53 protein-coding genes, 1 pseudogene and 1 riboswitch (1 of these 55 only partly in view) are annotated in these 57,363 nt (G+C 67.3%); of the genes and pseudogenes, 33 read left to right on the top strand and 21 right to left on the bottom strand.

The window, feature by feature from the left end; genetic code table 11:
• Nucleotides 1–2,982 (top strand): HAMP domain-containing protein (locus B141_RS41030; RefSeq protein ID WP_020576257.1); only part of this gene is annotated, 2,982 nt, incomplete at its 5' end.
• A gap of 99 nt (nt 2,983–3,081) precedes the next feature.
• Here the strand turns inward: B141_RS41030 and B141_RS0116385 are convergent.
• Nucleotides 3,082–3,693 carry a cadmium resistance transporter gene (locus tag B141_RS0116385; RefSeq protein WP_020576258.1) on the bottom strand — a complete coding sequence of 204 codons (612 nt, stop codon included), beginning with the start codon at nt 3,691–3,693 and terminating at the stop codon, nt 3,082–3,084.
• 246 nt (nt 3,694–3,939) lie between these two features.
• Here B141_RS0116385 and B141_RS47510 point away from each other — a divergent pair.
• A pseudogene (locus B141_RS47510) lies at nt 3,940–4,926 on the top strand (DUF222 domain-containing protein); the annotation flags it as partial.
• A 45-nt stretch (nt 4,927–4,971) separates the two neighbouring features.
• Entirely contained in the window at nt 4,972–5,253 is a 282-nt protein-coding gene (locus tag B141_RS51460) for an HNH endonuclease signature motif containing protein (RefSeq protein WP_237742717.1), read from the top strand.
• Here the strand turns inward: B141_RS51460 and B141_RS45735 are convergent.
• Both B141_RS45735 and B141_RS0116405 read right to left on the bottom strand, forming a co-directional pair.
• A complete protein-coding gene (locus B141_RS45735) occupies nt 5,250–5,981 on the bottom strand; it encodes an alpha/beta fold hydrolase (RefSeq protein ID WP_020576259.1) in 732 nt (243 codons plus the stop codon). The two genes, B141_RS51460 and B141_RS45735, sit on opposite strands and share 4 nt — an antisense overlap.
• Before the next feature lie 163 nt (nt 5,982–6,144).
• Nucleotides 6,145–6,789: a class I SAM-dependent DNA methyltransferase gene (locus tag B141_RS0116405; protein WP_020576260.1), complete on the bottom strand. Its 645-nt coding sequence runs from the start codon at nt 6,787–6,789 to the stop codon at nt 6,145–6,147.
• A 193-nt stretch (nt 6,790–6,982) separates the two neighbouring features.
• On the opposite strand from B141_RS0116405, the gene B141_RS0116410 reads away from it, so the two are divergent.
• The 5 genes from B141_RS0116410 (at nt 6,983) to B141_RS41040 (ending at nt 12,844) form a co-directional block, all read left to right on the top strand.
• Entirely contained in the window at nt 6,983–7,945 is a 963-nt protein-coding gene (locus tag B141_RS0116410; RefSeq protein ID WP_020576261.1) for an ATP-binding protein, read from the top strand.
• A 101-nt stretch (nt 7,946–8,046) separates the two neighbouring features.
• Complete coding sequence (locus B141_RS0116415) at nt 8,047–9,618, top strand: ABC transporter substrate-binding protein (protein ID WP_157181053.1); 1,572 nt, start codon at nt 8,047–8,049, stop codon at nt 9,616–9,618.
• 10 nt (nt 9,619–9,628) lie between these two features.
• Nucleotides 9,629–10,567, top strand: coding sequence for an ABC transporter permease (locus B141_RS0116420; RefSeq protein WP_020576263.1), 939 nt, complete (start codon nt 9,629–9,631; stop codon nt 10,565–10,567).
• Complete coding sequence (locus B141_RS0116425) at nt 10,554–11,381, top strand: ABC transporter permease (RefSeq protein WP_020576264.1); 828 nt, start codon at nt 10,554–10,556, stop codon at nt 11,379–11,381. The genes B141_RS0116420 and B141_RS0116425 overlap by 14 nt, the downstream gene beginning before the upstream one ends.
• Nucleotides 11,378–12,844, top strand: a complete 1,467-nt coding sequence (locus B141_RS41040; protein ID WP_020576265.1) for an ABC transporter ATP-binding protein — start codon at nt 11,378–11,380, stop codon at nt 12,842–12,844. The genes B141_RS0116425 and B141_RS41040 overlap by 4 nt, the downstream gene beginning before the upstream one ends.
• A gap of 558 nt (nt 12,845–13,402) precedes the next feature.
• Here the strand turns inward: B141_RS41040 and B141_RS0116435 are convergent.
• The gene (locus tag B141_RS0116435; RefSeq protein WP_020576266.1) at nt 13,403–14,155 is read right to left on the bottom strand and encodes a response regulator; all 753 of its coding nucleotides are present in this window, start codon (nt 14,153–14,155) and stop codon (nt 13,403–13,405) included.
• Nucleotides 14,152–15,465 (bottom strand): sensor histidine kinase, encoded by a 1,314-nt coding sequence (locus B141_RS0116440; RefSeq protein ID WP_020576267.1) that lies wholly within the window; start codon nt 15,463–15,465, stop codon nt 14,152–14,154. The genes B141_RS0116435 and B141_RS0116440 overlap by 4 nt, the downstream gene beginning before the upstream one ends.
• A 165-nt stretch (nt 15,466–15,630) precedes the next feature.
• Between B141_RS0116440 and B141_RS0116445 the strand changes: the two genes are divergently transcribed.
• A complete protein-coding gene (locus B141_RS0116445) occupies nt 15,631–17,169 on the top strand; it encodes an alpha/beta fold hydrolase (RefSeq protein ID WP_202805808.1) in 1,539 nt (512 codons plus the stop codon).
• A 120-nt stretch (nt 17,170–17,289) separates the two neighbouring features.
• A complete protein-coding gene (locus tag B141_RS0116450; RefSeq protein WP_020576269.1) occupies nt 17,290–18,102 on the top strand; it encodes an ion transporter in 813 nt (270 codons plus the stop codon).
• 36 nt (nt 18,103–18,138) lie between these two features.
• On the opposite strand, the gene B141_RS53225 is transcribed toward B141_RS0116450, so the two are convergent.
• Nucleotides 18,139–18,456: a twin-arginine translocase TatA/TatE family subunit gene (locus B141_RS53225; protein ID WP_020576270.1), complete on the bottom strand. Its 318-nt coding sequence runs from the start codon at nt 18,454–18,456 to the stop codon at nt 18,139–18,141.
• A 138-nt stretch (nt 18,457–18,594) separates the two neighbouring features.
• Nucleotides 18,595–19,293 carry a DedA family protein gene (locus tag B141_RS0116460; RefSeq protein WP_237742714.1) on the bottom strand — a complete coding sequence of 233 codons (699 nt, stop codon included), beginning with the start codon at nt 19,291–19,293 and terminating at the stop codon, nt 18,595–18,597.
• Nucleotides 19,294–19,459: 166 nt separating this feature from the next.
• On the opposite strand from B141_RS0116460, the gene B141_RS0116465 reads away from it, so the two are divergent.
• Nucleotides 19,460–19,741: a hypothetical protein gene (locus B141_RS0116465; protein WP_020576272.1), complete on the top strand. Its 282-nt coding sequence runs from the start codon at nt 19,460–19,462 to the stop codon at nt 19,739–19,741.
• Between the two features lie 90 nt (nt 19,742–19,831).
• On the opposite strand, the gene B141_RS0116470 is transcribed toward B141_RS0116465, so the two are convergent.
• Complete coding sequence (locus B141_RS0116470; protein WP_020576273.1) at nt 19,832–20,668, bottom strand: class I SAM-dependent methyltransferase; 837 nt, start codon at nt 20,666–20,668, stop codon at nt 19,832–19,834.
• 95 nt (nt 20,669–20,763) lie between these two features.
• Here B141_RS0116470 and B141_RS0116475 point away from each other — a divergent pair, with 95 nt between their 5' ends.
• The 10 genes from B141_RS0116475 to B141_RS41055 all read left to right on the top strand — a co-directional run bounded on the left by B141_RS0116475 (nt 20,764) and on the right by B141_RS41055 (nt 31,638).
• Nucleotides 20,764–21,396 (top strand): TetR/AcrR family transcriptional regulator, encoded by a 633-nt coding sequence (locus tag B141_RS0116475; protein ID WP_020576274.1) that lies wholly within the window; start codon nt 20,764–20,766, stop codon nt 21,394–21,396.
• Between the two features lie 126 nt (nt 21,397–21,522).
• A complete protein-coding gene (locus tag B141_RS0116480) occupies nt 21,523–22,170 on the top strand; it encodes a hypothetical protein (protein WP_020576275.1) in 648 nt (215 codons plus the stop codon).
• Nucleotides 22,167–22,847 carry an ABC transporter ATP-binding protein gene (locus B141_RS0116485; RefSeq protein WP_020576276.1) on the top strand — a complete coding sequence of 227 codons (681 nt, stop codon included), beginning with the start codon at nt 22,167–22,169 and terminating at the stop codon, nt 22,845–22,847. The genes B141_RS0116480 and B141_RS0116485 overlap by 4 nt, the downstream gene beginning before the upstream one ends.
• Complete coding sequence (locus B141_RS41050) at nt 22,844–23,581, top strand: ABC transporter ATP-binding protein (RefSeq protein ID WP_020576277.1); 738 nt, start codon at nt 22,844–22,846, stop codon at nt 23,579–23,581. The genes B141_RS0116485 and B141_RS41050 overlap by 4 nt, the downstream gene beginning before the upstream one ends.
• Entirely contained in the window at nt 23,575–26,238 is a 2,664-nt protein-coding gene (locus B141_RS0116495) for an FtsX-like permease family protein (protein ID WP_020576278.1), read from the top strand. Before B141_RS41050 ends, B141_RS0116495 begins: the two co-directional genes overlap by 7 nt.
• On the top strand, nt 26,235–26,966 hold the full coding sequence (locus B141_RS0116500) for a response regulator transcription factor (protein ID WP_020576279.1): 732 nt from the start codon (nt 26,235–26,237) through the stop codon (nt 26,964–26,966). Before B141_RS0116495 ends, B141_RS0116500 begins: the two co-directional genes overlap by 4 nt.
• Before the next feature lie 52 nt (nt 26,967–27,018).
• Nucleotides 27,019–28,335 carry a sensor histidine kinase gene (locus tag B141_RS0116505; protein ID WP_020576280.1) on the top strand — a complete coding sequence of 439 codons (1,317 nt, stop codon included), beginning with the start codon at nt 27,019–27,021 and terminating at the stop codon, nt 28,333–28,335.
• A 542-nt stretch (nt 28,336–28,877) separates the two neighbouring features.
• On the top strand, nt 28,878–30,542 hold the full coding sequence (locus B141_RS0116510) for a sensor histidine kinase (RefSeq protein ID WP_020576281.1): 1,665 nt from the start codon (nt 28,878–28,880) through the stop codon (nt 30,540–30,542).
• Nucleotides 30,543–30,848: 306 nt separating this feature from the next.
• Nucleotides 30,849–30,913: riboswitch (guanidine-III (ykkC-III) riboswitch) on the top strand.
• A 15-nt stretch (nt 30,914–30,928) separates the two neighbouring features.
• Nucleotides 30,929–31,243 (top strand): DMT family transporter, encoded by a 315-nt coding sequence (locus B141_RS0116515; RefSeq protein ID WP_026257286.1) that lies wholly within the window; start codon nt 30,929–30,931, stop codon nt 31,241–31,243.
• Nucleotides 31,243–31,638, top strand: a complete 396-nt coding sequence (locus tag B141_RS41055; RefSeq protein WP_020576283.1) for a DMT family transporter — start codon at nt 31,243–31,245, stop codon at nt 31,636–31,638. The genes B141_RS0116515 and B141_RS41055 overlap by 1 nt, the downstream gene beginning before the upstream one ends.
• 9 nt (nt 31,639–31,647) lie before the next feature.
• Here B141_RS41055 and B141_RS0116525 read toward each other — a convergent pair whose 3' ends face one another.
• Entirely contained in the window at nt 31,648–32,592 is a 945-nt protein-coding gene (locus B141_RS0116525) for an SRPBCC family protein (RefSeq protein WP_020576284.1), read from the bottom strand.
• Nucleotides 32,593–32,770: 178 nt separating this feature from the next.
• Nucleotides 32,771–33,259 carry a YdeI/OmpD-associated family protein gene (locus B141_RS47515; RefSeq protein ID WP_020576285.1) on the bottom strand — a complete coding sequence of 163 codons (489 nt, stop codon included), beginning with the start codon at nt 33,257–33,259 and terminating at the stop codon, nt 32,771–32,773.
• 99 nt (nt 33,260–33,358) lie between these two features.
• Here B141_RS47515 and B141_RS0116535 point away from each other — a divergent pair, with 99 nt between their 5' ends.
• Genes B141_RS0116535 through B141_RS0116545 form a run of 3 tightly spaced genes read left to right on the top strand, consistent with a single transcriptional unit; the run spans nt 33,359 to nt 36,037 of the window.
• Nucleotides 33,359–33,919 (top strand): transcriptional regulator, encoded by a 561-nt coding sequence (locus tag B141_RS0116535; RefSeq protein WP_020576286.1) that lies wholly within the window; start codon nt 33,359–33,361, stop codon nt 33,917–33,919.
• Nucleotides 33,912–34,763 carry an SRPBCC family protein gene (locus tag B141_RS0116540; RefSeq protein WP_020576287.1) on the top strand — a complete coding sequence of 284 codons (852 nt, stop codon included), beginning with the start codon at nt 33,912–33,914 and terminating at the stop codon, nt 34,761–34,763. Before B141_RS0116535 ends, B141_RS0116540 begins: the two co-directional genes overlap by 8 nt.
• Nucleotides 34,763–36,037, top strand: a complete 1,275-nt coding sequence (locus B141_RS0116545; protein ID WP_020576288.1) for a GDSL-type esterase/lipase family protein — start codon at nt 34,763–34,765, stop codon at nt 36,035–36,037. Before B141_RS0116540 ends, B141_RS0116545 begins: the two co-directional genes overlap by 1 nt.
• Before the next feature lie 90 nt (nt 36,038–36,127).
• On the opposite strand, the gene B141_RS0116550 is transcribed toward B141_RS0116545, so the two are convergent.
• The 3 genes from B141_RS0116550 to B141_RS0116560 all read right to left on the bottom strand — a co-directional run bounded on the left by B141_RS0116550 (nt 36,128) and on the right by B141_RS0116560 (nt 38,725).
• Nucleotides 36,128–37,144: a zinc-dependent alcohol dehydrogenase family protein gene (locus B141_RS0116550; protein ID WP_026257288.1), complete on the bottom strand. Its 1,017-nt coding sequence runs from the start codon at nt 37,142–37,144 to the stop codon at nt 36,128–36,130.
• Between the two features lie 50 nt (nt 37,145–37,194).
• A complete protein-coding gene (locus tag B141_RS0116555; RefSeq protein ID WP_020576290.1) occupies nt 37,195–38,184 on the bottom strand; it encodes an aldo/keto reductase in 990 nt (329 codons plus the stop codon).
• Nucleotides 38,185–38,386: 202 nt separating this feature from the next.
• Nucleotides 38,387–38,725: a carboxymuconolactone decarboxylase family protein gene (locus B141_RS0116560; RefSeq protein WP_020576291.1), complete on the bottom strand. Its 339-nt coding sequence runs from the start codon at nt 38,723–38,725 to the stop codon at nt 38,387–38,389.
• Between the two features lie 319 nt (nt 38,726–39,044).
• Between B141_RS0116560 and B141_RS0116565 the strand changes: the two genes are divergently transcribed.
• Entirely contained in the window at nt 39,045–39,926 is an 882-nt protein-coding gene (locus tag B141_RS0116565; RefSeq protein WP_020576292.1) for a helix-turn-helix transcriptional regulator, read from the top strand.
• Nucleotides 39,927–40,031: 105 nt separating this feature from the next.
• On the opposite strand, the gene B141_RS0116570 is transcribed toward B141_RS0116565, so the two are convergent.
• The gene (locus tag B141_RS0116570) at nt 40,032–40,454 is read right to left on the bottom strand and encodes a DUF1622 domain-containing protein (RefSeq protein ID WP_020576293.1); all 423 of its coding nucleotides are present in this window, start codon (nt 40,452–40,454) and stop codon (nt 40,032–40,034) included.
• A 43-nt stretch (nt 40,455–40,497) separates the two neighbouring features.
• Entirely contained in the window at nt 40,498–41,274 is a 777-nt protein-coding gene (locus B141_RS49335; protein ID WP_157181054.1) for a hypothetical protein, read from the bottom strand.
• 129 nt (nt 41,275–41,403) lie between these two features.
• Here B141_RS49335 and B141_RS0116590 point away from each other — a divergent pair, with 129 nt between their 5' ends.
• Entirely contained in the window at nt 41,404–41,925 is a 522-nt protein-coding gene (locus B141_RS0116590) for a hypothetical protein (RefSeq protein WP_157181055.1), read from the top strand.
• A gap of 199 nt (nt 41,926–42,124) precedes the next feature.
• Here the strand turns inward: B141_RS0116590 and B141_RS49340 are convergent, their stop codons facing one another.
• Entirely contained in the window at nt 42,125–42,634 is a 510-nt protein-coding gene (locus tag B141_RS49340) for a hypothetical protein (protein WP_157181056.1), read from the bottom strand.
• Between the two features lie 320 nt (nt 42,635–42,954).
• Between B141_RS49340 and B141_RS0116600 the strand changes: the two genes are divergently transcribed.
• From B141_RS0116600 to B141_RS0116635, 7 genes are all read left to right on the top strand, one after another.
• Entirely contained in the window at nt 42,955–43,335 is a 381-nt protein-coding gene (locus tag B141_RS0116600) for a hypothetical protein (RefSeq protein ID WP_020576299.1), read from the top strand.
• A gap of 300 nt (nt 43,336–43,635) precedes the next feature.
• Complete coding sequence (locus tag B141_RS0116605) at nt 43,636–47,667, top strand: golvesin C-terminal-like domain-containing protein (RefSeq protein ID WP_020576300.1); 4,032 nt, start codon at nt 43,636–43,638, stop codon at nt 47,665–47,667.
• The gene (locus tag B141_RS41065) at nt 47,664–49,145 is read left to right on the top strand and encodes an ABC transporter substrate-binding protein (protein ID WP_020576301.1); all 1,482 of its coding nucleotides are present in this window, start codon (nt 47,664–47,666) and stop codon (nt 49,143–49,145) included. The genes B141_RS0116605 and B141_RS41065 overlap by 4 nt, the downstream gene beginning before the upstream one ends.
• Nucleotides 49,142–50,065 carry a carbohydrate ABC transporter permease gene (locus B141_RS0116620; protein ID WP_020576302.1) on the top strand — a complete coding sequence of 308 codons (924 nt, stop codon included), beginning with the start codon at nt 49,142–49,144 and terminating at the stop codon, nt 50,063–50,065. The genes B141_RS41065 and B141_RS0116620 overlap by 4 nt, the downstream gene beginning before the upstream one ends.
• Nucleotides 50,066–50,069: 4 nt before the next feature.
• Nucleotides 50,070–50,891 (top strand): carbohydrate ABC transporter permease, encoded by an 822-nt coding sequence (locus B141_RS0116625; protein WP_237742715.1) that lies wholly within the window; start codon nt 50,070–50,072, stop codon nt 50,889–50,891.
• Nucleotides 50,892–50,930: 39 nt separating this feature from the next.
• The gene (locus B141_RS0116630; RefSeq protein WP_020576304.1) at nt 50,931–52,106 is read left to right on the top strand and encodes a mandelate racemase/muconate lactonizing enzyme family protein; all 1,176 of its coding nucleotides are present in this window, start codon (nt 50,931–50,933) and stop codon (nt 52,104–52,106) included.
• Nucleotides 52,107–52,182: 76 nt separating this feature from the next.
• Entirely contained in the window at nt 52,183–52,995 is an 813-nt protein-coding gene (locus tag B141_RS0116635) for an IclR family transcriptional regulator (protein ID WP_020576305.1), read from the top strand.
• Here the strand turns inward: B141_RS0116635 and B141_RS41070 are convergent.
• From B141_RS41070 to B141_RS0116660, 5 genes are all read right to left on the bottom strand, one after another.
• On the bottom strand, nt 52,970–53,752 hold the full coding sequence (locus B141_RS41070) for an SDR family NAD(P)-dependent oxidoreductase (protein WP_020576306.1): 783 nt from the start codon (nt 53,750–53,752) through the stop codon (nt 52,970–52,972). The genes B141_RS0116635 and B141_RS41070 overlap by 26 nt on opposite strands.
• Nucleotides 53,734–54,636, bottom strand: coding sequence for a dihydrodipicolinate synthase family protein (locus tag B141_RS0116645; protein WP_020576307.1), 903 nt, complete (start codon nt 54,634–54,636; stop codon nt 53,734–53,736). The genes B141_RS41070 and B141_RS0116645 overlap by 19 nt, the downstream gene beginning before the upstream one ends.
• On the bottom strand, nt 54,636–55,802 hold the full coding sequence (locus B141_RS0116650) for a mandelate racemase/muconate lactonizing enzyme family protein (protein ID WP_020576308.1): 1,167 nt from the start codon (nt 55,800–55,802) through the stop codon (nt 54,636–54,638). The genes B141_RS0116645 and B141_RS0116650 overlap by 1 nt, the downstream gene beginning before the upstream one ends.
• 129 nt (nt 55,803–55,931) lie before the next feature.
• Complete coding sequence (locus B141_RS0116655; protein WP_020576309.1) at nt 55,932–56,591, bottom strand: GntR family transcriptional regulator; 660 nt, start codon at nt 56,589–56,591, stop codon at nt 55,932–55,934.
• On the bottom strand, nt 56,588–57,363 hold the final stretch of the coding sequence (locus B141_RS0116660) for a gamma-glutamyltransferase family protein (protein WP_020576310.1). It continues 1,003 nt past the right edge of the window; the window shows 776 of its 1,779 coding nt (coding positions 1,004–1,779); its start codon lies off the right edge, out of view; its stop codon occupies nt 56,588–56,590. The genes B141_RS0116655 and B141_RS0116660 overlap by 4 nt, the downstream gene beginning before the upstream one ends.

Genomic DNA, 57,363 nt, shown 5'->3' on the forward strand with positions numbered 1-57,363 from the left:
AAGAACACCATCAACACGATGGTTGACCAGCTGTCGGCGTTCGCTGATGAGGTGACGCGGGTTGCGCGTGAGGTGGGCACCGAGGGTCGGCTTGGTGGTCAGGCTCGGGTGCGCGGGGCTGCTGGTACCTGGAAGGACCTCACCGACAACGTCAACATCATGGCTGAGAACCTCACCAGCCAGGTTCGAAGCATCGCGACCGTGGCGACTGCCGTGGCCGGCGGTGACCTCAGCAAGAAGATCACCGTTGAGGCGAAGGGCGAGGTCGCCGCGCTCGCCGAGACCATCAACGGGATGGTCGACACGCTTCGTGCGTTCGCTGACGAGGTCACCCGGGTGGCGCGGGAAGTGGGCACCGAGGGAATCCTCGGCGGGCAGGCGCGGGTACCCAACGTTGCCGGCACCTGGAAGGACCTCACCGACAACGCCAACTTCATGGCGAACAACCTGACCAGCCAGGTGCGCAACATTGCCCAGGTCACCACCGCCGTCGCGCAGGGAGACCTGTCGAAGAAGATCGACGTTGACGCGCGCGGTGAGATCCTGGAGCTCAAGAACACGATCAACACCATGGTCGACCGGCTGTCCGCGTTCGCCTCCGAGGTCACCCGGGTGGCCCGCGAGGTCGGTACGGAGGGCAAGCTCGGTGGCCAGGCCGAGGTCCTTGGCGTCTCGGGGACCTGGCAGCGGCTCACCGAGAGCGTCAACCACCTTGCCGGCAACCTCACCTCCCAGGTGCGGGCGATCGCCGCGGTCGCGACGGCGGTCACCGCGGGCGACCTGACGCGGCAGATCACCGTGGACGCATCAGGTGAGGTCGCCGACCTCAAGGACAACATCAACCAGATGATCGCCAACCTCAAGGAGACCACCCGGACCAACCTCGAGCAGGACTGGCTGAAGACCAACCTGGCCCGCATTTCGGGGCTGATGCAGGGCCACCACGATCTGAAGGCACTCGCCTCGCTGATCATGAGCGAGCTGGCTCCGCTGGTCTCCGCTCAGGCCGGGGCCTTTTACCTGACGAGCTCCGACACGGAGCCCGATGTGGTGCTCGAGCGCACCGCCGGCTACGGGGCGGCGCCGGCGGACTTGGTCGACAGTGGCACGGGGCGGTTCCGCCTCGGTGAATCGCTTGTCGGCCAGGCCGCGGCGGACAAGAAGACGATCGTGATGATCGGTGCGCCCAACTACCTCAGGATTTCCTCCAGCCTGGGTACGGTCACGCCGACGAACGTCATCCTCGTTCCGGTGCTGTTCGAAGGGCAGACCCTCGGCGTGATCGAGCTGGCGTCGGTGAACGAGTTCACGGCAGTGCACCAGGACCTGCTCGAACAGCTGAAGGAGATCATCGGCGTCAACGTCAACACCATCGTGGCCAACTCTCGCACCGAAGCGCTGCTCTCGGAGTCCCAGCGTCTCGCGCAGGAGCTGCGGGCCCGATCCGAACAACTCCAGCAGCAGCAGGACGAGTTGCAGCGTTCCAACACCGAACTCGCCGAGAAGGCGGGCTTGCTGGCCAGCCAGAACCGCGACATCGAGATCAAGAACATCGCGATCGAGCAGGCCAGCCAGGAACTCGAACAGCGGGCGCGGCAGCTGTCCATGGCCTCGACGTACAAGTCGGAGTTCCTGGCCAACATGTCCCACGAACTCCGTACGCCGCTGAACAGCGCGCTGATCCTGGCAAAGCTGCTGGCCGAGAACATCGAGGGCAACCTGACTCCGCAGCAGGTCGAGTTCGCCAAGACCATCCACTCGGCGGGAGGCGATCTACTGCAGATGATCGACGACGTCCTGGACCTCGCCAAGGTGGAAGCCGGCCACATGGAACTCCTGCCGATCCCGGTGGCGGTGGATGGCCTGGTCACGTACGTCGACTCGCTGTACCGGCCGCTCGCGGCGGACAAAGGCCTCGACTTCGCTGTGACCGTGGCGCCGGCGGTTCCTCCGAGCCTGCACACCGACCGGCACCGGCTTCAGCAGATCCTGCGGAACCTACTGTCCAACGCCATCAAGTTCACCCACGATGGAAGCGTCCGGCTGCACATCCGAACGGCAGAACCATCCGAGGTGAGCAGCCCCGCGTTGCGGGCGGCGCCGGCCCGCGTCGCGTTCGTGGTCGAGGACACCGGAATTGGCATCCCGGCCGACAAGCTTGCCCTTATCTTCGAGGCGTTCCAGCAGGCTGACGGTACGACGAGTCGCAAGTACGGCGGCACCGGGCTGGGCCTGTCGATCAGTCGAGAGCTGACCCGTCTGCTTGGTGGGGAGCTGCAGGTGCAGAGCGATGCTGGCGGCGGCAGCATATTCACCCTGTGCCTACCCGTCCGCCAACCGTCCGCCCGGCCGGCGGCGCTCCGCACCACCGGCTCGGAGGTGGGTCCGAGCACCGCGGAGGTCGGTGGGGACATCTGGCCGGCGGTGAGGCCGCCGGTCGAGGAGACGCCGGAGCACGGCGTACCCAGCGAGCCGGATCTCACTCCGGAAGCAGCGATCGCGGCCTACGCCAGCCTCGTACCGAAGCGTTCAACTCCGGCGGAGGTTCTGCAGCACGGGTCCGGGAAGTTCCACGGCGAGAAGGTGCTCGTCGTCGACGACGACCCGAGATACGTCTACGCACTCACCACCGCGCTGGAGATGCACGGGCTGGATGTGCTGTGCGTCGACAATGGCGTCGCGGGGATCCGTGCCCTGGATGAGCACCAGGACATTCGCCTGGTGTTGATGGACGTGATGATGCCCGAACTCGACGGTAACGCGACCATGGCCACGATCAGGAGCATGCCGAAGTACCGCAACCTGCCCCTGATCGCGGTCACCGCCAAGGCGATGAAGGGTGACCGGGAGAAGAGCCTCAGCTCGGGAGCCACGGAATACGTCACCAAACCAGTGGACATCGACTGGCTCCTCGACCTCATCACCGATCACCTGGCAGCGGACGCCGCCGTACCAGATCAGCGCAGCTCACAACCTGACTGAAATACCCACGGTCTGCGACGATCGACGATTACCCCGCTCCGGCCGGCATCGGAGGGATCGGGGACGCGACGGTTCTGAAAAGGCCGCAGAAGAAGCGGGTCACTGGCCGACGAGTCGGGTCACGACGCCGGATTCGACGACGATGACCGCACCGATGAGCATGAAGACGCCAGGCACCATCCAGTGCCCGAACCGTTCGACGATCTCGATGACCTTCTTGTGGGAGCTGAACCACCAGCCTGCCAGGCACCAGGCCGCGATCCCGGCGGCGAAGACCGCAACCGTGATGAGGCTGTTGGTGAGGCCGATGGTGCGAAACATCGGTGTGTAGACAGAGATGTTGTCCGCGCCGTTGGCGATGGTCACGCCGGCCACCGCGGCCAGTCCGGTGGCGACGGCTGGTGCTGGCGGCTGACCATCGCCACGGGCACGGATGGTCACGATGAGGCCCCTGACTCCGAGAGCGAATGGCACGAGACCGAGCAGACCCACCCACGGGTCGGGCACGATCGTCAGGCCCAGCGCGGCGACTGCGGATACGGCGACCAGCGCGCCGATGCCGGCGTACTGACCGACCCAGATCTGCCACGGCCGCGGCTGGTCGGCGGCCCGTGCGGACAGGAACAGCACGGTGAGCACGATGATGTCGTCGATGTTCGTGCCAGCGAACACCCCGACCGCCGCTCCGAGCGTCCCAGGTAGCTCTCCCATGGCAGCGCACTGTACGAGCCTGGGACGGTTTGGCCGCGGGTGGGCCAGCCGCTCTTCTTGTGATCATGATCTGGTTCGTGAAGGGTTTCGGGAGTCATAGCCCTCTCTGGCTTCATGATCATGGAGCCAGAGGCTGACAGGGATCCGGATCTGGTACAGGCATCGTCGATCTGGGTCGCTGGATTCCCTTGTTTTGTTGGGCTTTCGAGGGCCGGGGTTGTCGGTGGTCGCCGCTAGTGTTCGGGTATGGATTCGACCTCGGCGGATGCGGGCCGGCACCGGTTCTCGGTGCTGGTGGAGCGGATACGTGCCCGTCTCGCTGAGGAGTCGGGTGCGCTGTTGTGGTCGACTCCCGGCCAGGAACTGATCGACCTCCTGGTCAGTCTTGAAGCGGTCAAGGCCCAGCTCGAGGCGGTCCAACTTCAGGTGATCCGCGAGGCCGACCGGAAGGACCTCGGCCGCACAGCCGGAGCGACCAGTACGGCCGCCTTGTTGTCGTCGCTGCTGCGGATGCGCCCTGAACACGCGCGGGTGGCAGTGAAGCTGGCCAACGATCTGGACACGGCTTTGCCGTTGGTTCAGTTGGCGTTGAACGCGGGAGAGATCAGCGTCGACCACGCGAGGGTGATTGCGAAGGCGATCCGTGACCTACCGAAGGAAGCCGGTTAGGAGACGCGCGCTGAGGCTGAGCAGGTGCTGGTGGAGCATGCTCGGGTGTTTGACCCGAAAGACCTTGCTGGTCTGGGTCGGGCGGTGTTGAACGCTGTGGACCCGGATCTGGCGGACAAGGTGTTGGCGAAGAAGCTCGCCGAAGAAGAGGCGAAGGCTGCCCGGCGGTGTGAGTTGTCGCTGTACGACGCCCCGGACGGCTCGGGCACCTATCTTCGCGGGAAGTTGGACCCGATCGCGGCGGACCGGTTCCGCACCGCGATCGAACCGCTCTCGAAGCCGCTTCCCACCACCGCGGACGGGTTGGACCCCCGCAGTGCGGCCCAACGCAGAGGCGAAGCGCTCGACGAACTCGTCCGCCGCTACCTCAACTCCGGGGCGTCGCCATCGCAGGGTGGGGAGAAGCCCCACGTCGTCGTCACCATCACCGACGAGGATCTGGTCAACGGCACCGGGTTGGGACGACTCCTGCGTACCGGCACCTACGTGTCGGCGCGGACGGTTCAGGAGTGGGCGTGTGATGCGAAGGTGAGCTGGTTCGGCATCCGCGACGGCGAGGTCGCCCTGTCGAACGGGACACGGTTCTTCACCGGACGCCTCCGCAAGTTGTTGGAGCTACGGGATCGGGGATGTGCATTCCCCGGCTGCGACCGGCCACCCGCCTGGTGCCACGGCCACCACATTCGTTCATGGCTCGACGGCGGCTCGACCACGCTGGCCAACGGGACCTTGCTTTGCGGTTATCATCACCGCCTCATCCCACCAAGGAGCCTGGCAAGTCCGCATGGCGCCGGACGGGGTCCCCGAATTCATCCCACCCGAATGGATCGACCAGCAGCGCAACCCCATCCGCAACCAACGCCTCCGAACCTGACAGCAGGGTCGCACTAGCGCGGCTGGTTCGCGGTCAGGAACTCGTTGAGGTGATCGGCGAGCTCTTTGGGGCGCTCCAGTTGGATGGCATGGCCCGAGTCGACCCAGATCTGTTTCACTCCGGGGTGCATGCGATGGAACCGATCCGCGGCGACGGCCACCGCGTCAGCCAGTTCCGCACCCCACAGCACGGGGTCGGCCTTGCCGGCGAGCACCTGGAGAACCCCGCATGGAAGCTGGTCATAGAGCGGGTCGACGGCACGTTCCCAGCTCTCAACTGCCTCCACCAGGTGCCACAGCTGATCGGTGGACAGTCGTGTGCCAACCCCCAGGAGCCTGGTGACGCCGCCCAGTATCCGAACCGACAGGCGTCGCTGCTCGGCCTCGAAGAGATTTCTGTCCTTGCTGACGTGCGGGCGTTCGACGACCAGGCCGCCATCCACGGCGACCACCGCGTTGCATTCGCGCTGGGTCGCGGCGGCGACGGCTACCACCGCTCCCATGGAGTGGCCGATCAGGGTGGGGCGCTGGACTCCGCGTGCCTCCATGACCGCGACGAGATCCCCGACCAGGGCATCGAGGGTGAGGTCGTCCGACGTCGACGAGCGTCCGTGGCCGCGCTGGTCGTAGGTGATCACCCGCCAGTGTGGTGCGAGAAGCGGGGCGAGGCGGTCCCATGATCCCTGGGCCATCCCGAGTCCATGAGTCAGGATCACGGCTGGCCCGACGCCTTCGGTGTCGCGCACCGCAAGTCGCATTCCTCGCGCTGTCACGACATGCTTCCGCCACCTCATGCTCGCCCCCTAGTCAGCGTCGCCATCGCTTCAAATCAACCTAGGTTGACAATGCTGGACCTGTCAACCAGAGTTGACGGCATGGCCGGGCGGAGCGAGTGAACGGGGACTGGAGCTAGGACTGGCGGCGCGCGAAGAGGACGGCCCCTGGAGCGCCCTCGTCGGGGTCGAGAAGTAGGTGGGCCTCGACCGTGAATCCGGCGTCGCGCAGCCAGGCTGCCACTTGGTCAGGCTGGCGGCGGTGGACGTAGACCTTCATCGGGTGACCGCCGTAGCCCTGCGTCTTCAGTCGCGACTCGTCGCCGACGTGAAAGCCGAGCAGCAGCGGTCCGCCTGGTCGCAACACCCGCCGGAAGTGCTCGAAGGTCGTGGGAACCGCATTGTCGGGGACGTGAATCAACGACCAGAAAGCGAGCAGGCCGGCGACGGAGGCGTCGGTGAGGTCGAGGTCCGTCATCGAGCCCACCTCGAACCGCAGGTCGGGGTGGTCGCGCCGTGCCACGTCGATCATCGCGGCTGAAAGGTCGATGCCGAAAGCGTCGATGCCCAGCTTCTGTAGGTGGGCAGTCACGTGCCCTGGTCCACAGCCCACGTCCGCCACAGGCCCGCCGCCGGCGGCGTGCACCAGGTCGGCGAACAACGCCAGGGCCGCTCGTAGGTACGGCTCGCGGGCCAGAGCGTCGCGCACTTGATCGGCATAGCTGACCGCGACCGTGTCGTAAGAGGTCCGGGTGTCTGCCAGCCAGCCGTCCGCGTTCATGGTCCGACACGGTAGTCCAGCCGATCAGGAACTCCTGCATAGTCAGACCCACCGCATGCTCGTCGTAGGACCTGAGCGGCGGACTCGGCATCCTCCGCCACGACACTCCGTAGCGGCTTGACACGCAACGTGAAGATAGGTATGAAAACGGTTTGCAAATACAGCTCTCGACGCAGACCGGAAGTCCTCTTTCATGAAGATCGCGTTCGTTGGTAAGGGCGGCGCTGGCAAGACCACGCTCGCCGCGCTCTTTAGCAGCTATCTGGCCGCGCAGGGTCGGACCGTCCTGGCCCTTGATGCCGACATCAACCAGAACCTCGCGGTGGCCGTCGGCGCCACGCCTGAGGAAGCCGCGCTGCTTCCGACGTTGGGGGAGAGTCTGCAGGACATCAAGGAGTACCTGCGGGGCGACAATCCACGGATCGCCTCGGCGTCGGTGATGGTCAAGACCACTCCGCCTGGGCGGGGTTCACGACTGCTCAGGGTCGTGGAGGAGAACCCGGTGTGGGATCGGTGCGTACGTCAGATTGGCGGGGTACGCCTGGCCGTGACGGGTGGCTTCGCGGAGACCGACCTCGGAGTCGCCTGCTACCACTCGAAGGTCGGAGCGGTGGAGTTGATCCTCAATCACCTGCTTGACGGCCCGGAGGAGTACGTCGTCGTGGACATGACGGCGGGAGCTGACGCGTTCGCCTCGGGACTGTTCACGAGGTTCGACCGTACCTTCGTGGTGTGTGAGCCGACGGTGCGCAGCGCCGGCGTCTACCGGCAGTACGTCGACTATGCCAAGGAGTACGGCGTCGCGCTGTCGGTGGTGGGTAACAAGGTCAGCGACGCCATGGACGAGGCGTTCCTTCGCGACCACGTGGGCGCTGACCTGCTCGCGTGCATTGGTGTGTCCCGGCACGTGCGGGCCGCCGAGCAGGGGCATGCTCGACCGATCGCGGATCTGGAGCCAGGCAATGTGGCCGTCCTCGACCTGATGCGCGAGGCGGTCGATGGCACCGGCCAGGACTGGCACCGCTTCACCCGTCAGGCCGTGGAGTTCCACCTCCGGAATGCCGAGGCATGGGCGAACGCCAAGATTGGGCAGGACCTTGCTGCTCAGGTCGACCCGGAGTTCGTCCTGGGACCCGCAGTGCTGTCCGGCAGCTGACTCATCTCGCCACACCACTGTCGTGATGACAACGGTTTTCAATATACTCGGCGCCGGTCGTGTCCGAGTGAGGTCGTTGTCGACAGATGGAGCGTGGTCGGATGTCGCGTGCTCTGCGTTGGTGGTGCCTGGTCGCCGTGGTCGCCACAGTGGTGGCGGGTTGCTCGTCGGCAGGACAGACACCAGCAGCCGAAGGGCCGAGCCCCAGCCGGAACGGCACCGACATGGTGCGGTTCGCGACGCCGTACGTCGTGAAGAGTCTCGACCCGATCCAGCAGGGTCTTTGGTCTCCCGAATGGGGATATGGCGAGCTCCTGATGCGGGCCACCGAGGACGGCACGGTTGAACCGTGGCTGCTGGAGCGGCTCGAGCCGGAGTCTCCGACCGCCTGGACGCTCGCGCTGCGAAAGAACGTGACGTTCGCCAATGGCAAGGCGCTCGACGCCCCCGCGTTGAAGGCGGTGTTCGACCGGCACATCGCCGACAACGCGTTAGTAAACGAGCGGATCCCTGGCATCAAGGTGACGGTTGTTGATGCGACCACACTGCGGCTCGTCACGACGTCACCGGTTGCCGACCTGCCCAACCTGCTCGCCGACGAGCAGATGATTTCGGTCTTCGACGCCGAGGCGGTTGAGAAGGCACAGGACAACCCGGCAACCCTTGTGGGCAAGGGCATCTACACCGGCCCGTTCAATGTCACCAGGCTCACCGCGGACGAGCTGGTGCTCGAACGCACCGACACCTACTGGGGCGGCGACGTGACGCTGGCCGGTGCGCATGTGCGGTTCGTACCCGACGGACAGGCGCGCGTGCTCGCGGTCCGCAACGGCGAGGCCGACATCGCGCTCTACCCGCCGACCGAGGCGCTCGCGGCGCTGCGGAAGGCGACGTCGGGCCCGAGGATGGCGATCGCGCGGCAGCCGTTGCAACAGTTGCGGGCGTTCCTCAACCTGCGTAAGGCGCCGATGAACGACCGGGCCGCACGGCAGGCGTTCGCGGCCGGCATCGACTACGCGCAGATCGCTGAACAGGTGCTCGACGGCGTTTACACCGCGCCGACCGGGTTGTTTCCGGACGCGATGTCGTACGCCGCCAACACTCAGTTCAGCAACGTGGATGAGGCGCGCAAGCTCCTGGACGACGCCGGGTGGCGGGCCGGCACGGACGGCGTTCGCCGCAAGGGAAGCACCCCGCTCGCGATCCGGTTGTTGACGTACCCCCAACAGCCTGATACCAAGACGATCGCGGTCGCCATGGAGTCGCAGCTGCGCCCGCTCGGTTTCGACGTGACCATCAGCGAGGTGCCCAACAACTACGAGGCGATGCAGAACCCGAAGGGGTGGGACGTCGGACTGTCATTCGACGGCACGCTCGGCTACACCTACGATCCGGTGGCACCGTTGCGTGACTTCCTTACCAGCAAGGGATCGAAGAACTTCGGCGGTGTGAGCGACGCTGACCTCGACGCTGTGGTGGTGAAGCTGTCCGCGACCACCGAGGCGAAGGAGCAGGCCGCACTCCTGCGGGAGGCGCAGGGGATCATCGCGGACGAGCGCTACACGGTGATCGTCGCGCAGCGGTCATCTCCTGCAGTCGTGGGGGAGGGGTTCGCGAGCTATCGGCCGTCGTCGGTGCTGCACCATCTGACCGCCACGACGAAGGCCGGCTGAGCGCGCTCAGATGACCAGAGCGATCCTGGTCCGGGTGGGCCAGGCGGTGCTGACGCTCGCCGGGGCCGCGGTCTTCGTCTGGACGTTGCAGCTGCTCGCGCCCGGCGACCCGGGCCGCGAGGTCCTGGTCGCCCGGGGCATCGACAGCCCCAGCGCCGCACAGGTGGCCGCGGCGCGGGCGGAGTTGGGCTTGGAGAAGCCGGCGTACGTACGACTGGGCGAGTGGTTCCTCGGCGTGGTGCGGGGAGACCTTGGTACCTCATGGAGCACGGGCCGTCCCGTCGCCGTGGAGCTTGCCGAGCGGCTGCCGGCGACCGTGCGGCTGGCGGTGGTCTCGTTGCTGCTGGCGTTCGTGATCGCGGTTCCGCTGGCGTTGGTGGCGGTGGCTCGTCGTGGTCGTACGACGGATCTCCTCGCCTGCGGCCTGATGTTCGTGGGCGCGGCCGTTCCGAGCTTCGTCGTCGGCGCGGTGCTGCTGGACGTCGTGGTGGTGCGCGGTGGCGTGGGCACGGTCCTGGCGGATGGCTCCTGGCGCGCGGCATTGTTGCCGGCGCTGCCGCTGGCGATCGGCGCGGCCGCGACCTGGGCGAGGGTGCTGCGGACCGTGATGGTCGATCGAGCCGGGTCGAGATTCGTCGAGGTGGCGCGGGCGCGAGGGGCGTCGGGGTTACGGCTGCTGGTCGTTCATGTACTGCCGGGTGCGGTTCCGGCCCTCCTCACCGCGGCGGGAATCACCGTCGGCTCGCTACTGGCGGGGGCTGCGGTCGTGGAGACCATCTTCACCTGGCCGGGGATCGGGCGTTACCTCGTGGCGGCGATCGCGGCCCGGGACGTGCCGGTCGTCCAGGGGGCGGTGTTGTTCGGAGTGCTTGGCTACGTGACCGCGAGCCTCCTCACGGACGTCGCCGCCCGGCTCATCGAACCCCGGTCTGGCGATGCGCGGCAGTAGCTGGTCCGGTCGAGGGCTCGGGCTTGCGACCGGGCTGGTCCTGCTCGCCGGGATGGTCGTGCTGGTGGGTGTGGTGCCGTGGTTGACACCGGACCCGAATGCCGTCGACTACGCCGGCAAGTTGGCCGCACCGAGCGGCGAGCACCTGCTCGGAACCGACCAGGCCGGCCGTGACGTGCTGGCGCGACTAGCTGCCGGCGCGCGGATCTCGCTGGGGGCGGCGATGCTGGTGTCAGCGGTGACGTTCGCCATCGGTCTGGCAGTCGGGTTGGCGACGGCATTGCTGGGTGGCGTTGTCGACGTCGCGCTGTCCCGGCTGGTCGACGTACTGCTCGCGGTGCCCCACGTCGTTCTCGCACTGGCGATCGTCGGCGTACTCGGGCCCGGTCTCCGCAACCTGGTGGTGGCGATGGTGATCGCGGGATGGGCGCCGTTCGCGAGGTACGCACGAACCTTCGCGCGGGCCGTTCTCGATCGGCCGTATGTCCTCGCGGCCCGGATGGCGGGAGTGGGTCGCTGGCGGGCGGCCTGGCGGCACGTCCTGCCGGCGGCGTTCCTGCGCCTCCTGGCGGTGGCGACACTCGGCGTGGGAGAGGTCGTCCTCGGCCTGTCCGCGTTGTCGTTCCTCGGGCTTGGGGTCGCGCCGCCGGCCGCGGAGTGGGGGCAGATGGTCGCCGAGTCGCGTACGTACGCCGCGCAGGCGCCCTGGCTGGTCATCGTTCCGGGGATGGCGGTCGTCTGCGCGGTGGCGTGTGCCGCCCTGCTCGGCGATGCGCTCGAGGACCGGCTCGACCGCGAAGGGGGAGCGGGATGACGCTGCGGATTCGCGGGCTCAGCGTCTGTTATGCCAGCGGCGTGCGAGGTCTGCGTGACTTCTCCCTCGAGATCGCCCCCGGGGAATGCGTGGCCGTGGTGGGTGAGTCCGGCTCGGGCAAGTCGACGCTGATCCGTGCCGTGCTGGGCCTGCTGCCTCCGGGTGCCGCCGTCTCCGGCGAGGTCATGGTCGGATCGCATGCCCTGCATGGCCTGTCACCCCGGCAGGTGCGGCGGCTCCGCGGGCCGGTGATCGGGTACGTCGCGCAGGACCCGTTCGGGTCGGCTGATCCGGTCTGGAATGTTGGCCACCACGTCGCGGAGGCGTGGTACGCGCATCGCCGGCGGCCGTACGACAGTGAACACGTACGACGGCTGCGCGGCCTCGGCCTGACCGATCCCGCGCGCTGGCTGCGTCGCCGGCCCGCGTCCTGGTCGGGCGGGATGCTGCAGCGGGCCGACATCGTGGCCGGCAGCGCGCACGATCCCGCTGTCGTGCTCGCGGACGAACCCACGTCCGCGTTGGACGCCGACCTCGCCGACGCGGCGCTGGCCGGGCTGGTGGGCGAAGCCAGGTCGCTGCTCGTCGCCAGCCACGACCTTCCGTTGGTGAGCAGGTACGCCGATCGCGTTGTCGTACTCCGGTCCGGCCAGCAGGTCGAGGAACTCGAGGTCAGGCGCGGCGGGCTCGAAGCGCTCGCGCGGATCGCGCGCCATCCGTACACCCGGGAACTCGTGGCGGCGTTGCCGGCCGGTCGCGGGGGTGGTGGCGGATCCTCTGGTCCCGTGGTGGCGCGACTCGAGCGGGTGTCGCTCGGTTACCGGGGCGCGGGTGCGCCGCCGGTGGTGTGCGACGTCGACCTCGAGGTGCGGGCCGGCGAGATCGTCGGATTGGCGGGGCCATCTGGTGCGGGCAAGACCACGGTGCTGCGGGCCGTGGCAGGTCTGCTGCGCCCGCGGAGTGGGGTCGTCCGCCTCGGCGGTCTTGACGTGTGGGAACGCCGGACGCCGAGGGTGCCTCGACCTGGTTACGTGATGCCGGTCTTCCAGGACGCGAGCGCAAGCCTGGACCCGCGCTGGCCGATCTGGCGTACTGTCGCCGAGGCGCTGGTTGGCGGTGGCCGGCTGGGGTCGGCGGCGGCGCGGGCACGGGCAGGGGAGTTGCTTGCGGACCTCGGCCTCGGCGAAGTCGATCCCGACGCGCGGCCATCCCGGCTGTCTGGCGGACAACGCCAGCGGGTGGCGCTGGCGCGGGTCCTCGCTGGTCGGCCGTCACTGGTGGCGGCTGACGAGCCGACCGCGCAGCTGGATCCGACGATCGCCGCGGAGGTAACCAGCGCGCTGGAGGGCCTTGCTCGGCGTGGGCTCGCGCTGGTGGTGGTGAGCCACGACGAAGCGCGGCTTCGGGCACTTGCCGATCGAGTCCTTCGCGTCCGCGACGGCCGGGTCGTCGCGGACCCCTGACGGATAACCAATCCCGTCCGCGTCGATGCTTGTGCGACGATCGCTCGATGGTGGGCCGTCGAGGACCTCAGAGTATTGGACGGGTTCTCACGTCGGGCGTACGGCGCGACCGCTCACCTGCGGCCGATCGTCCTTTATCTTCGTTCCGACATCGCGGTCGCTCTCGATCGAGCTGTCAATCAGCGTGGACAGCAGTGGTTAGCGTCCAGGGGCAGCTTCGATTCAGCGGTGGCCGATTACGTAGCCCGGGAACCCAGGATCCGTCGTGCGATTGCCGCCGGAGGCTAGCCGACAGTCGAGATCCATGTGCACTCTCACGCGGATCGTGTCCTCGCCGACGCTTTAGCGGCGTTACAACCGACCGCGGCGACATGACTATCTGGGAAGTCCGCTAATTCGCGTTCTTCGAGCGCTTGTGAGTGCCGCCAGGCGGTCGTCGCATTGCCGCGCGTGCCGGTTGTCAGAGGTTTATCGGCTAAGAGACCGAGAAACCTCTGACAACTCGGGTCTAACCCATGATTTCTCGGCATCCGAACGGCCGGGGCGTACGCCTTTCTCTCAGGCGGGTTGGGGGCCTCCCTGATCAGGGGACGGTGCGACGCCAGCGCGGGTTGGGCACGCCGTTTGCTCCTGCAGTGGGGTGATGAGGTCGGGCTCTCCGATACGGACCAGACCACACTCGTAGGCCACGACAACGGCTTGGACACGGTCGCGCAGGCCGAGCTTGGCCAGGACGCGGCTGACATGGGTCTTGACCGTTCCTTCCGAGACGAACAGGCGGGCGGCTATCTCGGCGTTGGAGAGGCCGCGGGCGATGAGGTGGAGCACCTCGCGTTCGCGCTCGGTGAGGGCGTCGAGGTCGGCCGCAGGCTCGCGTGCGCGTTCATCGCCCGTCGAGATGAACCGCTCGAGGAGACGCCGGGTCACGCTCGGAGCGACGATCGCGTCCCCGCGGGTCACCGCATGGATCGCCGAGAGCAGGTCGCTCGCGAGCGTGTCTTTCAACAGGAAACCGCTGGCCCCGGCTCGTAGCGCGGCGTAGACGTACTCATCGAGGTCGAAGGTCGTGAGCATGAGCACTCGTGGTGCGTTCGGCTTCCGGCGGATCCGGCGGGTCGCCTCAACGCCGTCGACCTCCGGCATGCGTACATCCATCAGCACGATGTCGGGGCGAATTTGCGCGGCGAGGTCCGCCGCCGCGGCACCGTCAGCAGCCTCGCCGACGACCTCCATGCCTGGAGCGTTCTCCAGGATCATTCGGAAGCCGGTTCGTACCAGTGCCTGGTCGTCGGCGAGCAGGGCGCGAATCATCGGGAGACTCCATCGGTCGGCAGGGCGACGCGTACGACGAATCCTCCGTCGGGTCCTGGGCCGGCGTGGAGGTCTCCGCCGAGCAGGTGCGCTCGCTCGCGCATGCCGCGTAGACCCTGCCCGATCCCGATCTTGGCAGTGCCTGGTCCGTTGTCGCAGATCTTCAGACGCACGCCGCTGTCGTGGTAGGACAGCAGCACCTGCGCTCGTGCTCCTTGGCCCGCGTGTTTCATGGTGTTGGTCAGCGCCTCCTGAACGATGCGGTACGCGGCCAGGTCGGTGGACGGCGGTAACTGCCTGGGGGTGCCCTCGACGAGGAAGGTGACGGGGATGGCTGTCGTGTTCACCTGGTCGATCAGCTCGGGCAGGTGAGCGAGCCCTGGCTGGGGGTGGAGAGTCGGGTCGAGCTGCCCGGTGGAGGCGAGCACCCGGCGCATCTCGGCCAGGGCGCCTCGTCCGGTGGTGATGATCGCCTCGAAGGCGCCTCGGGCGTCACCCGGCCGGTTGTCGAGCGCGGCGTGGCCGCCCTGGGCCTGCACGACCATCACCGACAGGCCGTGCGCAACCACGTCGTGCAGTTCGCGGGTAATCCTTGCGCGTTCGGCCGCCGCCGCTAACTGGGCCTGCTGGTCGCGTTCCCGCTCGAGGTCCACGGTCTGGGCGCGCAGCTGCCGGAGGTACGCCATGCGGCTGCGCGCCCCCGATCCTGTCGCCCAGGCCGCCACGAGGACAGGGATGATGACCAACGGAGCGCTGGCAGGCGTGGCACCGCGCAGTCGCTGGATGCTCACGGTCTTCGGCTCGGTCGGTGTCGTGGTGGGCACCTCCTCCACCATGGTGACCGACCTGGGTACGGACGGCGGCCCGCCGACTCCCTGCACGCTTGCCACGCCTACCGCGGTCCAGTACGCCACCGTCGCTCCCAAGCCGACCAGCACCGCCAGAGACACCGAGCGGCGATGGCTGGCGGCGACCGTGTGGAGCAGGATCGGAGTCGCCAGATCGACGACCATCAATGGTGTCGTTAGCGCGAGATGCGTTGCGGCCGACATCGCGCACACCAGCAACAGCAGCAGCGGCCACCGGCGCCGCAGCGCCGTCCCCGCCACCGCGACCAGCGTCGCACCCCACCAGATCCACACCTGCGCCGGCCAAGGCACGTCGAAGGTGCTTTCGACGTGCTTACGGACGGTGGTGGTCGGGTCGTTAAGCACCACGCAGGCTGCCAGCAACGCCACGGCCAGGGCGGTGTCCTGGACAATGGGCCTGCTCGACCATGCCCGCAGGTGGTGCGCCACAGCGTGCACCATGGCAGCTCACCATATGGCGCGAGCTTGTGCGTCTGTCCAAAGTCTCATTCCGCGTACGACTGGAGACAGATGTCGCGGCCGCCGCCGCGAGCCCTGGGCCAGATTCGCGGAGACCCGACGCGGCCCGAGAGTGGGCGCATGATCAACCTTCGATCTCTCATCGGCATGGGCGCGGTGGCGGTTCTGGTGGCGTCGGCGACGATTTCCGCCTCCGCCGCGACCCGGGATTCCGGCACGCACCCGCCAATCCGCTGGAAGGCGTGCCCGTCCTACTCTGACGCCGTTCTGCGCGCACGCGGACTGGAAGGGGAGCGGGCACAGACGTTCCGGCGGCTCCTCACCCGCACCGAGTGCGGCACGCTCGAGGTACCACTGGACTACCGCAACCCAGGCGGCGAACAGATCACCATTGCGGTGACCCGGCTCAAGGCCACCGATACAGCACGCAGAATCGGCAGTCTTGCACTCAACTCGGGTGGCCCCGGAGGGTCCGGTTACCTGATGCCGATCGACCACGTCATGACGAACGCCGCGAACGCGAGGCTGAATGAACGCTACGACCTGATTGGCTTCGATCCCCGTGGGGTCGGCTACAGCACCAAGGTGGACTGCCCACCCTCGGACGAGGGCAAGGGTAGGACCAGGAACGACGGTCCGACGATAGGCCCACTGACCGAAGAAGAAGCCAGGCAAATATATGACGAGCAGGTCAGGAGCAATCAGACCTGCTCACGCTACGCCCCTGAATTCCTCGGCCAGCTCACCGCGGCCAATATCGCCAAGGATATGGACCGGATCAGGGCGGCGCTGAGTGAACGGAAACTCAACGTCCTCGCACTGTCCTGGGGTACGTGGCTGGGATCCGTCTATCGCACGCTGTTTCCGAACACCGTGGGCCGGATGTGGCTGGACAGCATCGCCATTCCCCGTTTCAGTACTCTCGCCTTCGAACAGGGCCGCGCCGAGGCCACCGAACGCAACTGCTCCCGCATGGCGGCCTGGATGGCCAAACGCCATACCGCCTACGGATTCGGCACCCCTCATAAGAAGGTCGAGAGCGCGCTGCTGGCACTTCGGCGCCACTACGACGCTAACCCAAGGACCTTCACCGACCTCGACATCCCCGTCACGGGTGGCACGATCGGCATGCTGTGTGCGCAAGTCAGCCTTGACTGGCCCCTGGCCGCCGATGCGCTGCGCGAGTTGCGTGATGTCCCGGGTCTCACCGCACCGCCCGCGTTCAAGCAGATCTTCACCGGCAACCCGGTGGAGATCCCGCCCGATGCGCCAGAGGACTTCAACCAGACGATGAACCGCGCGACCTTCTGCAACGAGGACTCCGGCCCACACGACTTCGCCTCGGCCTGGTCCGCTTGGCGGCAGCGGCTGGACAGGCACCCCCTCACCGGTGACTTCGGCAAGTTCGCCGCCGTTGCGGGTTGTGCCGGCTGGGAGCTACCGGTGACCATCACCGCGGTGCACGACACCGGCACCTCGTTGCAACTGTCCGGGCATCTCCACGAGACCATGTCGCCGTACGAATGGACGACTCAGATGCAGGCAATCATCGGAGGCGCGGTCCTGGCCGTCGACGACGATGTGCATGGTTCGGTCTTCATGGATCCGGCCTGCGGTGCCAAGGTCGCCGCCTACTTCGAGACCGGTCGCCTCACCCGCGGTCGATGCGAAGGCTTGCGGCCATAGCCGGCAGGGTCGCGCCAGCTCACGTACCTGGCCCTTCCCCTTCCCCCACACATGTTAGCCTCGCGGTCTTCAATGACGGTAAGCCAAACTGGACCGGTAGAGACGGGTGGGGATGTGGTTGTGCTTTCGCGGGCGCGAGCTGGCGCGGTCGTGGAGTCGGATCTGTTCCAGCGGACCGTGCTCTGCGTCATCCTGGTCAACGCCGTCGCGCTTGGCCTAGAAACCTCACCTTCGGTGGTGGCCCGTTACGGCACTCTTCTTGACCTCGTCGAAGCCCTCGTGGTGACCGCGTTCAGCTGCGAGGTTCTGCTGCGCCTGTACGCCCGAGGTAGAGCGTTCTTCCGCGACCCGTGGAACTGGTTCGATCTGGTAGTCGTGAGCACCGCGATCATCCCGGCGACCAATGTGTTCTCGGTGCTGCGAATGCTGCGCATCCTCGGCCTGGCCCGGCTGGTGTCGGTCGTGTCGAGTCTTCGCCGGGTGGTGTCAGCAATGCTCGCCGCTATCCCCGGTATCGGATCGACCATCGCGATGCTGGTAGTCGCGCTCTACAGTGGCGCACTGCTGGGCACCCAACTGTTCCGGGATGCCGCTCCTGAATACTTCGGCGACCTTGAACATTCGTTGTTCACCATGTTCGAGATCATGACCGTCGAGAACTGGCCATCGGTGGCTGGTCCGATTATGGAAAAGCATCCCACTGCCTGGCTGTTCTTCGTCGCCTACATCGTTCTTACCGCGTTCATCCTTCTCAACCTGCTGATCGGCGTCATCGTCAGCGCCATGGAAATCGAACTCAACCGCGATCGTTGGCAAGCCGACCAGGAACTCGAACGAATCCAACACGAGGCCGTCATGGCCGAACTCCAGCACCTGCGCGCCGCCGTGACCCGGCTCGAAGAACGCGCCGCACATCAGGACGCGGGGGTGTAACGCCCGCCGCTCATTTACCTGCGGGTTTGGCGCCGTTTATGGCCTGCCCACCTGGGCGTCGGAAGGTGGCGTTGCGTTGGTGTCAGGCCCAATCGACGTCGGTGTGGCCGCCTGGGTCGCAGCGTGCTCCGACGGACGCTCGTCGTCGCGAAGCTCCTTCTTGAAGATCCGCAACGACTGTGCGAGACCTTTGGCCGCACCTGGTAGCCGCTTGGGTCCAAACAGCACGATGAACGCCACGATGACGATCAGCAGGTGCCAGGGCTCCAGCCCGTTCCGTAGCCACATTTGCGGTTTCACCACCAGTTTCGTCGGTTCAGTCTCCGAACGGGCCAGCTTGGGCTCCTCACCCATCGGATGACCTGTGACCGCAGCTCCCGCGACCCGGCCTCACCCGTCGAGCCGCTGCCTCAGTCGAGGGGATGGTAAGCCGTCAACCTTGACGGCTGGCCGCTCATCCCGCGATGCGGACTGATCCGGGTTCGGGGGGCGTCACAACTCCCCGCTATCGGGTACAAATCGCGCCGCGCCTGCGGGGGTCTGCTCGGCCGTCTCGGAGAGCAGTCTTCGGGCGGCTTGGTCGGCGCGGCGTTTGACGTACATGCCGATACCGCAGCCGACGAGGACAGCCACGACCAGGGCGATCCAGGCGAACCTGCCCAACCAGTGCTCGGCGGCCGTGCCGAGGTAGTAGACTAAGGCGGTGGTGCCGCCGGCCCAGCAGATTCCACCGAGCAGGTTCGCGGCGAGGAACCGCGCGTACGGCATCCGGAGAACTCCGGCCAACGGGCCGGCGAAGATCCGCAACAGAGCGGTGAACCTGCCGAAGAACACGGCCCAGACACCCCACCGCTCAAAGACCCGCTCAGCCAGCGCGACGTGGGCGGAACTGAAGTGCTTGGGGAACCTGCGACTCAGCCAGTCCAGCAACCGGCGGCCGGCGCGTCGTCCGATCGTGTATCCGATTGAGTCACCTACGACCGCGCCAATGATGGCCGCGACACCGACCCAGAGCGGACTGACCGCGTCCGTGGTCGACGCCATCACGGCGGCGGTCACCAGGGTGATCTCGCCGGGCAGGGGGATGCCGAGGCTCTCGATCCCGATGACCACGCCAACCACCAGATAGACCGCCAGCGGCGGCACCGCATACAGCAGCTGCCCCAACCACTCCGCCACTCGGCCCCCCACTTCGTACTCGCTCGAATCTCACCGCAGTTTCGCGCCGAGGCTACCGTCGCCAACCTGTGACGGCTGTCGCCGGCTCATCTGTCGTTGCCCTGGCAGAATGTATTTTTGAATGTCCGCACCGGCTGCACGGGGGCTGAGAGCGGTTTAGCGGGTGGAGGTGGCGAGGATGGGCCTGTGGGCGTGGGTCGCTGTCGTCATCGTGATCGCGGTCATCTTCCTGGCGATCTCCGGCGAAGCTGTCGTGGCACTCGTTCTCACAGCCGTGTGGGTGGGGGCCATCTGGCTGCTGGTGACGTACGGCGGCGCGCTGATGACTGCCGTCTGGCCAGCGATCCTCATCGTCCTCGCCTTGGTGATTCTCAGCATTGTCACGCTCGCCGTCCTTGCCAGCGCCCTGGAGGATCGCCGTCTGAAGAAGGACCGAGGTCGGCCTGCCCCGCCTCCGTAGACGTACGTACGTGAGGCTTGCCGCCCTGGACGCCTGCCGGCCGACCTGCGGCCTTCCTTTGCCGGATCCGTAGAGCGCTATGGCATCGAGTTAGGGCTGGCTCGCCTCCACCAGCCAGACGGCACCGGTGATGAGGACTCCGTTTGAGGTCTCATACGGCACGAGTCCCGCCCGGAGTTCCTCTCGCGCCTGTTCGACGACGGCCTGGTCGACGTCTTTCAGGTTGAAGCGGGCCGGTCCCTGGCTGAGGATGAACTCGGCCGCGTCCGCGGCGTCGCGGCCGTAATCCATCAGCGCTTTGACCGGGGTGATGCTTACGTCGGCGTACCCGGCTGCGTCGAGCACCTCGTGGATTCGCTCCGGCTCCACCAACGACCCCATTCCCCGCGCGGCCGGCGAGGGCTCGTGGAGCAGCGGCTTCAGCGCCGCGGTGGCACGGGCGTAGTCACTGTCGGGGGTGCCGCCCTGAGGACCCATGAACACCAGCCTCCCCCCTGACCGCAGCCCGCGTCGGAGGTTGGCGAAGGCGGCTACCAGGTCAGCGAAGAACATCAGCCCACCACGGCTGATCGCGACGTCGAAACCACCATCGGGAAAGGGATGGACCTGGGCGTCTCCCTGCTCGAACTCGATGTTGGCGATGCCCTGCTCCGCCGCGTCGGCGCGGGCGCGCTCCAGCATCGGCTCCGAGATATCGATGCCGACGACATGCCCCTGAGATGCCTGGCGTGCGGCCAGTAGCGTGATCTGGCCCGTGCCGCAGCCGACGTCGAGGACGCGGTCGTCCTCACCGATCGCCGCCGCTTGGAAGAGTTCGTCGTTGAAGGCCGTGACGGTCGCGTTGTAACGAGCGGCGTTCTGTGCCCAGTTGACGCCCTCCCAGCCGTTCCATGCTTCCGCGGCCTGGGTGTTGGCAATGCCCTGCATGGGTTTCCCTCCTACGCCTGTGTCTTGCTGTCGTTCAGACTAGCTCATTACTAGAGTTGAACTCTAGAGTCGAACTCTAGATGTAAGCTACAGCCATGGGTCAGGTCAAGGGCGAAGGCAAGCGTTCTCAGAAGGCCAAGCAGACGCGGACGCGCATGCTGGACGCCGCACGCGAGCTGTTCGTCCAGCGTGGATACGGCGCGACGACCCTCCAGGAGATCGCCGACAAGGCCGGCGTCGCCGTGCAGACGATCTACTTCACGTTCGGCAACAAGCGCGTGCTGTTCAAGGAGTTGGCCGACGTGGCGATCGCGGGCGACCCGGAACCGATCGCGACGATGGATCGGCCGTGGTTCCGTGAGGCCGTCGCCGCCGAGTCTGCCGACGGCCAGTTGCGGCTCCACGTCAAAGGCACGCGAGGGATCCTGGAACGCCTGGCACCGATGATCGAGATGATGCGCGCCGCCACCTCGGCCGACCCGGGAATCGCCGAGCTTTGGGACCAGGACACCGACCCGAGGTTCACTGTCCAGCAGGCGGCCGCGCAGTCCCTGGTGACCAAGCCGGGTATCCGCGACGGAGTGACCGCCGAGCACGCCGCCGACCTGCTGTTCAGCCTGCTCAGTCCGGAGGTCTACCTGCTGTTCGTCCGCGACCGTGGCTGGACGCCTGACCAATGGGAGCGCTGGGTCTACGACACCCTGAACACCCAACTCTGCGCCGAGTGACGACCCGACAGTCGCCGCTGGCGACGCCGCACAGCAGAAGGTGAACTCCGCGTTTACCTTCTGCTGGCAACCCGCTGACCTGGTGGTTCATAGCCTCGGAACAGTTTGTCGCAGCAGGAGGTATTCATGCGTCGACTGTTTGCCGTGGCCCTGGTTACCGGAACTCTCAGTCTGGTCGTCGCCGCCTGCGGGGGCTCGCCCCACGCCGGCGCACCGGTCGCCTCAGCACGTACCCCGAGCAGCGGGTCGACACCGACCAACAGCCCTACCAGCAAGGGAGTTGACCCGAACGCGCCGGAGAGCAATCCGGCCGGCGACATTCCCGATGACACGGTGTTCGTGCCGTTCAAGGCAGGCTCGGCGCGATGGCAGGTGTCGGTTCCTCAGGGCTGGGCCCGCACGAAGGTCGGAGCCGCGGTGGTCTTCACCGACAAGCTGAACTCGGTTCGGGTGGAGGAGAAGCGGGTCGCCACCGCACCCACGGTCAAGTCCGCACAGGCAACCGACATCCCCGCGATCCAGGCATCCGAAAGCACCGTGAAGATCCAGACGGTGGGCGTGACGCGGCGTAATGCCGGTCAGGCGGTCCGAATCACCTACACCGCCAACAGCGACCCGGATCCGGTGACCGGGAAGGTCGTCAAGGATGCCGTCGAGCGGTACGCGTTCTTCCACCGGGGCACCGAGGTGATCCTCACCCTCTCCGGCCCGGACGGAGCCGACAACGTCGATCCCTGGCGTACGGTCAGCGACTCGCTGCGGTGGCTGCCATGACAGCGGGCACCACCCTCGAAGCGCGCGAGCTCTACCGGTTCTACCGCGCTGGTGACGAGGAGACGCACGCGTTGCGGGGTACGTCCGTTGCCGTCGATGCCGGTGAAGTGGTTGTCGTCACCGGTCCGTCCGGGGCAGGCAAGTCGACCTTGCTCGCCTGTCTCGGTGGACTTGACGAGCCCGACGCCGGCACTGTTTTCCTGAACGGCGTACGACTCAGCCATCGCCCCGAGCAGGAGCGAGCCGCCGCGCGGGCCAGAGGCATCGGCGTGCTGTTCCAGTCCGGCAACCTGCTCCCACATCTGACCGTGACCGGCAACGTCCAACTGGTTCAACGGCTGGTCCGGGGTGGAGCGCGTCAGCGACCGGCGGACGTGCTGCACGCCGTTGGCCTGGAAACGCGGGGGCACGCGCGGCCGGGTGAGCTGTCGGGAGGCGAGAGTGCCAGGGCAGGCCTGGCGGTCGCGCTGGCCAACGGGCCGCGCGTCATCCTGGCCGACGAGCCCACCGGAGAGCTTGACGCCACGACCGAGGCGGGAGTCCTGGAGCTTCTACGGGCGGAGGCCGACCGTGGCTGCGCGATCGTCATCGCGTCACACAGCCCCGCGGTGGCGGCCGCGGGCGATCGCGTCATCCGGCTGGAGCTTGGACGGATCGTGGGGGAGGCGCGGCCATGACCGCAACGGATGGTGGGCGGGACCTCGTACGGTGCGTCGAGGTTGCCCGCACCTACGGGCGGGGCGCGGCTGCCGTGGTGGCGATCCACGCGATGTCCTGCGTCGTACCCCCGGCGGCCCGCGTCGCGGTGACCGGGCCGTCGGGATCGGGCAAGTCGACCTTGCTGCACCTGCTCGCCGGACTGGACCGGCCGAGCGCGGGGACTATCGAATGGCCGGGGCTTGGCGGTGATCCGGTCGACCGGCCGGGCACGGTTGGGTTTGTTTTCCAGGGGCCAAGCCTGCTACCACCGCTGGACGTCTCCGAGAACGTCGAACTGCCACTCCTGCTCGCCGGGTTCGCGGCGTCGGAGGCGCGCGAGCGCTCGTCGCAGGCCCTGGCCATGGTCGATGCGGTCGAGCTCGCCGGCCGGCTTCCAGAGGAGCTTTCGGGCGGGCAGGCCCAGAGGGTGGCGGTGGCTCGGGTACTTGCCTGCCGGCCCCGGCTGATCCTGGCGGACGAACCCACCGGTCAGCTTGATGCCGGGCATCGGGACCAGGTGGTGCGGGCATTGATCGAGTCCGCGGCTCACCTGGGCGCGAGCCTGGTGGTGGCCACCCACGACGTTGCCGTGGCGAACCAGCTGTCAACGCAGTGGCAGATGCGCGACGGCCGGCTGACCTGCGCAGAGGAGCCCGCGCGGGTACCCCACCAGGCTTTCTACCCGGTTTCGGATCCGGGGGAGTCATGCTGACACTGACCTGGATCCGCGGACTGACGGGTATGCGAGCCGGCCGGCTCGCGGGCGCGACGGTCGGGATCGCGATCGCGGTCGCGCTGCTGGCTGCCCTGGGCAGTTTCCTTGGTTCGTCCAGGGCCACCATGACCACCCGGTCGGTGCAGCAGGTCGCGGTGGACTGGCAGGTGGAGGTGCAACCTGGAACCCCGGCCGCCTCCGTGATGAGGGCCGTAAACGCCGACCCGCGGGTGTCGCGGGCCATGCCGGTCGGGTACGCCACCACCACAGGCCTCCAGGCCACCGCCGGCGGCACGACGCTGACCACCGGAGCGGGGAAGGTACTCGGCCTGCCGGCGTCGTACGCGACGACGTTCCCGGGCGAGATCCGCTTCCTCACCGGCTCCCGTGACGGCGTACTTCTCGCCCAGCAGACCGCCGCCAACCTGCACGCCGCGCCCGGCGACCGGATCAGTCTCGGACGTGCCGGCCTGCCGCCGGTGACCGTGCGGGTCGACGGGATCGTGGATCTGCCGCAGGCGGACTCGCTGTTCCAGACGGTCGGCGCTCCGGTGGGCGCCCAGCCGACCGCGCCACCGGACAACGTCGTCCTCATGCCGCAGGACCGCTGGCACCAGGTCTTCGACCCAGTGGCGAAGGCGCGTCCCGACCAGGTGCGGGCGCAGGTGCATGCCCGCACCCGGCACAACCTCCCACCCGATCCGGCCGCGGCGTACGCCGTGGTGACCGGGGCCGCGCACAATCTCGAGGCTCGCCTGGCCGGCGGAGGCCTGGTCGGCGACAACCTGGCGGCGACCCTGGACTCGGCCCGCCAGGACGCGTCGTACGCGCAACTGCTGTTCCTCTTCCTGGGCGTGCCGGGCGCCGTCCTGGCTGGCCTGCTCACCGGCATCGTCACCGCGAGCGGGGCAGACCGCCGGCGCGCCGAACAGGCGCTCCTACGGGCACGTGGCGCCAACTCCAGTCAGCTGCTCCGGCTGGCGGTGGCCGAGGCTGTCCTGGTGGGGGTCGTCGGATCGGCGGCCGGGCTGGGGATTGCCGCTCTGGTGGGCAGGCTGGCGTTCGGAAGTGCGGCGTTCGGCTCGACCGCGGGCGCGTCAACGGTCTGGGCCGCGGTCAGTGTCGCCATCGGGCTCCTGGTCGCGATCGCGACCGTGGCCTGGCCGGCCCGCCGTGACCTGCGCGCCAGCACGGTGATGGCGGCGCGGCAGCCGGTGGCTCTTCGTCGGCGCCCCCGGTGGATGCGGTACGGGCTCGACATCTGGCTGCTGGTCGCGTTCGGCCTGGCGTTCTGGGCCACCAGCAGCAACGGTTACCAGCTCGTGCTCGCACCCGAGGGTGTGCCCACGATCTCGGTGAGCTACTGGGCGTTCGCGGCGCCGGCGCTGCTGTGGGCTGGTGCCGGACTGCTGGCCTGGCGGCTGGTCGACCTCCTGCTGCGGGAAGGTCGGCCGGTCCTGTCCGTGGCGTTGCGCCCGTTGGCGGGTCCGCTGTCGGGCACCGTCGCGGCCACGATGTCCCGGCAACGCCGGTTGCTCGCGCGTACCGTCGTTCTCGTCATGCTGGCCGTCGCCTTCGCTGCCTCCACGGCGACGTTCGACGCGACGTTCCGCCAGCAAGCTGAGGTTGACGCGCAGCTCACCAATGGCGCCGACGTCACCGTGACGGCCCCGCCAACAGCGACGACCTCGCCCGCGCGCGCCAGCACGCTCGCCGCGATTCCCGGGGTGGCAAAGGTAGGCGCACTGCAACACCGCTACGCCTACATCGGTCCGGATCTGCAGGATCTGTACGGCATCGACCCGCACACGCTCGGACGTCAGGTACGCCTGCAGGACGCGTACTTCGCCGGTGGCACGGCCAAGGATCTGCTCGGCCGGCTGGCCCGCCAACCCGACGCGATCCTGGTGAGTGCGGAGACAGTGCACGACTACCAGCTCCACCCCGGCGACCTGATCCGCCTCCGGCTGGTGGAAGCGCGTACCCACAGACAGCTGGTGGTGCCGTTCCACTACGTGGGCGTCGTCAAGGAGTTTCCGACCGCGCCCAAGGACAGCTTCTTCGTCACCAACGCCAGCTATGTCGCCCGCCGTACCGGGAACCCGGTCGTCGGTGAGTTCCTCCTGACGACGGACGGCACACCGCCCACGACGGTGGCGCAGCGGGTGCGCTCCACCCTGGGCCCGAACGCGCAGGTCTCCGACATCCAGACCACCCGGGCTGTGGTCGGCTCGAGCCTTACCGCCGTGGATCTGTCCGGGCTCACCAAGGTCGAACTCTCCTTCGCGATCGTCCTGGCCGCGTCGGCGACCGGGTTGCTGCTCCTGCTGGGATTCGCCGAGCGCCGGCGTACCTTCGCGCTCCTGCGGGCGATCGGTGCCCGGCCCAACCAGTTGGCCGCGCTCGTCCGCTCGGAAGTCAGTCTGGTCGCGGTCCTCGGGGCTGTCCTGGGCGCCGCGGCGGGATGGGGACTGGCCGCAGTTCTGGTGGCGGAGCTGGCCGGCGTCTTCGACCCGCCGCCGGACTCTCTCGCGGTTCCCTGGCGCTATCTGGCGGTGGTCGCCTTCATCGGTTTGATCTGCACGATCGCGGCCGGAGTACGCGCGGTGTCGACCGCACGGCGGCCCGCTCTCGAGGTGCTCAGGGACCTGTGACGGATACACTCGGCGCCGTGGCCCGGCTGCTCGTCGTGGAGGACGACGACACCATCGGCGGCCTCCTCGACCGCGGGCTGCGGTCGCACGGACATGAGGTCGTCTGGTGTCGTTCGGGCCGGGCGGCTCTCCACGAGGCGACCATTGCGGACTTCGACCTCATCCTGCTCGATCTGGGCCTGCCCGATCTCGACGGTTTCGAGGTGTGCCGGCGAGTTCGGGCGGCCGCTCCGGGATGCGTGCTGGTGATCCTCACCGCACGCGACGAGGAGATGGACGTGGTCGTGGGCCTGGAGGCAGGCGCGGACGACTACCTCACCAAACCCTTCCGGTACACCGAGCTGTTGGCCCGCATCCGCGCGCACCTCAGACGCGGGGCAGGGGCGGCACCCACGCCGGAGGCGTACATCGTCGGCGACCTCACCGTCGACACAGCGGCCCGTCGTTGCTCCCTCCGTGGCCATGACGTCGCACTCCGGAGCAAGGAGTTCGATCTGCTGGCCCGTCTGGCGGCCGAGCCGAACCTCGCCATCACCCGCGAAACCCTCATGGCGGACGTCTGGGACGAGAACTGGCATGGCTCCACGAAAACCCTCGATGTGCACGTCGCCGCACTGCGCCGCAAGCTCGCGGCGGCGTCCGAGAACGTTGACGCCGACATCGTCAGCGTCCCGTCGATAGCCACTCTGCGCGGATACGGCTACCGGCTCGAGTCCGCGCCGAGCTGACACCAGACACCGTGAGCGGCCGACAAGGGGTTGCGACCGTGAAGGAGTGAACATGCGCAAGCGGATCGTGACGCTGGTCGTGCTGGCCGCCGTACTCGCCATCAGCTTGTTCGGAATCCCCCTCGCCGTGGGTGTCGCGCACTCCTTTGTGACCGACGAGAGCACCGAGCTTGAACGCCTTGCCGACACCGCGGCTGACCTCGTGCAACAGACCCATGTCGTCGGGCGGCTCACGGGGCCCGAGAGCGGCACCGACCTCGCGTTGTACGACCGCGCCGGCCGGCTGGTGGCGGGCAACGGTCCGGCCCAGGCCGACATCCTCACGCGGAGAACTCTTCGCGACAACATCGTGCACCGGGACACGGTCCGGGGCATGCTGACCGTCACCGTTCCGGTCGGGGGATCCGGTCCAGCCACCGGCGTCATGCGGGCAAGCGCCCCCAGATCGGCTCTCTATCCCCAGATCGGCGCGACCTGGCTGATGATGGTGGGCCTCGGCTTACTCGCGGTCTCCCTGACCGGCCTGGTCGCACACGCGCAGGTTCGACGCCTGACGGCGCCTCTGGACGCGCTCACGGCGGCCGCGGGCCGACTCGGTGAAGGCGACTTCAGTGTTCGCGCGGCCCCGAGCGGGCTCGGCGAGATCGATGCCGCCGGTGAGGCACTCAACCGCACCGCTGCCCGGCTTGGTTCCCTGGTGGAGCGGGAGCGTGCCTTCACCGCCGACGCGTCCCACCAGCTGCGCACGCCGCTGACCGGCCTTCGGTTCGGCCTCGAGGCTGCCCTCGAGGGACCGCCGGAGCAGTACCGCGACGCGATGATCGCCGCGATCGCCGACGCCGATCGTCTCGAACGCATCACCAAGGATCTGCTGGTCCTGGCAAGGGACGCGCCCCAGGGATCGGCGCGGCTCGACGTCGCTGTGGTGTTGGAGGACCTCCGGCGGGATTGGCATGGCCAACTCGCCGCCGCTGGCCGCCCGCTCCGTATTGCCATCGACCGCGACCTGCCAGCGTCGACCGCATCGGTGGCCGCCGTGCGCCAGGTGCTTGCCGTGCTCGTCGAGAACGCCGTCCAGCATGGCTCCGGTGTCGTCTCACTCCGGGCACGCGACTCGGCCGGCGCACTCGCCATCGACGTACGCAACGAGGGATGCGCCATCACGATAGATGAGGGCGAGTTGTTCAGCCGACGCTCCGCGGGCGCCCACGGACACGGCATCGGACTCGCGCTCGCCCGAAGTCTCGCTGAGGCCGAGGGTGGGCGCCTTCACCTCACCGCCGCGGATCCACCGACCTTCACGCTCTTGCTACCCGTCGTACTCTCCGAACCGCCTTCCGCGCCGTCCGGCGATGAGTCCCAGCAGTGACGAGGCTCAACGATGGGTGGCCGTGCTGGTGGGGCTGTGGGTCATGGTGCTTGTCGGGCTGTGGGTCGTCGTGCTCGTTGGACTGTGAGTCGCTGTGCCTGTCGGGCTGTGCGTCATGGTGCTTGTCGGACTGTGAGTTGGGCTGGGTGACTTCGGGCATCCGGCCAGAACCGCGGCAAGCGCCAGCGACAACGCAACGACTGGCAAGCCTCCGCGCATGCTCGCGATCATTCTGTCTGGCAACGACCTCATAGTGCCTCTCCACCTGTCAACGACAGTTACTAAGGGCCCGTTGTGGATCGAACGGTGCCAATGCACTCAGATTCCCCGTCCTGACCGAGGAGCACGCCCGTCAAGCGAAGCAAATGTCCGCGATTCGCCGACGTCGGGAAGCTGGCAACGACGCTGATCAGCTGGCAGCCAAGGCTGTCTCGCCTCGGCTCGCTATTGTTAGGGCGCCCGCCAGTTGTCGATCAACGGACCTTGGCTGAGATCGATAGTCTCTGCCATTTCGGAAGTCCGCTGGAATTTGGAAGTACCACGTGAAGCGGAAAGAATATCTCGATCTTCGCGGTTTCGAGACCAGAAGGTATTCAGTTCTTGATGCAATCCTGGCGGTCGATACCGACCTCGACCTCAATGAGATTCTTGCCCGTGTCGCGCAGGTCGCTCGCCTGTTACTGAATGCCCGTTACGCCGTTCTCGCGGTGACCACCACGGATGACCTGGCCGCGGCGACCGTACCGTCCGGTCTTTCCACGCCGGAGGCCCGTCAACTCGGCGACTCGCGCGATCTCCTGACGAGCCTGGCCCGCCTCTTCCCCTCCACCGCGCCCTCCCGGTGGTGCGAGATCCATCCCCCTCCGGCCGGCCCGCACCTATCGCCCGGCATCCCGCCGACCACGAGCATGGTGGGTGCTCGGATCGCCATCGGAGGCGACGATCTCGGATTCCTGTGGGCTGGCGACAAGGTGAACGCACCGGAGTTCACGCCGGAGGACGATCTTCGCCTGGCGACGATCGCGATCGTCGCTCGTACCGCGATCGGCAACGCTCGACTTCGCGAGCGGGAGCGGCGCCGGCAGCAGTGGCTCGAGGCCGCTGCCGACCTCAACCGCCTGCTGTTCGAGGCAGCCAACCCTGGTGAGGCATTGCGGTGGGTCGACGAGCGGATCCGCACGATCTCCGGTGCGTCCTGGTGCGGGATCTTCCTCCTGGACCCGAGTGAACCAAGCACGATCATGATCGAGTCGATCCAGGGTCCTGGCATCGACTACCAGGCCAGCGTGCGTTCACCCCTCGGCGGTCTTCGGGAGGCCGCTCTCAAGTCCGGCCGGTGCATCGTGAGCACGGACCTCATCAGCGACCCCCGCTACAGCCCCTCCGCCGACTGGCCGGATGCGCTCGACGCTGTGGGGCCAGCCGTGATCGTGCCGCTGCTGGCGCCCGGAGAGGCCGTCGGCACTCTCGTACTCGCCTGGCCGGAGGGACCAGCTCAGGTCCGCACGGCGGTCGCGGAAGCTCCGATGCTCGAGTTCTTCGCCAGCCGGGCGGCGCTTGCCTTCCAGCAGGTCAGTCACGAACGCCGACGCTCGCGGCTGCGAGTGCTCGCCGACCGCGATCGGATCGCCCAGGATCTCAACGACACGGTGATTCAACGGCTGTTCGCGGTGGGGACCCTTCTGGAGAGCGCCAGGGGGCTGACCCGTCAGCCGGAGGTGCGTGACCGCGTCGGCAGAGCGGTCACCGAGCTCGACAAGACCACGCAGCACGCCCGAGCGGCGGTCTTCCAGCTGCGTACGCCCGATCCCGCCGACGTGTCGTCGGTCCGGAGCCAACTCTTCGCTGAGATCGATGCCGCCCGCGAGTTGCTGGGCTCGACTCCGCGACTCGTCCTCCACGGCCGGGTCGACACCGTGTCGACGCATATGCGCAGCGAGATCATGGCCACCGTGCACACGGCGCTGCTCATGGCGGCGCGGCAGGATCCCGTCAGCGACGTCGAGGTAAGACTCGAAGTGGACGACACGACGGTTCGGCTGACCGTTGCCTATGCCGGTGCACCGCCGTCCGGAGTCCGATCGCGTTCCGAGCCAGGGCTCGCCGACCTCGTTGCCCAAGCCGAGCGGCTGGGTGGCTCCTGCACAGTCCATACGGACGATGCGGGGATGACCACGCTTGACTGGTGCGTACGCAAGGGCGCTTGACCGGCTCCTAGGCGACGAAGGATCGACACCCATCCATGCGGAGAAGGCTCAGACAAGTCGCGGACGCAGGGCCATGATCGTGAAGGATTTTCGTCGCTATATGACCAAAATCCTTCACGATCCTTGAAGGGGCAGCCTCAGGTCTCACGTACCGGACGGCTTGCGATGTGTCATGGGGATATGCCCCGCCTCGTACCGCAGAAGGTGTACACAATGTGAGACGCGACCTGCGGCACGCCCGACTTGGCGCCCCCGGTGGCCGGCCGGCGGCGGTTTGCCTGAATGCCGCGCGGTTGCTATACCTGTGGCAAGCCCCGACAAGGCCAGCGGACGAGGGAGCAGTACCCGCACAGCGACAAGACTGACTCATGGAGGGTGAGTCTGTCGTGGCCTGGGTCATTCTGATTCTGTCCGGGGTGTTCGAAGCTGTCTGGGCGACCGCGCTCGCCGAATCCCGGGGACTAAAGCGTCCTGTTCCGACGGTGGTGTTTCTCGTCGCGCTTGTCGTGAGCATGACGGGCCTCGCCGTTGCCATGAACGCCGTACCGACCGGAACCGCCTACGCCGTGTGGGTTGGTGTGGGCGCGCTCCTGACCGTCGCCGGGGCAATCATTCGCGGAAAGGAAAGGGCCTCCACCGCGAAGCTACTCCTACTGGCCGGCCTGATCGCGTGCGTAGCTGGCCTGAAGGCGGTGAGCTGATGTCGTGGGCGATTCTCATTCTCAGCGCGATTTTCGAGGCCGTGTGGGCGACCGCGTTGGGGAGGTCCGACGGATTCACGATGGTCGGGCCCACAGTCGTGTTCGGCGTGGGGATGGTCATCAGCATGGTCGGACTCGCCATCGCCATGACGAGGATTCCGATCAGCGTCGCCTACGCGGTATGGGTCGGGTTGGGAGCGGCCCTCACGGTCGCCTTCGCGATGGCTAGCGGGGACGAGCCGGCGTCCGTGGCCAAGGTGATCTTCCTCGCCGGCATTATCGCCTGCGTGATCGGCCTGAAGTTCGTCAGGACCAAGCCGGGCAGGAATGCCGACTCTGTGAACGGCACACAGGAGGAGCCCGCCCGATCCGATGCCACCGTTCGCGAGGGTTAGTGGCCGAGGTCAGCCCACGATCTGGAGGTAATGCTTGGTCAGCTCCTCGGTACGTCCTTCCGGCCAACAGCGGCCCGCGCCTTTGAGCCAGTCGGCAAGGATCTCGACGTGGGTGTGCCAGGCCGCGAGAGCGGTCGCTCGCTGGTCGGCAAGCATGGATGGCAGGGTCTGGGTGAGGACCAGGCGCGCGCCGCCGGCACCGGGGGAGAGTTGCCAACGCACCCGGCCAGCCTCGACACCCTCGTGGAGCCAGGCGTACTCCAGGAACTCGGGGCCCTTCACAACGGTCACGGATCCGGCGGGCACGTAGCCGTTCGTAAGACGCAGCGGCGGCTGCCCACCGACAGCGACGTCGCTGTCGGTGGGCTTCGGCGCCTCCGACTCCGCATGCTCCAAGAGGAACGCCCATACCGCGTCGACGGGGCGAATGAGTTGACGTTCGAAGCGGATCTCGTAGCCGTCCGCGGTCTCCTGGATGGTTCCCTCGGCGAGGCCGAAGCGTTCGATGTACTCCTCATGGCGCTCGCCAAGCCCGTCTGGCCACGTGTAAGGCTGCCCGTCCAGCATCGCTTCGAGCCCGCTCAGGCAGCCGTCCCAGCCGGAGGCGAGGCTGGCCGCGCTGTAGCGATCGTCGAACGTGTAGGTGAAGGTGAGGAGGCAGGTGCCGGCGTCGGGCTGGAGCTCGAACCGCAGAGTGTCCGTCTCCCACGTGAAGGCGAGGAGGCGCGGCGGGTCGGTTTCGAGGACCGTGCCCGTGCCCGGCGCTCCCTCCTTCTTCCCGAACTCGAACCAGATCGTGCCGGCTTCGAAGTCCATCTTCACGCCACTGGGGAACCACTGCGCGAGCTCGGCCGAGTCGGTGATGGCGCGCCAGATCTTCTCGGCGGGATGTGCCAGGCGGCGTTCGAACCGGAGGACGCAGCGGCCGTCCACGGTGTGCAGGGTTGCGTTCATAGTCGGCCCTTCGTTGGCGCTGGTGGTGGAGGTACGTCTCAGCCGGGTGCCCCCCAAGGAATATAACTGAACAGGCATGTACGCGCCAGCGTGCGCCACACCGGTGCGGTGAAGCGCGGGTTGGTGCGAGGCAGTGGACCTTTTCCCTGCGCGGAGTACCCGAAGTGCTCGACTGCTTCTACGTCGACGTCCCCGGAGCGGTCGGGCGTTCCTTCTTGCCGGCCTTCAGCAGCTCGATCATTTCGGTGATGCGTTCAGCTCGAATATCGGGTCGGCGTTTGGTGGCGTCGATCCACCGTAGGTACGCCTTGCGGTAGAACTGCGCGAGCGAGTCGAAGAACTCCGCTGCCGCCGGCTCGGCGTCCAGGGCGGCCGCGACGTCAGGCGCGAGGTCGGCGCGCTGCGGCCCTTCGGGTGTGAGCGTGACTGTTACCTCGTCGCCGGCCGAGACGCCACTGTCGCGGCGCCACATGGGTGTGAGCACGATGCAGGGTCCGTCGCCGGAGTGCTCGATGATCGCTCGCACCTTCGCGCCATTGATGGTGCCGCCGACGCGATGCGTACGCTTGCGGCCCCACTCCTCGTCGGGGTCGAAGGGTAGTGGGATGAGAGCGCGCTGCCGCGAACCCGCGATGACGGTCGCGGTGAAGTTCACAGTCGTGGCCATGTCGTGATGCTCGCACGACGAGGCGTCCTATGTGCGGTCTACGGCAGTGCTGCGAAGGCCATTGACAAAATCTATTTTTACGTACAGGATCGTTTTGCCATGAGAGACGTCCTGTACCTGGAGCAGATCGAGCAGGCCGAGACCCTGCTCAAGCCGCAGCGCATCGAGGTGCTGCGGCAGCTCGCCGAGCCGTGCACGTGCGGTGAGGTGGCGAGCCGGCTCGGCCAGACGCCGCAGCGCGTCTACTACCACGTCAAGCGGCTGGTCGAGGTGGGTCTTGTCGAGCAGGTGTCCGTGCGCAAAGTGCGCGCGATCCACGAGGGCATCTACCAGGCGACCGCCCGCTCGTACTGGCTGTCACCGCGCCTTGTCGGACGCATCGGAGGGACTCGGCGGGCGCAGGACGCGATGAGCCTTGGTTACCTCCTCGACCTGATGGAGGAGGTCCAGGCCGACATCGGAGGACTTGACCGGACCCGGCCGGAGCTCCCCTCGCTCGGCATCTCCGGACAGCTCAGGATCCGAGCCGACCAACGCCAGGAATTCCTGGAAGAGCTGCAGAGCTCGCTGCAACACCTGTTCACGAAGTACGGCGGCGCCGAGGGTGACGCCTTCAAGCTCGCCGTCGCCTGCTATCCCAAGGAGAACCCAAGTGACTGACCACACCTCTGAACCGATGATCGCCAAGGCGCGCGCGAAGGCTCCCATCAAGGAGGTCTGGCACGCGCTCACCGATCCCGACGCGATGCGCCAGTGGCTCGCCGAAGAGGTGAACGTCGACCTGCCCGAGACGTATGAATTCTGGGGCCGCTACACGCCCGCGGGCAGCGCACCGCACCAGCGGCTGCGGCGCGCCGAGCCGTACACGCTGGACTTCGGCTGGCTGCTGGACGGTGTGGAGACCACCACCTCGATCGAGCTCACCGAGGAGGCGGAAGGCGCGACGCTGATCACCGTGTCGCAGTCCCACTTCGACTACGCCGAGATGATCAGCGGGTCCTCGATCCGTGGCGTGCTGCAGACGTACTGGGCCCTCACGATCGCCAACCTCGTCGACCTCGTCGAGGGCCGGCCGCTGACCCCGCGTACGGACTTCACCAGCAGCACGTTCCGCGCGGTCGTCACGATCGCGGCGCCTGCCGACGAGGTGTTCACCTCCCTCACCCAGTCAGACCAGGTCAGTCAGTGGTTCGGCTTTCCGGTCGAGATCGAGCCGTACGAGGGCGGCCGGTTCGCGCTCGGCGGGATCGAGGGCAACCCGAATCCGGCCCGCATCAGCGACTACACCCCCGGCGAGCGCATGACGGTCGACTGGGGTCCGTCAGGTGTCGCGACGTGGGAGCTCGAAGGCTCGGAGGGCGAGACTCGGCTCACGCTCGTGCAGAGCGGCTTCGACACTGCCAACCCGCCGTACGCGCCCTGGATCGGCACGGTCAGCGGGCTGGCCGAGCTGCGCCGCTTCCACGAGCTGTCGGACTGGCAGCCGATCTGGGTCGCGGCCTGATGCGCGCCTCCCGCACTCTTGCCGCCGGCATTCTCTCTTCCGTCACAGCCGTCGCCACCCTGCTCACCGGGGTGGCGACGGCCCCGCCGGCCGAGGCACGCCGCTGGACGGCCGCCTGGGTCGCCGCCACGCAACCAGCGATGCCCGGTTACGAGACGCCCAACTGGTCGGTCGACGGCTTCGCCGAACAATCTGTCCGGCAGGTCATCCGCGTCAGCGTGGGTGGGTCATCGCTGCAGGTGCGGCTCACCAACCGCTACGGCACCGGCCCGCTCCGGCTGGCCGGCGCCACGATCGGACGGTCCACCGGCGGCGCGGCCGTGGCGCCGCACACGCTGCGCCACCTGACGTTCGGAGGTCGTACGACACTCACCATCCCGGCCGGTCGGGAAGCCGTGTCGGACGCCACCGTCCTTCGGACCCGCCCGCTCGACAAGCTGACCTTGACGTTGTACTTCGCGGCGCCGACCGGTCCGGCGACGTTCCACGAGGGCGCGTACGCGACCACCTACCGAGCGGCGGGCGACCACCGCTTCGACACCGGGGCGAAGGCATTCGACGAGACCACGCGCTCGTGGTACTTCCTCGCCGGTGTCGACATCACCGGCTCACGCGGCTCGGTGGTGATGTTCGGCGACTCGCTGACCGACGGGCATGGCTCCACGCCGGACGCGGACAACCGCTATCCCGACGAGGTTGCCGAGCGCCTGGTCCGCGCCCACCGCAGGCTGGGCGTGGTGAACGCCGGCGTCAACGGCAACCACCTGCTCAACGACGTGCCGTGCTTCTCCGGCGACTCTGGTGTGACGCGGTTCGAGCGGGACGTGCTGGACCAGCCGGGAGTCCACACGACGGTCGTGCTGATGGGAACCAACGACATCGGCGTCGGCGGGATCGACATCGGCTGTGCCAATCCCCCGGTGGCGACGGCCGCGGCGCTGATCGGTGGCTACCGCAAGATGATCCAGGCAGCGCGCGAGCGTGACGTGCGGATCGTCGGTGCCACGATCCCGCCGATGAAGGGCGCGTACGTGTACGACACGCCTGAGCACGAGGCCGTCCGGGACGCGGTCAACGAATGGATCCGTACCAGCGGCGCGTTCGACGCGGTGGCCGACCTTGATGCGGCGCTGGCCGATCCCGCTGACCCGGACGCGCTGCGGCCCGCGTACGACTCCGGTGACCACCTGCACCCCAACGATGCTGGTGCGGCGGCAATGGCTCGCGCCGTCGCGCCGCACCTCCTCGGAGGAAACCACCAACGAGCATCGTGACCAGTCGCGGCCCCATCCTCCTGGTGCGCCAGTCGCTTGCGGCTCGCGCACCAGGAGCGACCATGGGGTCGACGTCCACGGTGGCTTGGTTCAGGGGCGCAGCAGTACCTTGATGGCGCGGCGTTCGTCCATCGCGCGATAGGCCTCGGCAACCTGGTCGAGCGGCAGCGTCAGATCGAACACCATGCCGGGGTTGATCTGCCCGTCCCACGCTCGTTCGATGAGATGCGGGAGGTAGCCGCGGACGGGAGCGGGACCGCCCCGCAGCGCGACGTGGGAGAAGAACAGCTCCTCGGCCGGGACGTTCACTCCGTGTGGAACGCCGACGAAGCCGACGTTGCCGCCAGGTCGGGTCGAGCGTAGGGCCTGCAGCATCGACTCGTTGGTGCCGACGCACTCGAGCACAGAGTCCGCGCCGACGCCCTCCGTGAGCTCCTTGATGTGGGCAATGCCCTCGTCGCCGCGCTCGGTCACGATGTCGGTGGCGCCGAACTCGCGGGCGACTTTCTGGCGCGACTCGTGCCGGCTCATGGCGATGATGCGCTCGGCGCCCAGCTCCTTGGCGGCCAGGACACCGCACAGCCCGACTGCGCCGTCGCCGACCACGGCGACAGTGGAGCCGGGCCTGACCTCGGCGGCGACGGCGGCGTACCAGCCGGTGCCCATGACGTCAGACAGGGTCAGGAGGCTGGGTACGAGCTCCTCGGCCGGTTGCTCGGGAGTCGGCACCAGGGTGCCGTCGGCCAACGGGACGCGGACCAGCTCGGCCTGGCAGCCGCCGACGAGCTCACGGTGCTGGCACGAGGACTGGTATCCGGCCAGGCAGCGCGGGCAGGTGTTGTCGGAGGCGAAGAAGGAGCCGATGACGAACTGGCCGGGCTTGAGCGAGGTGACCTCGCTGCCGATCTCCTCGATGACGCCGACGTACTCGTGCCCGATCGGCGTGGGCTCGGTGACCTGGTTGATGCCGCGGTAATCCCACAGGTCGGACCCGCACACGCAGGTGGCGACGGTGCGGATGACAGCGTCGGTGGCGTTGACAATCTTCGGGTCGGCGCGTTCTTCGAAACGCACGTCCCCAGGGGCATGAATAACTGCTCCACGCATGGTTGGACTCTTTCTATATGTTGCGGGATTACGCGGGGACGGGACTACCTTCAGCGTCCGGTCATACGCTCCAGATGGTCCGGGTATCGCGCACCTTGGACGGTGAGCGTCGACGCGGCCTGCTCGATCTCGCTGAGGTCGTCCGGGGTGAGGTCGACGTCGACCGCGCCGATGTTCTCGTCGAGGCGTTCGGGTTTGCGGGTGCCGGGGATGGGGACGATCCACGGCTTCTGTGCGAGCAGCCAGGCGAGGGCGACCTGAGCGGGTGTCGCGCCCTTGCGTTGTGCGATTGCCTGCAGGAGTTCGACCACGGCGGCGTTGGCTTTCCGAGCCTCCGGGGTGAAGCGGGGGATCACCTGGCGGATGTCGTTGCTGGAGAACTCCGTGTTCTCGTTGATCTTTCCGGTGAGGAATCCCTTGCCGAGCGGGCTGTAAGGAACGAACCCGATCCCGAGTTCCTCAAGTACAGGTAGCACCTCGGCTTCGGGGCGACGCCACCACAGTGAGTATTCGCTTTGGACGGCGGTGACGGGCTGGACCGCATGGGCGCGACGAATCGTCTGCGCGGCCGCTTCGGACATGCCGAAGTGCTTCACCTTTCCGGCCTGGATCAGATCCTTCACCGCTCCCGCGACCTCCTCGATCGGCACGTCGGGGTTGACCCGGTGCTGATAGAAGAGATCGATAACATCGATCCCGAGTCGCCTGAGCGAGGCGTCCGCGACCTGCTTGATGTGCTCTGGCCGGCTGGAGAGGCCGATCTGCTTTCCGTCGGAATCGAATTGGAACCCGAACTTCGTGACAATGACCACCTGGTCGCGTAGTGGTGCGAGCGCTTCACCAACGAGTTCTTCGTTCGTGAACGGTCCGTACACTTCGGCGGTGTCGAAGAACGTGACTCCGCGGTCAACAGCAGCCCGGATAAGGTCGATCATCTCCTGCTTGGTTCCCGATGGTCCGTAGCCATGGCTCATTCCCATGCACCCAAGACCGATCGCGGAGACTTCCAGGCCGCTGGTCCCCAGTATGCGTTTCTGCATGATGTGCGCAGCTCCTTCTCACCGCACTTGCGGTGTCAGGCCCAGTTCGGTTTCAGAGTTTCTTGTACGGTCGGTCGCGGGCGGGGAGTCGGTGAGAGCGCGGAGATCTGTTCCCGCAATTCGGTGTTCATCTCGAAGTCGAGAGTGGCCGTGTGACGTAATCCATGAATCCTCCCTACGCTGCTTGATAAGGCGCGCGGGCTTATGAAGGGGAATGAGCTGGAGCGAAGAGGTTCTTCGCCACAACCATCGCGGACATGGCCTTCGGCCAACCCGCGTAGAACGCCAGGTGGGTGATCACCTCGATCAGCTCCTGCTCGCTGGCCCCGTTGTCCTTCGCGCGACCGAGGTGGTGCGCGAGCTGCTCCGTGCTGCCGCTGGTGACCAGGCTCGCGACCGTCACGAGGCTCCGCTCCTTGGGCGAGAGCTCCCGGCGTTCCCAGACCTGCCCGAACAGGACGTCATCGGTGAAGTTCACCAGAGCGGGCGCGAAATCCCCGAACATCTTCCCGGCGCCCGACCGCTCATTGTTGTCTGCCATTGCTCCTATCCCTTCCAGAAGTGCGCCGTGCCCGTGCGAGTTGGTCGGCACTCATCGCGCTGGGCACCCAGGCCTGGGCACCGGGTCCGGCACCCAGGTCGGTGGCGGTGCGGTCAACGAACCGAGACCGTTCAGCCACGTGCTCCATGTCCTTCGCGGTGGCAGGTGATCGAATGAGGGTTCTCGCGGGAGAGGTGGTTGTCCCCATCGGCCTCGCCACCACCGATGAAACCGGGGCTGCGGCGGGTGGGGGAGTCCCTGTCTATACAGGTACTGACAGAACCCCCCACCGTCACGACAGCGGCCGTAGCCTCGTTCTGTGGACAACAGGAACGACATTCGCGAGTTCCTGGCCTCACGGCGAGCCAGGATCACCCCGAAGCAGGCCGGTTTGACCGTGTACGGCGCCAACCGGCGCGTTCCCGGGCTTCGCCGAGAGGAAGTCGCACTGTTGGCCGGGGTCAGCGTGGACTACTACACCCGCCTTGAACGCGGAAACCTGAGTGGGGTCTCTGAGGCCGTGCTCGAAGCGGTTGCCGGCGCGCTGCAGCTCGACGAGGCCGAGCGCGCCCACTTGTTCGACCTCGCCCGCGCCGCGAACACCACGCAGCGGACCCGCCGGCGGTCGACCCCGCAGCAGGTGCGACCGAGTATTCAGCGCATCCTCGACGCGATGACCGATGCGCCCGCGTTCGTCCGGAACGGACGCCTGGACATCCTCTCCGCCAACCTGCTCGGCTACGCGCTCCACTCATTGGTGTTCGACAACCCGGTACGACCGGCGAACCTCGCCAGATTCGCGTTCCTCGATCCCCGCGCGACGGATTTCTACCCCGACTGGGATCTTGCGGCGAACACCACCGTCGCCCTTCTGCGCACCGAAGCCGGCCGGGACCCGTTCAACCGCGGGCTGTCTGACCTGATCGGTGAGTTGTCCACGCGTAGCGAGACCTTCCGTACCCGCTGGGCCGCGCACAACGTCCGCCTCCACCGCACCGGGGTCAAGTACTTCCACCACCCGGTCGTCGGCGACCTCAGCCTGACGTTCGAGGCGATGGAGCTCCCAGCTGACACTGGCCTGACGCTCACCGCCTACACGGCCGAGCCCGGCTCCGCCTCCCAGGACGGACTCAATCTCCTCGCGAGCTGGGCCGCCACCCTCGACCAGACGGAAACAGCCCACGCGCCCGACAGGACCTGAGCCGATCACCTCGAAGTAGTGTCTGGAGGGTGGCCGCTTCGCCCGACCGCGCTACGCGTTACACCGGTGGCGTCGATAGAGCCTCCCTCGGCGAGCACCTCGTGATCACGGAGAACTGGGGTCTGGTCGGCCGCCTGAGCCGGGCTGGTTGGCCCGGGCCGCCTGCGCCACGGCGGTGGCTCCGCTGGTCAGGGCCCGCCGCCATGGGGGCACCCCGTCGATCTCGATCTGGAGAGAGAAGCTGAGGAAGGTTCTGATCAGGACGATCAATCCGAGGACGGCCACACTTTCCAGAGTCGGCGTGACGGCGACGGTACGGATCAGGTCGGCGGCCACAAAGATCTCCAGGCCCAACAGCAGTACCCCACCGAAGGTCTCCCGCAGCGCGCGGTAGCCGCGGCGTCCGCCGTCGGAGCGCCATACCCGGGCGGCGAGGACGGCCGACCACACCAGTCCTACGACCAGGACGGCGACGCCTACCGCCTCGAAGCCCTGCGCCACGCGTTCCATGACGTCCGCGAAAGTCATCGTCAACCCCCCGCACCGTCTTTCAGCGAAATGGCGGTGCCAGTCACTGGCGTTGCCAGACGGTCACCTCGAGCTTCATCTGTTGGCGACCTGGCATGCTGGAGACCCTGAAGTAGCCGACGCGACCGTCCGTGGTCCCGAAACAGGCCACGGAGCCCACTTGTACGTCCAGTCTGCGTTCCCCCAGTTGAGAGTTCAGGAGATCGGCGCACTGCTGCTTCTTTGGAGTGCTGCCGGCGTTCCACCCGACGATCGCGTTGCCGACGAGCTCGTTGGGATAGCACGTGAGATCGCAACTGAGGCCGAGGTCGCCGAGTGGCGCCCGGCTCGGCGGGACAGGATCGAGGAACCATCCAGTCACCATGCGCTCCCCGTCCAGGGCGAGTGTGCCGCGCCACCGCACGACGGGGGTCAGGGTGGGTACGGGCGGAACCGGGTCGGGCGGGTCTGGGTCCGGCGTGGGTTGGCTGGAGGACGGCGACGGTGGGGGCGTGGGTGGGGAGGTCGTGGACGGAGACGGGCTGGGTGGGGTCGAGGCCGGTGGGTCCGTGGTGGCCGGGGGACCTGGGGAGTGGCCGCCGGGCGGGTCGTCTGAGCTGGCCCTGGGGTTGCCCGACGATCCTGAGCTTGACGAGCCCTGAAGGAACAACGCCAATCCCAGCACGATGGCAAGGACGCCGATGAGGGCGATGGCGAGCCGAGTCGCTGGTGAGGGGAGGGCGGGTATCTCCGCGCCGCCCAATTTCAGGGACGTCCCGACCACGGAGGCGGCCAGGCAGACCACGCCGACGATCCACAGTGGCGCGATATAGGCGAGCACAGCAGGCGCCTCCTGAGGGGCCCGGCGTTTTATGGATTGCGAACGCGGACGAAGTCTATCAGTCTGACATAGCCGGCACCCGCGATGGCCCGGCTCTCAAGATCACGGTCTCAGTAAGGTTCTCGAGTGATGAACATTCCTGTCTTCACTGTCGACCTGCCGCAATATCACGTTGGTGCCGAACCCGACCATGTGGCAGTAGGCAAGGTCGTGGATGCCGAGATTCGGCGGCACCTCCTGGGTCGCATGGTGGTGGTGCGCGGCATTGGTGCGCAGGACCATCCGGGCAAGACCGTTGACGACCTTGTCGACATCATCAAGCGCGACGGGACTGACCGCTACGATCCCACCCGCAAAGGTGATCGGTACGAAAATATTCAGAACAAACAGATCGAGTTGTTCGCCTTCTGGCGTAAGGTAACGCCGCTTATGCGGTTGTTCCAAGACATCAGTTGGGGCTTCTATCACAGCGCGATCGCCATTCATGGCAGGCCGACCCGGATAGATATTCTCATCATCTATGACGCCACAAAACTCAAGGTCGTAGTGCATCAATACGAAGGCAGGGCAGACAAGAAGCGGGACGGGTTCGTGTTCAGAGAACCCACCCGCAAGTCGGAGGCGCTGCTGGGAATAGTGCGGATTCGGTAGCGGTTTTCCCGCTGACGCCGGCCCTCGCCTTCTGGGCGCACACGAATCCCGGGAGAGGGCGGGAGGTGCGCGTACCTCCTACACCTGCTGGCGAGCCCGGCGCACCATGCCGTCCGAACTCATCCTCGACTCCGCCGCGACTCAGAACTCCACCGCTCGGGAGCGAGGAAACCAGCGGCTCCGGTCTACCCCAGAGCTGTCAGTGCTCTTGCTCGTACTTCTTCAGGAGCGACTTCACCAACGAAACGTCTGTGATGTGGACGGCCGTCGCAGTGTGGCCGCTCACCGTCGCCACCACGCTCAGCTTGGCACCCTTCTTGACCGAGCTGATGCCTGTCGGCCCGGCGTTGACCAGGGTGCTGTTGTTGATCACGTAGGCCTTGCTGAAGCCGTCCTGGCTTTTCAGCGTGACCTGGCTGGGGCTCACTGCCTGAGCGGTTCCGCGCTGGAAGAGCACGGACAGGTAGCCGCCGCCGGGTTTCGGTACGACGAACTCACCGTGCAGTACCCGGCCAGCCATGCCGTGCATTTCCTCGCCGCCATGCCCAAACTGATGCATACGGGTTGATTGTGCTATCTGAGGGACTTGTTGCGCGGTCCCGGCAGTCCCAGAGGGATTGGTGGCGGCCGTCACGCCGCCGACCGTCAGTGCCATGATCGTCGTGGCAGATGCGGCCATTCCCAATACGCGTGCTCGCTTGCTCCACATGGCCTGCTCCTTCCTGCTCCTTCCTGCCACTGGAGTCTCCGACCCACTCTTCACCACGCCGAGGTGATCTCAGACTTCGACGCCCTCTTTTCCAGCCAGCCCAAGGCGAGCTACGCCTGGTACGGCCGGCGAACGACGCGGATCTGCCGCCACGCCGCACGCCTGTGTGGTTCCGCCCCCACACGGGCTTCGCCCGCCTGGGCCCACCCTCACCTCTTGCGATGGGCGTAGCGCCGTACCAGTGTGGAAGTAGCAGGTACTGCCGTTTGACTCTCGGGGGCAAACCGGACGCCGATGAGGCGCACGGGGAGGAGGCAGAGATGAAGTCCTTCGTAGTCACCTGCGCGAACCGGCCAGGAGAGATCGCCAAGGTCGTGGAAGCGGTCGCGGCCAGGGGAATCAACATGAAGACCGCGTCCAGCGTGTCGTTCGGCGACCGCGGGGCAGTCGGCGTCCTGACGGAGGACGAGGCGGGCACCCGGATGGCGCTTGAGGCGACCGGCATGGAGTTCCGCGAGTGCGAGACGGTCAACGTTCCGCTCGAGGACAGGCCGGGCACCCTCGCAGATGCCTGCCGGCGGCTCGCCGATGCTGATATCAACGTCGATTTTCTGGCCCCGACCACTCTGGGCGGAACCACCGCCTCGGTCGCGTTCGGCGTGGAGGACGCTGAGGCCGCACACAAGGCGCTGAGCGCGTAGGTCAGCGACCCTCGCTCGGCTGCGTATGGGACAACCCGGCTCCGCCGGAGGTCTGGGTTGTACGTGACGTCGCACTCACCGCTTGCAGACAGTGGAGACCTTTCCGTGTTGGGGCCACGGAAAAGTCTCCACTGCTTCGCCTGGAGCCGACCTGGCGGAGGTGTCTCGGCTTCTTTGCCGAGACACCTCCGCCAAGATCGCGGATGAAGTACGGCCCGGGGCTGACCGGAAGCGGACCGCGAGAGCGTTCTGGCAATCCACCTCTTGACCCCCGCCGAGCAGTGATGTTCGATCCGGAACATGGATGACAAGTCGACATTATGGATAGGCAATCAGACGTCGCTACGCCGGCGCACCGCGATCGGCCTGCTCCTGTCGGCGGCGATCCTTCCTCCGATCCAGGGTGCGTTGGCGTCGCCCGCGCGGGCCGAAGGGCCGCGACCAGCGAGCGGGTCCACTGAGGTCAACCCCCCGCTCGCTGATGCCTTGCGGCGCATCGCGAAGCCGAATCTCCGGATCGAGCAGGTGGCGCGTCTCACCGGCAGGCGGCACCGGGTGACGTTCTACGAGGCCACTTGGGACGGTGGCCGCACCTACGTCAGGGATCTCGAGGTGAAGACGTCAAGCGGCAGCTGGGTCGCGGTCACCGATCCCGAGCACCGTTTCGACGAGCAGTGGGTCGTCCTTACCGGCGACTTCCGGGGTGGTTTGTTCTATTACTACGGAACAATGACGCAACACTGGGTGGCGTTCGACTCGTTGTCGCAGGTAGGCGAGCGGACGGTCGAGCTTCGCGCTGGCGACGAGGCGTTCGATCTGGTCGTCCGCTGGACGCTTGACGGCGACAACCCCGAACTGCAATGGACGCTGGCCGCGAAGGAGTCGTCGAACTACCTCGTCGGCTATCAGGCGTTCGACGCCGTCCGCGACGCGGACGTTGACGAGGTCCTATGCGGCGCTCTGCAGCACGCGAAGGTGATTGGCTCGCCCGCGGCATTGTCGGCGTGGGAGCTGTTCGCGCCGATGGCGCTGACCGAGCGGAAGCTGTCGAGCACGCGAGTGACGACTGGTGTGTACGTGCCCTCCGAGGTCATCGCTTTCGAACACGAACGCGCGCTCGGCTCCGACCAGCAGCCGTTTGGTATGAGCCTGCGCAACGACAGTGCGGACGTGACACCCACGGTGTACGCACCGCAGTACGGTCCGCGTGCGGCGATGCGAGCTGGTCAGAAACGTGGCTACGCATTCGGACTGTGCGCGCTGCCCGGCAGTCTCTACGAGGCCTACACCGACCTGTGCCGTAAGGAGTACGGCTACCAGGCCTACCGCGAGAACGTCTACGACACGTCCCTCACCGACACCATCCACAACATCGTCGACCTGCTGTCGATCGAGCCGGAAAGCGACGACTCCACGACTTTCGTACCCTCCTTCTCGGGCTGGTGGAACCGCGCCAAGGGCTTCATCGACGTCGAGAACGACCAGTGCGTGCGTACGCCGATCTCCGGTGTCCTGCTCTCGGCGTACAACCTGACCTCGCCGCCAGCCCTCGAACACGATCTCTACCAGGCGCGGGCGCGACATCTCATCGAATACCAGCTGTCCCGCAAGGGCATCGGCTACACGCCGATCAAGGGGAAGGCCGTCTACGGTGACACGACGCAGTATCGCGTCGGCAAGGTGCCGGGTGACGCGGCGACCCTCGGTCCGCTCTATCTCCAGACCAGAGGCCAGAACGCCGGAATTCACAAGCTGGCGATGGACGTCCTGCTCGCGGACAAGCAGGGCGATCACCGGACGCCGGTCAGCGTGCCGCTCGCGGGATATCTGCTGACCCGCGACCCGGCCTATCTCGCCGAGGCGACGACGACGGCTCTGCGATACATCCACGACCTCATCGACACGCCGTACACGACGAACGTCGCCGAGAGCAGTTTCGGGTACGCCTACGCGAAGGGCTGGACCGAACTCCTGGTGTTGTACGAACTCACCGGCGACCGGCGGTTCCTGGAGGGAGCGCACAAGGAAGCCAAGCGGTTCGTCACGCAGACGGAGGTCCGCCCGGTACCGAAGGGCAACGTGACGGCGCCAATTCCGCCGGTGGGCTTCCAGCAGTTCGACTGGCCGACGGGTGCGGGTGCGGGTGCGCTGCCGGACTATCCTCGCGAGGAGGTGACTCCGCAGACCGCTCCGGCGTGGTACGTCTCGACCAGCGGTCTGACCTTCGAACAGCTGACGACGTTCAAGATCGGCACCAGCGCGACGCAGAACCCCGGCGGCGGTTTCGTCTTCAACCCATGCTGGGTGCCGTTCCTGCTCCGGCTCGCGCACTACACCGGCGACCAGTTGATCGCCGACATCGCGCACAACATGGTGGTGGGGCGATTCACCAACTATCCCGGCTACTACAGCCGGCAGTTCCACGTCGACCAGATGAAGCCCGACTTCCCGATGCAGGGACCGCCCGGCATCGCCGGAATCTACTTCCATCACGCGCCAGCGCAACTCGGACTTGCGATCGACTATCTGCTCAGCGAGCAGTTCGCGCGTTCTGGCGGGGCGATCGACTTCCCACGGCTGTTCGAATTGAACTATGTCTACTTCAAGTTCAGCGTGTATGGTCACGCGCCGGGCACCTTCTACGGAGAGAACGCCGTCTGGCCCTACTTCCCGAAAGGTCTTGTGAAGGTCGACAATCCGGCCGTCAACTGGTGCGCCGGGGTCGGAAACTCCTCGCTGTACGTCAGTCTCACCAACGAGAGCGGCACGGCCCAGAAGGTGACGGTTGACGTCGCCTCCCCACTCACCGGCATCAAGCGGGGCAGTGGGATCAGCGTGGCGTACGTCCGCGGCGGGAAGATCGGCAAGGCGGCGAGACAAGCCGGCACCGCCACGACGGTGACTGTCCCGCCCAAGGGGATCGCGGCCTTCGTCGTCCGTGACGTCGAGATCGACGTTCCCTGGCACGTTGGTACGCCCGGCACAGACCGGAGCCCCGCGAGTTACCACAGCGAGGACACCAACCCCAGCAGTGACTTCGGCCTGGCCAGCGGCATCCTTCTGGTGCGACCAGACCGCTCGGGTTATGACGCGTACGTCTCGATCGACACCGAGGAACCGTCGACGCTGCGATACCGCATTGGCGATGGACCGCGTCAGGAGGCGCCGCCCAAGCCTTTCCCGTACGAATGGACGATCGGCGTTGGCGGCCTGGCAGAAACGTTCAGCTACCAGATCATCTCGGGTTCCCTGACCACCGACGAGGTGACTCTGCGACTCCCGGCGTCGGTCACCGGGGCCGTGGACGGGGTTGGCGGCGAGCTCGTCTGTACGCCCACCACGACACCAGGTGACAAGGTGGCGTTGACGGCCCGCGTGCGCAACGGAACGGATGCCGACCTCACCGGCCTGGCGGTGACGGTCAACCCGCCGTCAGGGTGGACGGTCACGCCAGCCGGCGGAGCGAGGACCGTGCCCGCACACGGCGTCGCGGACGTAGCGTTCTCGGTGTCCGTGCCCGCCGACGCGAGCATCGGTGACCGTTCGCTCTCCGCGTCGGTGACCTGGAACGGGGGTACGGCCGATCTCGACTCGACCACGATCCTGGTCCGCCAACCGCGCAAGGTCACGAGCCTCACCGTGCCCACCACGATCGCGAAGCCGGGCGACCAGGCGGAGCTCGTCACGACGGTTCTCAACAGTGGCCCGGTCCCGGTCAGCGCGGAGCTGAAGTTGACGGCACCGGCCGGTTGGAGCGTCACCCAAACCACCGTGACGTTGGAGATCCCGGCCCGGTCCGAGCGGGCGCACACGTTCGTCGCCACGTCGGGCTCGGTGGTGCCGGGCAACCAGTATCGGTTCCAGGTGTCCGCGACCGGCGCAAACTCCAAGGCGGTCCTCATCAAGGTGGCAGACGCGGGGGTCATCGTCTCCAACGTCGACTTCTGGCCCAGCTATGTCGAGACGGGGGAGTGGCTCGGTAGCAGCCTTGCCGGCTGGAACGGCATCCAGTCGCGATACAGCGCGCCCGAGGTGCTCGGTGGCACGGCGACCTGGAAGCCCGACCTGCCGCAGACCGGCGAGTATGACGTCGCGGTGTGGTACCCGACGAACTTCGCCACCACCACCAAAGCGGCTTACGTCATCACCCATGCCGGGGGCGTCGACGAGGTGATCGTCAACCAGCAGGAGAACGCCAACCGCTGGTTCCCGCTCGGCCGCTACCGGTTCGAGGCGGGGCAGGAGGGCAGCGTCCGGATCGAAGTACGCGACACCGCCTTCCACCGCGTCAGTGCCGCGCAGTTCATCTACGTGAAAGGAAGCACATCGTGAGTGATCGTCCGCTGTCGCGTCGAGCGTTGCTTCGCGGCCTGGGCGCGGGTGCCGCGCTCGGTGCCGCGGCGTCAGTCTCGTCCTGCAGTCTCGTCGGCAGCCCCCGGCCGGCCAGCAAGGAGAGCAGTGGCAAGGTTCGGTTGACAATCGCGATTGTTCCGGACCCGTCCGGTGCGTCGGAGTTCTACCGCCGCCAGTTCGACCGCTTCACCCAGAAGACCGGCATCACGGTCAACGTCGTGGAGAACCCCACCGAACAGCAGCTCAACGCGGTGGAGTTGATGTTCCAGCAGAACAACCCGCCCGACGTGTTCCGCTGTCAGGGACCCGATGCACTGGACCGGTTCTCGAGCCGCGGCTGGACCGCCGCGCTCGACGAGTACGCCACCAGCAGCGGCATCCCCGCGCGGTTTCCCGAGGACGCCCTGCTGCCACGGACCTCGGGGCTGCACCGCAATGGCAAGCTCATGTCGCTGCCGCTGGTGTCTGGTCAGTGGTCGAGCGGCGGCTTCCTTGTCTACAACAAGGGGTTGCTCGCCAAGGGCGGGTTCACCCGCCCGCCGGAGACGTCGGAGGAGTACGAAGCGTACGCCCGGACCATCACCGCGAAGGGCGGGGGAAAGTTCTTCGGTGCGGCGCTGTCGAGCGCGCGACCGTCCGACGTCAACGCCCTGCAGGCGCAGGCCGGGCCGTACTCCATCGGTTCCGGGATCGACCTGCGGACAGGGAAGGTCGCCTTCAGCGACTCCTCGCTGGTCGACCAGGTGGAGCTGATCCGCCGGATGCAGTCGGCCAAGATCTTCCAGCCTGGTTGGGAGAGCTGGGACGGCGCCCGGGTGTTCACGGAGTTCGCCAAGGAGAGGGTCGCGTTCTACATCGGAGGCGGCTGGCACGTCAACGAGATCAAGAAGCTCAATCCCTCGCTGGACTTCGGTGTCGCCACCGTGCCGATCCCGGCGAGCGGGCGCGGCAGCTACTACGGCCAGGGCTCGGCGTTCGCGCCGCTGTGGTCGATGTCGGCCAAGACCAAGCACCCTGACGAGGCGTGGAAGCTGATGGACTTCCTGGTGTCGGAGGAGTTCCAGAAGGCGTACTTCGACATGTTCCGCACCTTCACCGCCATGGAGGGGACCTGGCGGGAGGCTCGGGATCTGTCCGGGCCAGAGAAGGGGATCATCGCCGCGTTCGACGCCTCCATCCGACGGGCACCGTCACCCTCGACCGACGGCGGGCCGGGCGTACAGCGGCTCATGGCCGACAAGAGCGCGAAGCCGGATCTCGCACACGGGGACAGCTCGTTGCTCGCGATCACCCGCAACCGGGACTTCGCACCGATGGCGAAGGAACTCGACGTCAAGCTCGACGCGTTCCTCGAGCAGGACATCGCGAAGATCAGCGCCACCGAGCTGAAGGTGTCGCGGGCGGATCTCACCTATTCCGACTGGGATCCGCTCCAGAACTGGAAGCCGGCCGCGTGACTGCCCGACACACGTTGGCGGCGCGGATCGCGAAACACCGGTGGCACTACCTGTTCCTCACCCCGATGGTGGTGCTGTTCGTAGGATTCACGGCCTGGCCGATGCTGGCGAGCTGGTGGTACGCCTTCTTCGACTGGGACGGTCTCGGCCCACCGACCTCCTGGGTGGGCCTGGCCAACTTCTCCGAGGTGTTGGGCAGCCCGGCGTTCTGGAACGCGTTCAAGAACTCCTTTCTGTTCTCCCTGGTGGCGGTCGGTGTCCAGATGCCGTTGACGCTGCTGTTCGCGATCCTGCTGAACAACCCCCGCCTGCGGGGGCGCAATCTCTACCGGCTGTTCCTGTTCCTGCCCGTCGTGACGACCACCGCGGTCGTCGGCATCGTCTTCGCGGTGATGCTCGACCCCGCGGGGGGCTTCGTCAACGAGATCCTGACAGGGGTTGGGCTGTTGCCCGAGCCGGTCAACTTCCTCGGCTCTGACCGGACGGCATTGGCCACCGTGCTCGTCATCGACCTGTGGAAGGGGTTCGGGATCACCTTGATCTACTGGTTGGCGGCCCTGCAGACGATTCCACCCGACGTCTACGAAGCGGCGAAGGTGGACGGTGCGACGGCACGTCAGGTGCTCAGGCACATCACCGTGCCGATGCTGGTGCCGATCGCGACGGTCATCCTGCTGCTGACCTTCCAGTCGAGCATGAACCCGTTCGACCTCATCCAGGCGACCACCAAGGGTGGACCCAACTACGCGACGGACGTGGTGGCGACCTACATCTACCGGTACGCGTTCGACCCCCAGATGGCGGCGCCGCGGTACGGCTTCGCGTGTGCGGCGGGTGTGGTTTTCGGGATGTGCACGCTGTTGTTGACCCTGCTCCAGGCACCGCTGCTGCGACGCCGTTACCTCAAGGCGAGTGGGTGAGCCGGTGCGTTATCGCCTTCAACTGTGGCACGCGTTCCTGGTGCCGTTCGCGTTGATGTGGATCTATCCGTTCGTGTGGGTCGTGTCGAGCGCGTTCAAGTCACAGCGGGAGATGTTGCTCGGCGGTCTGTCGGTGTGGCCGGCCGAACCCACCTTCGACAACTTCGTCCGTGCCTGGCAGGTCGCGAACTTCGGTGAGTACACCCTGAACACCGTGGTCTTCTCGGCTGCGGTCGTCACGGTGGTGGTGTTCGTCTCCGCGACCGCGGGATACGCCCTCGGGCGTGGCCAGATGCCAGGGAAGAAGATCGTGGTCGGCGTGCTGATCGCGACGATGTTCATCCCGCACGGATACACGATCATCCCGGTCTTCAAGCTGGTCGACGAACTCGGCCTGAACAACGGTCTCATCGGCGCGGTGCTGGCGGCAGCCGGACCGGCGCACGTCGTACAGATCCTGTTGTTCATGGGCTATTTCTCCAGCCTGCCGCAGGAGTTGGAGGACGCGGCGCGGATCGACGGTGCGGGTTACGTCCGCATCTTCTGGCAGGTGATGTTGCCACTGGCGAAGCCGATCATCGGAACGGTCACGTTGTTCACGTTCATCTCGGCATGGAACGCGTTCATGGTGCCGTTGGTCTTCACCTTGGGCCGGCCGGACCTGCGCACGCTCGGCGTGGGGATGTACAGCTTCTTCGGGCAGTACACCGCCGACTGGACCGGCCTGGCCGCGGCGGCGTGCATCAGCCTGCTGCCGATCGTGACGGTGTTCCTGTGCCTGCAACGCACGTTCGTCGAAGGCATCGCCGGCGCGGTCAAGTCCTGACCGGGCCGGGATGGCTCCCACACCAGACGAGGAAACGAAGTGAAACCAGTCGTCATCCGCTCCGTCGAAACCTTCGCGCTGCAGTCGACCGCGGCCGGCGCACCCCTCACGGAGGCCACGGCCTACGTGGTCGCGGCGAACCGCCCGACGATCTACGCCGCCGGGCGGGAAACGTTGCTGGTGCGCCTCACCAGCGAGGACGGTCAGGTCGGGTGGGGCGAGGCGCTCGCACCGGTCGCGCCCCGCGTACCCGCGGCGATTGTGGTGGACCTGCTCGCGCCGGCCCTGATCGGCGCCAACGCGGCGGACGTCCGGCCGTTGCGGCACCGGCTTGGCGAGCTGATGCGTGAACGCGGGCATCTGCTCGGGCACCAGGCCGACGCCCTCGCGGCGGTCGACATCGCTGTGTGGGACCTGCTCGGGCAGACGGTGGGGCTTCCGGTCGCGACCCTGCTGGGCGGGGCGTACCAGCGGGAGATCCCTACGTACGTCACGAGCGTGGGCGGCGCGACCGACGCCGAACGCGCCGCGTCCGCCCGCACGCTCTGGGACGGCGGTGCTCGACGTTTCAAGCTTCACCTGGGCAACGGTGTCCGCGCCGACCTCGCGAGCTACGACGCGGTGGCGGCGGCCGTACCCGACGCGCGGATCGCGGTCGACGTGCACGGGGTGTACGACGGACCCGAGGCGATCCGGCTCGGCCGGGGCCTCCAGGCAAGGGAGGCGTGGTTCCTCGAATCCGCTCTGACGCCGGAGAATCTCCGTGGTCACGCGGAACTCGCGGCCGCGCTGGATCTCCCCATCGCTGGTGGTGAGGCGTTCCGGAACCGCTACGAGGTGGCGGAATGGCTCGCCGCGGGTGCGCTCGACTTCGTCCAGCCGGACATCGGGCGTACCGGAATCACCGAGGGAGACGCGATCGCCACCCTCGCCAGCGCGGCGTACCGCCCGATCCTTCCCCACCACTCGGCGGCCCTGGGGGTGGCGCTGGCGGCCGGGCTGCACGTCGCGGCGGCGGCCGAGAACTGCCCGGTGTTCGAATACTCGCCCGCTACTCTGGCGGCGGCGAACACCCTGCTCAGCCAGCCGATCACGGGAGAGCCCGATCGGCTGGCGCTGCCCGAGGGACCAGGGCTGGGTGTGCTCGTCGACGAAGAGAAGGTGCGGGCACTCGCGACTGACGTCCAGGAGAGGTCCGGAGGTCAGCGAAAGTAGAGTGCGGACGAGGCCAACCTGGACGAGGTCATCCCGTCGAGGTGTGCCGTCCCATTGGTGGAGCGGAGGAAGTCTGATGGTTCGAGCCGCGGGCAGGGAACGCGAGCCCGGCGGTACGCAGAGCATCGAGCGTGCCCTGTCACTGCTCGACGCGTTCACCGCCGAACACCCCGAGCGACGGGTGTCTGAGTTGGTGGAGGTGTCCGGCCTGGGACAGTCGACGGTGTCCCGCCTGGTTGGTGCCCTCGAAACGCTCGGCTTCCTCGCCCATGACGCCCGCTCCGGCCTGTATCGCATCGGCCCGCGGGTCGTCGGGCTGTCGTCGCTGGCACTGAACCAGTCGCAGGTCTTCCGCCAGGCCCGGCAGGTCGCGCAGGACCTGGCCGCCGACCTCAGCCTCGGGGTCAATGTCGCTGAGCGCGCCGGATCGCGGTTGTTCTACCTCTGCCACTTCGAGGGCCGGTTGGCGCCGCGGTCCTTCACCATGGTGGGCCAGGGCGGGCCGTTGCACGCCACGGGGCTGGGCAAGGCGTTGCTGAGCGAGCTTCCCGAGGACGAGGTCGCCGCCCTGGTGGGCAGGACGTTCCCGACGTACACACCGAAAACGTTGGCGAAGCTTTCTGATCTACTCAAGGCGCTCGCGGAGGTGCGCAGCCGCGGCTTCGCCACCGAGGTGGAGGAGCTGGCCTTCGGCCGGGCCTGCGTGGCGGCGCCGATCCGCGACCGCTCCGGTCGGATCGTCGCCGCGCTGTCGGTCTCGGGGCCGCTGTCGGCACTCGACCTGCCCAACCGGCAGGCGCTGCTGGCCACCAAGGTGATCGAGCAGGCCGACCAGATCTCGACCGCGCTCGGTCACAGCGGTGTCAGTCTGGCTGTTCAGCGGATGTGATCTCTCCGACCAGTTCCTCGGACACCCGTTCGTACAGATCGAGACGGGCGTACGTCGATGCCGACAACGCGGTCAGGCCCGCATCGACCGGCACGGTGAGCCCGGTGATCGCGCTCGCCTCTGGGGAGGCGAGGAAGTAGACGGCGTTCGCCACCTCCTCGGGACGGACGGGCCGACCGACCGGTTGCGTACGCTGCCCGGGCGCGTTCGATGCCGGCGGGCCCGGAAGCACCAACCCGGGGGCGACGGCGTTCACCCGGATGCCGCTGGCCGCGTAGTCGACGGCCATCGCACGGACCAGCGCCTCGACGGCCCCCTTCGCGGCGACGTACGCCGCCATCCAGGGTGCGGGCCGGGTCGCGTTGACGGAGGAGACGGCGATGATCGCCGCACCCCTCCGCATCCGCGGCAGGGCTTCGCGGGCGGTGTAGAAGACCGTGTCGAGGCAGCCGTCGAACGCGCGTCGCCAGTCGTGGTCGCTGGTGCGGTGGAGTGGCCCTCGAGGTTGCTGGCCGGCCGCGCAGACGAGGATGTCGATGCCATCGAGGAGCTCAACGGTCGTACGAACGGCATCGGCGGCGCCCGCTGGCGTGGAGCAGTCCGCGACGAGGTCGGCGGCGAGCACAGGGTCGTCCGCGGCCTGGAGCGAGGCACCCACCACCTCGGCACCGCCCGTGTGGAAGCGGGCCGCGATCGCCCGCCCGATCGGCGTGGAGGCGCCGATCAGCAGGACCCGCGTCATCGCGCGGAATCCCACGTGGGCAGGGGATTCATCGACCAGATCAGGTCGAGCGCCGCGAGGCTGCCGGCATCGAGGGGAGCGGCCGGCGGCCGGACAAAGGGGTGGCTCAGGATGCCTCGGCGGACGAGTACGTGCTTGTGGACCGCGTGCGCGATGCCGGGCTGGAGGCCGAACCGGACCAGCGGCAGGAGAGCGTTGAACTTCTGGTGTGCGGCGACGTGCTCACCGGCCGCCCAGACCTGGAGGATGTCCGCGAGTGCGTCGGTGAACTCACACGCCGGCATCGTTCCGACCGCACCTCGGGCGTACTCCTCCAACACGAAGAAGGCATTCTGGCCGCCGAAGACCGGCCAGCCACCACCCGTGGCGGCAACCACCGCCCCGACCTTGGGAGCGGTGGGCTGGGCCTCGACCTTCACCGAGTCGACGCCGGGGAGCTTGCTCAGCTCCACCAACACCGACACCGGCATGCTCACTCCGGTCGCGGCCGCGGCGTCCTGCACCATCACGGGCAGGCCGGCGCGCTCGGCCACCGTGCCGTAGAAGTCCACGAGGGCGGAGCCGGCCGGCTTGGTGAGGAAGGGCGGTAGCACCATCAGCGCGTCGGCTCCACTGTCGGCCGCCTCGTTCGCCTGCTCGACCGCGGTGTGGGTGCTGGTGGCGTTGACGCCCGCCACCACGGGAATGCCCGGCCCGGCGATGTCACGTACGTCGGCGAGGATCACCGCCTTCTCGGCCGCGGTCAGAGCGAAACCCTCACTGGCCAGACCGAAGACCGCAAGGCCATCAGCGCCAGCGGCGAGCTGGAATTCGACCAGCCAGCGTAGCGACGCGCGATCGAGGGTGCCGTCGGCGTCGAAAGGCGTGGCGAGGACAGGTATCAACCCGGCGAGCCGCATCAGGCCTCCCCTTCAGTGCTGGACTCGGCGAGGCGGGCGACTGCCTGCTCGTCCACGTCGATGCCGAGCCCGGGCGCGTCGGGCACCGGAAAGCCTTCCGCGCCACCGGGAACCGGCTTGGTGAGGATCCGCTGGCCGACCTGGGTTGAGACCGGTTGGTACTCGAAGAGCAGAAGATTGCCCGCGGCCGCCGACAGGTGGAGCCCGGCGGCGAGTGCGACGGCGAATCCGACCGAATGGTGAGGTGCCACCGGTAGGTGGTGCGCGCTGGCCAGCTCCGCGATCGCCAGGCCTTCGGTCAGTCCCGTCCGCGCCACGTCGGGTTGGAGGATGCCGGCCGCCCGACCCGCGAGCCACGGTGTCGTTTCGTAGCGATGCCGGAGCGTTTCGCCAACCGCGATGGGAATCTCCGACCTGCCGCACAGCTCGGCATGACCCGCCAGATCCTCGGGAGCCAGGGGTGCTTCGAGGAAGACCACCTCCCGGGCCGCGAGTTCACGGGCCAGCCGGATGGCCTGGGGCAGGGAGTACGCCCAGTGCGCGTCGACGGCGAACCGTACCTCCGGTGCGGCCGTCCGGACCGCGTCGAGGGTTGCCAGGTCGGACTCAAGGCCGCGACCCAGATGCAGTTTGATGGTTCGTACGCCGTGTCGTTGCCAGGTGGCGGCCTGCTCCGCCCGGCCGGCATCATCGGGCGCGGTGAGTCCAGACACGTAAGTCGGTATCCAGTCGTGGAACGCTCCTCCGAGCAGGGCATGGACGGGCAGGCCCGCGAGCTTGCCGGCCAGGTCCCACAGTGCGATGTCGACGGCGGCGATCGCGTCGGCCTGGTACCCACCGAGATGGCCGCGTTCCCGCATCAGGTCCCGGAGTTTCGCCACGAGCGGTCGTATCCGGGACGGATCGGCGCCGACCAGGACGGGCGCGAGCAGGCGGCGCACGATCTCGGCGGGTACCTCAGGCGCCACTGGGCTCAGGGCCTCACCCCAGCCCGTGGTGCCGTCGTCGGCGGTCAGGCGTACCAGCAGGGTTTCGAAGCGGCGGGAGTAGATGCTGCGCCACGGGGCGCGGACCTGGTATCCGGTGTCCGGGCTGCCAACCTCTCCGAGATAGGGCTCGTCGTGGGCCACCTTGAGAACGAAGCAGTCGACAGCGACGATCGACATCCACTGGCCTTCCCTAGAGGACAGATCCACAATGCAGCGTTGGAACTCACTATATAGATCTACCGTGTCGTCGCGTGGGCCGATGATGGCCACGCTCGCCACACCTGCATTGTCGAAACTGTCGCCGGCTCAGCCGTGCTGGCTGTCGCTGGCCCAGGCACCCCGGACGTGCCCGATGTGCCGCCGGATCAGGGCTTCCACAACGGCTGGGTCGTCACCAGCCAGGAGGTCCAGCAGTTGGGCGTGCTCGCGGGCGGACGCGTTGAGGGATTCATCGCTCAACGTGGACAGGCCGAACAACCGGGACCGGGCGCGCATGTCGGCTACGACGTTCAGCAGTCGGGTGTTCCCGGCGCGGCCCAGCAGACCCAGGTGGAAGCGGTGGTCGGCTTCGATGTAGGCGATCAGGTCGCGGGCCCTCGCCGCACGCTCGATCTCGGCCGCGAGCACCCGCAAAGATGACAGCACCTCAGCATCAAGGCGGCCGGTCAACCTGGTCACCGCGGGGACCTCGAGGTAGGACCGCACCTCGGTGATCTCGTCGAGGTCCCGTTCTGAAAGTTCGGTGACCCGGAAGCCCTTGTTACGCACCATCTCGACCAGGCCGCCCTTGGCGAGCTCGAGCATCGCTTCGCGCACCGGCGTGGCCGAGACACCGAACTTCTGGGCGAGCGCCGGGGCGGAGTAGATCATGCCGGGCTCCATCTCCCCGGTGATAAGCGCGGCGCGCAGCGCCTCGGTGATCTGCTCGCGGAGGTTGGGCCGCTCGCCCAGGCCGGACAACGTCACCGACCCACGGCGTACCCCTGGGCGCCCCGGGGGTTCGCTCCCGCCTTCAGCCATCCGTCGTCACGCGCCACGGCGCTCACCCGGCCGAGCGACCACGGGTCGACGACCACGACGTCATGCCCGCGGCGCCGGAGGTCGGAGACCGCCTGCGCACCAAGGCGTTCCTCGACCAGCAGCCGGCCGGGCTCGGCCGTACGCGGGTAGAAGGAACTCGCCATGTGCAGCGAGTGGAAGTCCGGCGCGTCGATGGCCTCCTGGAGGTTGAGTCCGCCGTGCACGACGTTGAGGAAGAAGTGCAGGGTCCACTGGTCCTGCATGTCGCCACCCGGAGTACCGAACGCCAACCAGGGCTTGCCGTCGCGCAGCGCGAACGACGGCGTGAGGGTCGTCCGCGGCCGCTTTCCCGGTTGGAGGCTGTTCGGCAGACTTTCCTCCAGCCAGAACATCTGACCGCGCATGCTCAGGCAGAAGCCGAGCCCCGGAATCGTGGGCGAACTCTGGAACCAACCGCCGCTCGGTGTCGCCGAGATCATCATGCCGTTCTGGTCGACGACGTCGAGGTGACACGTGTCGCCACGGGTGTCGCCGTTCGGAGCGATGGTCGGCTCGCCGGCACCGGCCGCGGGGTGGCTACCGTCCGGAGTCGACCACCGGGTCGGCATGACCGGCGTGCGGCCGCCCGGACTGCCCGGGACGTGGTCGAGGGAGGCCTTCGCGCCGATCAGCCGGGCACGTTCGGCGTTGTACGCCGGATCGAGCAGGTCGGCGAGCG

Source organism: Actinopolymorpha alba DSM 45243 (assembly GCF_000373925.1).
GTDB classification, from domain to species: Bacteria; Actinomycetota; Actinomycetes; order Propionibacteriales; family Actinopolymorphaceae; genus Actinopolymorpha; species Actinopolymorpha alba.

Coding starts and splice junctions, on each gene's coding strand:
- B141_RS0116385 (WP_020576258.1), bottom strand. CDS start 3,693: ATGGGAGAGCTACCTGGGACGCTCGGAGCGGCGGTCGGGGTGTTCGCT.
- B141_RS0116405 (WP_020576260.1), bottom strand. CDS start 6,789: ATGAACGCGGACGGCTGGCTGGCAGACACCCGGACCTCTTACGACACG.
- B141_RS0116410 (WP_020576261.1), top strand. CDS start 6,983: ATGAAGATCGCGTTCGTTGGTAAGGGCGGCGCTGGCAAGACCACGCTC.
- B141_RS0116415 (WP_157181053.1), top strand. CDS start 8,047: ATGTCGCGTGCTCTGCGTTGGTGGTGCCTGGTCGCCGTGGTCGCCACA.
- B141_RS0116420 (WP_020576263.1), top strand. CDS start 9,629: ATGACCAGAGCGATCCTGGTCCGGGTGGGCCAGGCGGTGCTGACGCTC.
- B141_RS0116425 (WP_020576264.1), top strand. CDS start 10,554: ATGCGCGGCAGTAGCTGGTCCGGTCGAGGGCTCGGGCTTGCGACCGGG.
- B141_RS41040 (WP_020576265.1), top strand. CDS start 11,378: ATGACGCTGCGGATTCGCGGGCTCAGCGTCTGTTATGCCAGCGGCGTG.
- B141_RS0116435 (WP_020576266.1), bottom strand. CDS start 14,155: ATGATTCGCGCCCTGCTCGCCGACGACCAGGCACTGGTACGAACCGGC.
- B141_RS0116440 (WP_020576267.1), bottom strand. CDS start 15,465: ATGGTGCACGCTGTGGCGCACCACCTGCGGGCATGGTCGAGCAGGCCC.
- B141_RS0116445 (WP_202805808.1), top strand. CDS start 15,631: ATGGGCGCGGTGGCGGTTCTGGTGGCGTCGGCGACGATTTCCGCCTCC.
- B141_RS53225 (WP_020576270.1), bottom strand. CDS start 18,456: ATGGGTGAGGAGCCCAAGCTGGCCCGTTCGGAGACTGAACCGACGAAA.
- B141_RS0116465 (WP_020576272.1), top strand. CDS start 19,460: ATGGGCCTGTGGGCGTGGGTCGCTGTCGTCATCGTGATCGCGGTCATC.
- B141_RS0116470 (WP_020576273.1), bottom strand. CDS start 20,668: ATGCAGGGCATTGCCAACACCCAGGCCGCGGAAGCATGGAACGGCTGG.
- B141_RS0116475 (WP_020576274.1), top strand. CDS start 20,764: ATGGGTCAGGTCAAGGGCGAAGGCAAGCGTTCTCAGAAGGCCAAGCAG.
- B141_RS0116480 (WP_020576275.1), top strand. CDS start 21,523: ATGCGTCGACTGTTTGCCGTGGCCCTGGTTACCGGAACTCTCAGTCTG.
- B141_RS0116485 (WP_020576276.1), top strand. CDS start 22,167: ATGACAGCGGGCACCACCCTCGAAGCGCGCGAGCTCTACCGGTTCTAC.
- B141_RS41050 (WP_020576277.1), top strand. CDS start 22,844: ATGACCGCAACGGATGGTGGGCGGGACCTCGTACGGTGCGTCGAGGTT.
- B141_RS0116495 (WP_020576278.1), top strand. CDS start 23,575: ATGCTGACACTGACCTGGATCCGCGGACTGACGGGTATGCGAGCCGGC.
- B141_RS0116505 (WP_020576280.1), top strand. CDS start 27,019: ATGCGCAAGCGGATCGTGACGCTGGTCGTGCTGGCCGCCGTACTCGCC.
- B141_RS41055 (WP_020576283.1), top strand. CDS start 31,243: ATGTCGTGGGCGATTCTCATTCTCAGCGCGATTTTCGAGGCCGTGTGG.
- B141_RS0116525 (WP_020576284.1), bottom strand. CDS start 32,592: ATGAACGCAACCCTGCACACCGTGGACGGCCGCTGCGTCCTCCGGTTC.
- B141_RS47515 (WP_020576285.1), bottom strand. CDS start 33,259: ATGGCCACGACTGTGAACTTCACCGCGACCGTCATCGCGGGTTCGCGG.
- B141_RS0116535 (WP_020576286.1), top strand. CDS start 33,359: ATGAGAGACGTCCTGTACCTGGAGCAGATCGAGCAGGCCGAGACCCTG.
- B141_RS0116545 (WP_020576288.1), top strand. CDS start 34,763: ATGCGCGCCTCCCGCACTCTTGCCGCCGGCATTCTCTCTTCCGTCACA.
- B141_RS0116550 (WP_026257288.1), bottom strand. CDS start 37,144: ATGCGTGGAGCAGTTATTCATGCCCCTGGGGACGTGCGTTTCGAAGAA.
- B141_RS0116555 (WP_020576290.1), bottom strand. CDS start 38,184: ATGCAGAAACGCATACTGGGGACCAGCGGCCTGGAAGTCTCCGCGATC.
- B141_RS0116560 (WP_020576291.1), bottom strand. CDS start 38,725: ATGGCAGACAACAATGAGCGGTCGGGCGCCGGGAAGATGTTCGGGGAT.
- B141_RS0116570 (WP_020576293.1), bottom strand. CDS start 40,454: ATGACTTTCGCGGACGTCATGGAACGCGTGGCGCAGGGCTTCGAGGCG.
- B141_RS0116590 (WP_157181055.1), top strand. CDS start 41,404: ATGAACATTCCTGTCTTCACTGTCGACCTGCCGCAATATCACGTTGGT.
- B141_RS49340 (WP_157181056.1), bottom strand. CDS start 42,634: ATGTGGAGCAAGCGAGCACGCGTATTGGGAATGGCCGCATCTGCCACG.
- B141_RS0116600 (WP_020576299.1), top strand. CDS start 42,955: ATGAAGTCCTTCGTAGTCACCTGCGCGAACCGGCCAGGAGAGATCGCC.
- B141_RS0116605 (WP_020576300.1), top strand. CDS start 43,636: ATGGATGACAAGTCGACATTATGGATAGGCAATCAGACGTCGCTACGC.
- B141_RS0116635 (WP_020576305.1), top strand. CDS start 52,183: ATGGTTCGAGCCGCGGGCAGGGAACGCGAGCCCGGCGGTACGCAGAGC.
- B141_RS0116645 (WP_020576307.1), bottom strand. CDS start 54,636: ATGCGGCTCGCCGGGTTGATACCTGTCCTCGCCACGCCTTTCGACGCC.
- B141_RS0116650 (WP_020576308.1), bottom strand. CDS start 55,802: ATGTCGATCGTCGCTGTCGACTGCTTCGTTCTCAAGGTGGCCCACGAC.